The sequence below is a fragment of the Brachybacterium sp. AOP3-A1-3 genome (assembly GCF_052378285.1).
In the GTDB taxonomy this organism is placed as follows: Bacteria; Actinomycetota; Actinomycetes; order Actinomycetales; family Dermabacteraceae; genus Brachybacterium.
This window is the reverse complement of record NZ_JBQSXM010000012.1, coordinates 1-56283: the sequence shown is the minus strand read 5'-3', so window position 1 is coordinate 56283 and position 56283 is coordinate 1. Positions and strand designations below refer to the sequence as shown.

Genomic DNA, 56283 nt, shown 5'->3' with positions numbered 1-56283 from the left:
TCTGGGTCTGCGCGCGAGCGTCTGAGCAACGCGGCGGATCCCGCTCGCGGTCACGCGTCGGCGGTCACGCCCATCGGCAGCCGATCGAGCGCCTCGACCAGGGGTGAGAGCTCCGGGATCCCGCGAGCCTCCTGGAGCGTCTCCTCGAGGATGCGGTCGTAGGTGGGGCGCGCCTGCTCGAGCAGCTCGACGCCTGCGGGAGTGAGCTCGGTGTAGATGCCACGGCGGTCGTCCGCGCACAGCACCCGGGTGAGCAGGCCGCGCTCCTCCAGGCGGTTGACCAGGCGCGTCGCCGCACTGGCCGAGAGCGCGGCGGCCCTCGCGAGCTGGCTCATCCGCATGTGCCAGCCGTGCTGGCGGCTGAGGGCATCCAGCACGGTGAACTCGACGACCGACAGGGTGTGCCCCTCGCCGAGCGCCTTCTCCAGGCGGGTCTCGATCAGGCCGTGCAGCGAGGCGAGCGTGCGCCAGCCCCGGGCGCGGATCTCGAGGGAGTCATCGGCGATGCCCATGGGGCCTCCTGGTGGGTGAGTTCTGCGGCGCGTGAGCGATGGAACGACCTCCTCAGGATAGACGCTCTTGCAATAGCCCGCGCATGCAACTACTGTCCTCTCGTCACCACATAGTTGCACACGCGGCATGACGGCGTGCGCGACGACATGTCCTCTCACGTCCCCCCACTTCTCCTCCGGATGTTCGGCGCCCCGCGACCCTGCCGTCCGACCGCCACGAAAGGAACGCGATGCCCCTCGCACTGCTCGCCCTCGCCCTCGGAGGCTTCGGGATCGGCCTCACCGAATTCGTCATCGCCGGCCTGCTGCCCGAGGTCGCCCAGGACCTCCAGGTCAGCGAAGCCGCCGCCGGCATGCTCATCTCCGGCTACGCGCTCTCCGTGGCGGTCGGCGCGCTGGGCCTCACGGCACTCGTGAACCGCCTGAACCGCAAGCACGTCCTGTCCGGTCTCATGATCCTGTTCATCGCCGGCAACCTGGTCTCCGCCCTCGCGCCCAGCTACGAACTGCTCCTGCTGGGCCGGATCCTCTCCGCACTCACCCACGGCGCCTTCTTCGGGATCGGGGCGGTCGTCGCCGCGTCCCTCGTCGAGAGGTCCAAGCAGGCCGGGGCGATCGCCCTCATGTTCGGAGGGCTCACCACCGCCAACGTGCTCGGCGTGCCGCTGGGCACCCTGCTCGGCCAGCAGCTCGGCTGGCGCTCCACCTTCTGGGCCATCACCGCGATCGGTGTCCTCGCGCTGATCGGCATGCTCGTGCTGCTGCCGGACCGCCCCGTCGACCAGGACGCCCCCGGGCTCCGCCACGAGGTCACGGCCTTCCGCAACCGGCAGGTCTGGTTCTCGCTCGCCGTCACCGTGCTCGGCTTCGGCGGCATGTTCGGCGCCTTCACGTACATCGCCTTCACCCTGACCGGGGTCTCCGGCTTCGCCTCGAGCTGGGTGCCGGGCCTGCTGATCCTCTTCGGGCTGGGGATGTTCGCCGGCAACCTCCTCGGCGGGCGGGCGGCGGACCGCTCCGTGCCCCGCACCCTCGTCGTGGTGCTGTCGGCGCTGCTGGTGGTCATGATCGCGTTCGCCCTGCTCGCGGGCTCGCAGATCGCCACCGTGCTGCTGCTGATGGCGATGGGGGCCTTCGGGTTCGCCACCGTCCCGGCGCTGCAGATGCGGATCATGGGGGACGCGGGTGAGGCCCCCACCCTGGCCTCCGGTGCCAACATCGCCGCGTTCAACGTGGGCAACGCCCTCGGCGCCTGGCTCGGCGGTCTCGCGATCACCGCCGGCGGCGGCTACACCTCCCCGCTGTGGGTCGGGGCCGCCCTGACGGCGGGAGCGCTGATCGTGCTGGTCGTGGCGGAGCAGGCCCGACGACGGGCACGACAGGGGGTGCGACGGGATGCCCGGCGTGCGGCGGGAGATGCGTCGGCCGCCGACGGACTGGACGCCCCGCAGTCGCCCCGCCTCCCTGAGCACCTGGCGTCCTGACCACTCGCCGTCCTGACCATTCGCCGTCCTGACCACTCGCGTTCATCACCACCTGGGACGATAATCGGAGGAAGGCCGTCGGCCCGCGCTGTCGGCATCGTCGAGCGGAAGGCACATCATGCTTCTCGAACGATTCTTCGAGACCGACCTCGCCCAGGCGAGCTATCTGATCGCCTCGACCGACGCCGGCCGCGCGATCGTCGTCGACCCCCGCCGCGACGTGCAGGGATATCTGGACCTCGCGGCCAAGCACGGTCTGAGCATCACCGACGTCACCGAGACCCACATCCACGCGGACTACCTCTCGGGCACCCGGGAGCTCGCCGCGGCCACGGGCGCCACGATCCATGTCTCCGGGCACGGCGGCGCGGACTGGTCCTACGACTACCACGCCCAGCTGCTCCACGACGGCGACGAGATCGCCGTCGGCGAGGTGCGGCTGCGGGCGCTGCACACCCCCGGACACACCCCGGAGCACCTGAGCTTCCTGGTCACCGACGGGAACGTCGCCGACGAACCCGGGTATCTCCTCTCGGGCGACTTCATCTTCGCCGGGGACCTGGGCCGGCCCGACCTGCTCGACGAGGTCGCCGGGGGCGAGGACACCCGCGAGGATTCCGCCCGGGCCATGTTCGCCTCGCTGCGGGACCGCTTCGTCACGCTGCCGGACCACCTCCAGGTGTTCCCCGGCCACGGCGCCGGCTCCGCCTGCGGGAAGTCGCTCGGTGCGGTGCCGTCCACGAGCGTCGGCTACGAGAAGCGCTTCGCCTGGTGGGCGCCGTTCGTCACGGCGGGCGACGAGGACGGGTTCGTCGGCCGGCTGCTGGACGGCCAGCCCGAGGCGCACGCCTACTTCGCACGGATGAAGCGGCAGAATCGTGACGGGCCCGCCGTGCGCGGGGCCGTCGAGCCGCTGGCCGAGCTCGATCCGGCCGACGCCGCCTCCGCTCTCGCCGCCGGGACGGCGGTGCTGCTGGACACCCGCAGCCTCGAGGAGGTCCGCAGCGGCGCCGTGGTCGGCGCCCTCACGGCGCCCGCGACGGCCAGCCGCTCCACCTACGCGGCCTGGACCTTCGACCCCGAGCGGGAGGACACCTCGGTGATCCTGCTGGCCCGGGACCACGGCCAGGCGCAGGAGCTGCGCGACAACCTGCTGCGCGTCGGGATCGACGCCGTGGACGGGTACATCACCGCGCTCGGCGACCTGCCCGGCTTCGTCCCCGAGACCGTCTCGCCGGCGGACCTCGACGGTCACCGGCACGATCTGCTCCTCGACGTGCGCGGCCGCGACGAGCACGCCGGCGGGGCCGTTCCCGGCTCACAGCAGCTCCACGGCGGCCGGGCCCTGTGGAAGCTCGATGAGCTCCCCGCGGACGGCCGGATCGTCGTGTACTGCCAGTCCGGCCTGCGTGCCGGGGTGGTCTCCTCCGCGCTGCGCCGTGCAGGCTACGACATCGTCGAGCTCGAGGGCAGCTACGCCGGCTGGTCGCAGTGGGCGGAGACATCAGGGTCGAGGACAGCTGTGCCGAGGACAGCTGTGCCCGGGACAGCAGAGGAAGAGGATGCCGGGACGGAAGCAGAGGGGACGGAAGCAGAGGGGGCGGATCCAGACGGGACGGATCCAGAGGGGACGGACACCGCAGCGGCGAAGAAGCCCGTGAACGCCCGCTAATCTGATCCCATGACCCGCGGCGACCAGCCCCTCGACGGCCAGCCCCTCGATGGCCAGCCCCTTGATGGCCAGTCCCTTGATGGCCAGTCCCTTGATGGCCGGGCGGTCCGGGGCGGCAGCTCGCCGGCCATCCCCGAGATCCGTGACCTGCTGGTCGCCCACACCTCTGCGGGGACCCTGCGGATCGTGCTCCAGCAGCTGACCCTCCGCGAGGACGGGCGCGAGGTCGGGGTGCACGAGGTGATCGATGCGGTCACCGACGTGGGCGGCAACCTCGTGACCTTCTCGCTGCGGGCCTCCGTGCACGGCGACCTCGAGGACGCGGCCCGGCTGGAGACGGCGATCCGTCGGCTGCGCGAGGACATCGCCGCCGATCCAGCACGGCCGATCGACAGCCTCGTCGTGCTCATCGACGGGGACGGGCACCATCGGGTGAACGTCGACAGCGGGCTGGAGGTCTCCCCGCAGGATGTGGCCACTCACCCCGCGCTCCGCGACGGAGCCCACCACATCACGCACGAATCGCCCGCCCTGGACGACCTGCGGGATCGGCTCGCGAGCCCTCCGCCCGGCGTGCTGCGGCGGGGCCGTGACCTGGTGCGCGGCTGGCTGCGTCGGTCCGTCTGAGCGATCACCCCGGCCCGACGCTCAGGCGCAGGCCACGTTCGTCGCTCAGGCGCAGGCCACGTTCGTCGCGCCGTCCCCGGTCGGCGGCGCCGAGGACGGATCCAGCAGATCCTCCTCGAGGAGCCGTGGGGCGGCGATCACGGTGTCCATCGTGGCCCGCTGCGCGGCGCGCTGCTCCACGGTGTCCGCGAGTGCGGGGACGACCAGCCCGCCGGCGTCGCCGACGGCGCACGCGTCCAGGCCATGGATGGTGGCGCGGAGAGCGGCGGTGGCGACCGAGCCGACAGCTGCGTCTGTGCCTGTGCCTGTGCCTGTGCCTGTGTCTGCGTCTGCGTCTGCGTCTGCGTCTGAGTCTGTGGTGGTGCCGGTGTGGAGGGTCGCGACGATGCCCACCCGGTAGGCGACTACGCCCACGGCGTGGGTGGCGGTGTCCAGCACCGACCAGGCGATGGTGCCGCCCAGCAGGAGCGCCGGCGCGCCCTGCTGATCAGCACGGAACCAGTCCATGGACAGCGCCGGTCGGCCGACGCTGCGGAAGCCGTCTGCGAGGGCGAAGCAGTAGACATGGCGCTCGCCGCCGTCCCAGGCGGTCTGCAGGAGCTCCTGCCAGTACTCGGGGCTCGCGGAGCGGACATGCTCGAGGGCGGCCGCGTCGTCGAGGCCGCGGAGCAAGCCGGGGGAGAGATAAGCCGCCTCGAGGAAGGCGACGAGCGACTGCCGAGCCGGATCCAGGAGGGTGTCGTCGTCCCCGATGTCGCCCCAGGTCTCCAGCTCGGCCGATGCACCGGAGACCGGCAGGGCCAGGATCTCGTCGGCCGTGTGCCCGTCCCAGCGCACCCCGTCGAGATCGGCGAGAGGGTCCCGCGGGATCTCGCCCGAGGTGGGCACGAGGGCTGGATCGCGGCGGCAGCCGGCGCCGAGCAGCACGGCTCCGGAGGCGGCGACCAGTCCGGCGAGATCACGCCGGCGCAGCGCGGAGCGGGGCGGGGTCATCGCCGATCGGGGGGCCATCGGCAGCCGGCGGCTCATCGGCGGCCGGGGGCGGAGGGGTCCGCGCGCCCGGCCTCGGCCTCGAGCCCGCGGCGCACGTCGTCGGCCCGCCCGCGGTCGCGCCGGACGGCCCGGTCCACCAGCTCCCGGGTGTCGTGCTCGGGCTGCTCGGGCAGCAGCACAGCCCAGGTCAGGAAGCCGATGGTGAGCACGGCGGTGAGGGCGACGAGGAGGCCCAGCAGCGGCCAGGAGAAGGCGACGGGATCCCAGAACGAGTCGCTCCGGAAGGGTGCGGCCAGGACCACGAGAACCCCCATCCGATCGTGGTGCGCGAGCCCCGGGAACGGACCTGGACCCACAGAGATGAAGGTCAGCATAGCGGCCGGGAGTTTCGTGGTTATGCTGGGGAAGTTATGGCTGATGTGATCGTCGGGCGCTTCGCCCTCATCGACCTGATCGCCAAGGGCGGTTCCGGGTCTGTCTGGCGTGCCTGGGATTCGAAGACCGAGGAGCTGTGTGCGGCGAAGGTGCTGCGCCAGCGCGACTCCGCCGATCTGATGCGCTTCGTGCGCGAGAAGGGCGTGAGCTTCGATCACCCCCACCTCCTGACCCCCTACGGCTGGGGCGCGGAGGACGAGCACGTGGTGATCGCGATGCCGCTGGCCTCCGGCGGCACCCTCGAATCCGTGGTCAAGACGCGCGGCAAACTCGCCGAGCCCGCCGTGGTCGTGCTCCTGGACCAGCTGCTCGACGGACTCTCCCATATCCACGCCGAGGGCTGGATCCATCGGGACGTGAAGCCGGCGAACATCATGTTCGAGCCGCGCGGCCGCGCCGTGCCCGTCTCCCGGCTCGCGGACTTCGGCATCGCCGTGCACGAGACCGATGTGCGCTTCACGCACGTGGGCATGGTCAACGGCACCCCCGGGTACATGGCACCGGAGCTGTTCGCGATGGCGGAGCCCGTGCCCTCCCATGACCTCTACGCCGCGGGTGTGGTCGCGATGGTGGCCCTGAACGGCCCGATCAAGCTCCACGACGGCTCGTTCCGGCCCGACGAGCTCACCCAGCACCTGCGCGGTGTGACCCCGAAGCTGTCCGCGGTGATCCGCAAGCTGGTCGCCGCCCAGCCCGAGGACCGCTACCAGGACGCCGACACGGTGCGCCGCGATCTGCCGCGCGTGCCGCAGGGCTACCCCCTGACCCACGCCGACGGATCTCCGCTCGACCTCCGCGACACCCTGGACCCGCTGCCGGCGGACGCTCCCGGGGCGGTGCGACCCCAGCGGCCCGTTTCCCAGGTCAACCCCTCCTCGCTCGAGGCGATCCGAGCCGGCCAGGTCCAGCAGGGCTTCTCCTCCGGCTCGCCGTCCCCGCAGACGGGACCGCAGTGGGCGGGGCAGCAGGCATCGACGCAGCACGCACCCGGCCACTACGCGCCCGGCCAGAACGCGCCCACCCAGCACCCGTCCACCCAGCAGGGAACCTCCCCGTACGGGGCGCCGCAGCACGGACCGGGACCGCAGGGTCGGATGCAGCAGCAGTACACGCCGCAGCAGTACGCCACGCACTCCGGTGCCCGGTCGGGCACCCAGTCCCCGACAGGCGCTACCGCCGCCCAGGGCGGGGGCAAGGACCGCAGCACCCTGATCGCCGTGGGCCTCGGGATCGCCGCGGCGATCGTCCTCGGCGTGATCGTGGCCATCACCTTGCTGATCATCTTCCCCGAGCAGTCCGCGCTCGGCGCCGGCAGTGCCGACGGCGCCGGGGCTGGTAGTGCCGCTGGTGTCGGCACCAGCAGCATCGACGCGGCCTTCGCCGAGGTCGACCCCGGCCAGGAATGCGCTGAGCAGGACCAAGGGGTCATCGCCCTCACGCCCGAGGGTGACTACCTCTCCTGCACCCTCACCGACGACGGCGACGGCGACGGGTACGCCTTCGCCTGAGCAGCCACGTGACCAGTCGCGTGAGCGGCCGCGTGACCGGCCGCGTGACCGGCCGCGTGACCGGCCGCCCCGTGTCAGCGCGTGGATCTCCCTGAGCACATGGTCCGACGCGTCGGATAGGCACAGGCATTCCGACACGTCAGACCGCATGCCGACAGGTGCGCCGCGCGCTCAGCGCGGTGCGACCGCCGTGATGTCCAGGGATTGCACGAGCGCTTCGCGCCGGGGGTCCATGAGCAGGTCGATGCGCAGGGAGGGGGCGCCGTCCCCGACGCCGGGCAGCACCCAGCGCAGCTGCGCACGGCTGATCGCCGTCGCATCCTCCACCCGCAGGGACGCCAGGGCGTCCGAGCTCGGTGCCGTCGTGCCTGAACCCGTCGTGCCTGAACCCGTCGTGCCTGAACCCGTCGTGCCCGAGCCCGTCGTGTCCGAACCCGTCGCGGCGAGACCGGTCGCGGCGAGGGCGGCGTCCAGGCGCCGGCGACGCTCGGCGCGGGAGGTGTCGAGGTCCATGTTGTCCGCGAACCAGGCGTCGGCCACGGAGTCCTCACCGGTGCGCAGCCAGTCCAGGGCAGCCGCGGCCGCCTCGAGGGTGCGGGGTGCGGCCTGCACCGCGGCGGGGGCGAGCAGGGCCGGTGCCTCGCGCTGCAGGATCCGCAGGGCCTGCATCGAGAGGGGGACCGCGGGGGCGTACTTGGAGTTGGCGAGTGCCACGACGCCCACGCCGGTGGCGCGGTGCCACACCATGAACGAGCCGTACCCGGGGTATCCGCCGGAGTGGGAGATGACCTCGCCGAGGTCGGGGAACTGCTCGATGACCAGGCCGAAGCCGTAGCCCCGGATCCGGTCGAAGCCGGGCGAACGGCCGTCCTCGCCGGCAGGGAGGGCGGGCATCCGGTGGTGCCGCTTGAGCTGCTGCATCTCGCGGCGCGAGGCCGTCGTGAGGAGCGCCTGATCCCGCGCCGCGGAGTCGGGAGCGTCGGCGGCGGCGAGGAACCGCACCCAGGTCGCGACGTCGTCGACCGTGGAGAACAGGCCGGCCATTGCGCCGTACACGCCGGGGGAGTCCAGCGGCACCGGCTCGAAGCGGGTGGCGTCGGTGCGGTCGGCCAGGCGGTGACCGGTGGCCACCCGGGCGGAGTCCAGGCCGGAGGTTTCGAAGGCGGTATCCGCCATGCCCAGCGGCTCCAGGAAGCGCTCGCGGATCTGCGCGGTGTAGTCCGAGCCGGTGACCTCGTCGATCACGCGGCCCAGCAGCGCGTACCCGGTGTTGGAGTACTCGAAACCGGTGTCGGGCCGGTGCACATGGCCGAGCCCGCCGGCGAGCAGGGTCGCGAACTCCTCACGGGTCATGGCCTCCTGCCGATCGCCCCACGGGTTGTCGGTGACCAGGCCGCCGCCCATGGTGAGCAGATGGCGCAGAGTGGGCTCGGGCTCGTCGGCGGCGAGCTCGAACGCCCCGGCGGCCTCGGGCACGTAGGTGCTGACCGGATCGTCCAGGCGGAGCGTCCCCTCGTCGCGCAGGGCGAGGATCGTCGCGGCGGTGAAGGACTTCGTCATCGACGCGATGCGGGAGATCGTGGCCCCGTCCATGGGGGCGGAGCCCGCGGCGAGCTCCCCGTTGTCCAGTTCGCGGGACCCGGCGGCGCCGTGCGCGAGGACGGCCTTCCCATGGTCGTGCCCGCCGACGATCGCCCAGGTCACCCCTGAGGTCCTGTGCTGCTCGACGGCTTCCTCGAACAGGGCGGAGACCGCGGCGAGAGCGGCCGGGGGCACGATGACGCTGGGGGTGCCGGGCGTGCTGGGGCTGGGGGCGATGGAGCTGGAAGGCATGGATCTCACTCTAGGACGTCGGGCGTGGTGGGATTGTCGGGCCGGGCGAGATCGTCGGGCAGGTCCGCGGGTTCCGGCGGCTCGGAAGTCTCCGGCGGCTCGGGTGCCACCGGAGCGCGGGAGCCGTAGAACTCCGCGATGATTCGGGCCGGCTCCGCTCCGATCGCCGCGGTCAGCAGGGAGGGGTCGGTGCGGGCCGGATCGTAGGGAGCCGGCGTCGGAGCCGGGCCGGGGGAGGATCCGTCGTCGTCGTCGTCGTCGTCGTCGTCGTCCGTCCCGTCGGCGTCTGCGGCATCGGCAGGCCCGGAGAGATTGCGGGCCCCTGTGCTCTCCCGGGGCGCGATCAGGTCCTCGAGGGTGAGGCCCCGCAGGGTCACGAGGTGCACGGGGTGCTCGTCGACGGCCTCGACCAGCACGTACACCAGGGCCGCGACGTGGCGGCAGGGTCCCGGCCAGTCCAGGCAGGAGCAGTCGTGGCTCAGCTCGGAGGCGTCGCGCGGCAGCAGGGAGATCTCGTGCGGGGCCAGCGCGCCCTCGATCTCCTGCGGGTAGTCGCCGGCGGCGAGTCGGGCGGGCAGCTCGGGGCGGGCCCGGACCACCTGCAGGAACACCTCGCGGTCCGACGGGGAGTAGACGGGCAGGTCGATGCGCGCCTGGTACAGCTCGCCGTCGGCGTCGAGCACGTCGCCGCGGGCGATCCCCGCCTCGACGTCGAGCCATTGCACGCGTCCCGCGCGGGCGTCGGCCCTCCCGCTGCCGGAGCGGCCCACTCCCAGGAGGCGCTCGGCGGCGTCGCGCAGGGCGGCGGCGTGCCAGCCCTTCCCGATCGCGCCGCGGCGCGAGACCAGCTTGATGCTCATCGACCGTCCCTCACGTCTCGTCCTCGTCCAGGGTCAGCAGGTTCAGCAGACGGTCGTCGTCGAGGTCGGAGAGCCAGTCCTCCCCGGGGCTGATGGTGAGATCGGCGAGGGACTGCTTGTCCGCGAGGACCGTGTCGATCTTCTCCTCGACGGTGCCGGCGCTGACCAGCTTGTGCACGGTGACGTCGCGGCGCTGGCCGATGCGGAAGGCGCGGTCGGTGGCCTGGTTCTCGACCGCGGGGTTCCACCAGCGGTCCAGGTGCACCACGTGGTTGGCGGCGGTGAGGGTGAGGCCCGTGCCACCGGCGCGCAGGCTCAGCAGCATGAGCCCGGGGCGGTCCCGATGCTCCTGGAACTCGGCGACCATCTGATCGCGGTCGTGCTTGGAGACGCCTCCGTGGAGGAACGGCACACTGATCCCGTACTCCGCGAAGCGCTCCTCCCAGTACGGGACCAGGAGGTGCCCGAAGGTCGTGAACTGGGTGAACAGGATCGCCTTCTCCCCGTCGGCGAAGGCTGCCTCGAGCACGTCATCGATGAGCTCGAGCTTCCCGGACCGGTGCTGGTCCTCGCGCAGGATCGACGAGCCGTCGCCCAGGTAGTGGGCGGGATGGTTGCACACCTGCTTCAACCGGGTGATGGTCGAGACCACGAGCGTGCGGCGGGTCTTCTCGTCGGCCCCGTCGATCTTCACCATCAGCTCGTCGACCAGCGCCTGGTAGAGGCCTGCCTGCTCAGGGGTCAGGTTCACGACCCTCGTGAGTTCGTTCTTCTCCGGCAGGTCCTTGATGATCGAGCGGTCGGTCTTCACCCGGCGCAGGATGAACGGGGAGGTCACGAGCTTGAGACGGCTCAGTGCCGCGCCGTCCCCGTCCTCCTCGATCGGGGTGGCGATGCGGTCCCGGAAGCTGGTCGCGCTGCCCAGCAGCCCGGGGTTCGCGACCTCCATGAGGGAGTGCAGATCGGCGAGCTTGTTCTCCACCGGGGTGCCTGTCAGTGCCAGGCGATGGGGGGCGTGCAGGGTGCGGGCGGCGCGCGTGACCTGGGTGCCCGGGGTCTTCACGTGCTGCGCCTCGTCGAGCACGATGCGGTGCCAGGGAACGGCGGAGAGCACCGGGAGATCGCGGGCGAGCAGGGAATAGGTGGTGATCACGAGGTCCAGATCGCTGGCGCCCGCGACGAAGGACTCGTCCCGCAGGCGGCTGCCGCCGTGGTGCACGTGCACGGCCAGGTGCGGGGCGAAGGTCGCGGCCTCGCGCTGCCAGGCCCCCACCACGGACATCGGGCACACCAGCAGGGTGGGGCCGACGCTCCCGGGCGTCGCCGGGGGGACGACGTCGGGGACCTCGATGGAGTACCGCTCGTGCCCGAAGGCGTCGGTGCCTTCCCGTTCGCGGCACAGCAGGGCGAGGACCTGCATCGTCTTGCCGAGTCCCATGTCGTCGGCGAGGATCCCGCCCAGCCCCATCCGGTCCAGCGCCCACAGCCAGTTCAGGCCGTCGACCTGGTACGGCCGCAGGGTGGCCTGCAGGGAACGGGGCTGCGGGTGGGGGAAGGCGCCCTCGGCGCCGGGCATCAGCCGGGCCAGCCCGTGGCGGCCCCCGGAGACCAGCGCGGACATCCCGAAGTCCACGTCGGCGGCGTCGGGGGAGAGGATCAGCGAGAACATCTCCAGCCAGGGCGCCTGCCCGGAGACCTCGACCGGCGGGGGCGGGAGATCCGGCATCGCCGGGGCCGACGCGCCCGACGGGGACGACGGGGCAGATCTGGTCGACGGGGCTGATCGGGTCGACGGGGCCGACAGGTGGGGGCCGGGGCCGGCAGATGGGTCGAGGGAGGGCGCGTCCTGCACGATCCCGTCGTCCCCGGTGCGCAGGCGACGGTCGCGGGTGCGGGAGGTGAAGGCATCGAGGAACCGCTCGGCGGCGCGCAGGGTGGTGGCATCCAGGCGCACCCACTGGCCGCGCAGCTGCACGAGCTCGGACTGCGCCTCCCGGATCTGCTCCATCTCCTCCTCGGTGAGCTCGGTGTCGCCCACGGCGACCCGCCAGCGGAAGGAGGCCATCGCCCCCAGACCCACGCCGGAGGACTTCTTCTCCTGGGTGCCTTCTTCCTCGGCCTCCTGCGGGCGCAGGGTGGTGCGCTGCTTCGTCCAGTCGCGCGGCAGCAGCACCGTGACCCCGGCGTCCTCGAGCGCCGGGGTGTCCCGGGAGAGGAACTCCCCGGCCTCGGCGGTGGTCAGCAGCCAGTCCACACCGGTCTCGTCGACGGATGCGCCGCGCACCGTGGGGGCCAGGCGCATCACCGCGGCGGACGCCTCGGCGGCCCCGGCGGCGGTGAGGTCCCCGACGGCGCGCAGATCCGCGACGGGATGGACGGTCCCGTCGTGCTCCCGCAGGCAGGTCTGCAGCGGCCAGGCGGTGCCCACCGGCGGTTGGAACAGGCGCACCACCAGCTCACTGTCGGTGGAGGTGAGCTGCACGCCGGGGCGGCCGGAGTCCACGAAGGCATCGAACGCGGCGGTGATCCGGCGCTGCGCGGGCAGATCGGCGCGCAGGTCCCCGTCGTCGGCGAGCGCCCACAGCACGCCGAGGCGGTCCTCCTCCGGGGCCTGTGCCGTCCTCAGGTGCTCCGCGAAGGCGGAGCGGGCGTGCCCGTCCACCAGGGCGTGCAGCAGCGGCGGGGCGTCCCGCTCCGGGGCGCGCCACTCGAGCACGGGACGGCCGAAGCGCTCGCGGGCGCGCACCCGCATCGCGCGGTCGGCCACGACGTCCCGGGCACGCAGATCCAGCACGGTGGCCGCGATGAGGTCCGGCATCGCGACCAGCTCACCGCCGAGCCGGGCCGCGGCGCCGTCGGTGAGGAGCGCGGAGACCTGCTCGGCGAAGGCGTCGCCGAAGCGTGCTTCGAGCAGTTCGGTGACCGCTCCGACGACGGCGGTCAGGGCGGTGCCGCTCAGCGGCAGGGCGGGGACCCGGCGATCACTGGCCCGGCCCGCGATCCGTACCCGGTGGCGCAGCCGGTCCGGTGCTGCGGTGAGGGCCTCGGAGAGAGCGGCCGGGGCCTCCCGCCGTAGGTCGGAGAGATCCTCGAGGGCCTTCGAGCGGCCCGGACCGGTCTCCTCCCGCACCCACAGGGCGGGGCCCAGGTCCTCGTCGACGACGAGGCTGAGGCGGCGGGTGGGCATGATCCCAGCCTAGGCCCCGCGCCCGACATCCGGGACGGCGGGGCCTGGGTTGTGGACAGAGGGCTCAGAGCCCGTCGATGATCAGCGCCGTGGCGTCGAGCCAGGCCTCCTTGGTCTTCGCCGAGACGCGCGTCCAGTCCAGGTGGGAGCCGTCCACGAACTGCTGCTCGTAGGGCACCTCGGCCACCGCGCGGGTGTGGGCGCCGAAGTGCGCGAGCAGGCGGTCGCGCAGCACGGGATCGACCTTGCCCTTGGAGGAGTGGGACAGGATCGTCACCGCGTGGTCGACCTGCTCGGCCAGACCCGTCGCCCGCAGCTCGTCGATCATCCAGGCGGCCGCGTTGAAGGTGTCCTCGCGCACGGTGGAGACGATCACGAGCTGATCGGCGTTGCGCACGGCGGCCAGCCAGTTCGAGGCGCGCACGTTGTTGCCGGTGTCGATGACCTTGATCCGGTAGAAGCGCGAGAGGGCGTCGTTGAGGTCCGCGAAGGCCTCGCCGTCGATCGAGGCGGCCGAACCCGGGTCCTCGTCGGAGGCGAGGATGTCGAAGCGCATCTCGCCCTGGGGGCGCACATAGGGATCGAGGTCCGCGTTGCTCGCGTCCGGGGAGCGCAGCTTGTCGATGTCCTGCAGCAGGTCGACCGCGGTGCGGTGATGGTCGGTGGGGATGCCGCGCCAGCCGAGGGTGCCGCGGGTCTCGTTGTTGTCCCAGGCCAGCACGTTGCCGCCGCGGGTCACGCCGAGGGACGCCGCGATCATCAGCGAGGCGGTGGTCTTGTGGGCACCGCCCTTGAGGTTCACGACGGCGATGTTGCGCGGACCGTCCAGAGGCTGACGCACGCGCTCCAGGCGCTCGGTGTCCCGGCGCTCGACCTTGCCGGGCCGCGGGGAGATCACGCCGCCGGTGACCCGGGTGATGAAGCCCGGGAGGCCACGGGTGGCCCGGACCTTCTCCGGCTTCGAGGTCGAGCTCTGCAGATCCTGCAGGGTGGGGCGGGAGCCGGCCTCGGGGGCGCGCCCCGGCAGCGGGCGCCGCGCCGAGGGCGAGGATGACGGAGCGCGGCCGGTCGCGCCCGGGGCCGGGGAGGGCACGGGGTCGGAGGGCGCAGAGGGCGCCGGGGCCGCCGGGGTGGAGGCCGCCGCGTGGGCCGACGGGGCCGACGGGGCAGACGGAGCAGACGGCGCCGAATGCCCGGAGGGTGCGGAAGGGGCCGACGGCGCAGACGAGGCCGACGGCGCAGAGGAGGCCGACGGCGCAGAGGAGGCCGACGGTGCGGAGAGCGCGGATTCTGCCGAGGCGACCGACGGAGCGGGCGACGCGGAGCTGGAGGACGCGGTGTTCTGAACATCGGCCGGAGACATCGCCGCGGCGCGACGGCGGCGGGCGCGGGAGCGCACGGCCGGGAGCTCCCCGGTCTCGTCGGCGCCGATGGCGGCATGCTCGCCCGTGACCGGGCTCGATGCGGTCGCTGCGGAGGCCGGGATCGAACCGCCGGCCGACAGCAGCGCCGGATCGATCGAGCTGAGGTCCACAGTGTCGTCGGTGGGCAGCTCCTCCTCGACGACCGGCGGAGCGATCAGCGGGGAATCGATCGGGGGGCCGTACAGCGGCTGGTCGTCCGCCGCGCGTCCGGCGATGCGTCCGGTGGGCTCGACCCGCAGGTGGTGACGGACGTCGGGCTCGACGATCACCACGTCCACGGCCTTCTCCCCGGTGCGTGCCGTGGTGATGAAGACCTGCTTCACCCGATTGCGGATCTCCGGCAGATCCGCCCCGGTGACCTCGACGGTCTCGTCGGCGAGGTGCACGGTGGCGGTGGTGTCGGAGGTGATCCGCGCCTGCGCGATCATCGATGAGTTCCTTCCGGATCCTGAATGCCCGTCCGGCCGGATGCGGCCGGGTGGCAGGGGTCGGCCCTACTCTACGGGCGCGGGACCCCCGGATGCCCCTCGACGACCACCCCGGGCCCTGCCTACAGTGGCGACGTGCACACCTTTCTGCTGTCCGAGCCGGCTGGCTCCGGCGAGAACGAGGATGCGGCCGGTGCGCTGGGCGAGGTGGCCGTGCTGCTGGACGGGGCCGGGATCCCCCAGCGCTTCCGTGCCGGCTGCCACCACAGCGTCGCCTGGTTCTCCCATGCCGTCGCCGGACACCTGCTGACCCGTGCCCAGGATCCGTTCCTCGACCTGCGCAGTGCGCTGGCGGGGGCCATCGCCGATGTGCGCGGGCTGCACGAGCACGAGTGCGATCTCGACGCGGGCGGGCCGTCGGCCACCGTGGTCCTCGTACGACGGGTCGGCGAGCACCTCGAGCACCTCGTGCTGTCCGACTCCTCGCTGCTGCTGCACGGCACGGATGGTCAGGTCACGCGGATCACCGATCAGCGGGTCGACGAGATGGTCGCCCAGGAGCGGGAGGCCACGGCCGTCGAGGCGCGGCGCAATGCTCCGGGCGGGTTCTGGGTGGTGCGGCACGAGGCGGAGGCGGCGCAGCAGGCGCTGGTCGGACGCACACCCTGGGCGACGCTGAGATCGGTGCATCTCGTCTCCGACGGCATCACCCGGGCCGTGGACCTGCTCGACCAGGAAGGGGACACCTCGCTGACGCTCGCCCTGGAGGTCGACCCTCGTGAGGTGATCGACGGGATCAGGGCGGGGGAGCGGTCGCTCGAGGCGTCCCGCCGACCCCGCAAGCTCCATGACGATGCGACGGTCCTCACACTTCGTCCGTGACGAGGGCGGCCGACGGGCCGGATCCTGGACCTTCGCTGATCGCTGCCGGAGAGCGGCGTCGACACGGCGGGGGCGGGGTCGCCGGGCCGAACCGGGGCCTCGCCTTCGTCTTTTGTCATCCCATGACGGAATCTTGGTCTGAGCGGCACGTGAGGAGATCGCTGAACCTGCATGCCACCTGCGAAAACAGGGGCACGTGGCGCGTTTACACGACGCCGGAGAAGGCCTAGACTCCAAGAGAACGCGTCGATGGAGGCGATCAGCGATCGGGTGACGCGATCCCCCGTATGAGCTGGTAGTGTTCCCGCTGGACGAATACGTTGAAAACTTAACAGATGTGCCGCTTCTCGAGACCCCCCTCACGGGGAGCGGCCGGACGGGCACCACGCCAGGTTCCCCCACTTTGGCAGCCCGTCCAGCCTGATCGCCCGCACCCACCCCTGACGGACGACAGGCATGACGAGCGGTCCGTGAGCCCCCGACATTGTCGGTTGAGTGCTCCGGGCCGCTCGTCGCATTCCGGGACCGGCGGGCCGCCTCGCGGCGGCCCGTCGACCGGTCGCCGGGCAACTTCTCGCCGCTCCGGCTCCTCGCCATTCCGGCCCCTCGCCCCTTCGGCTCCTCGCCGCGCCCGGTCGTCAGGCCTGCGTGCTCGTGGATCAGCCGAGGATGGCGACGTCGCTGCCCGGGTCGAGGCGGTAGCCGGCGCCGCGCACGGTCGAGATCAGACGGCGGTAGCGACCCAGCTTGGTGCGAAGACGCCGCACATGGACGTCGACCGTGCGCTCGCCGGTCTCTGCCGGGGACTCGGCCCACACCGTCTCCATGAGCTCCTCGCGCGAGATCGTGCGGCGCGAGTTCTGGGCCAGCTGCCCGAGCAGCTCGAACTCCTTGTAGGTCAGGTCGACGTCCTGGCCGTCGATCCGCACTCGGCGGCCGAACAGGTCGATGATGAGGCTGTCCTCGCCGACGGCGACCGACGGGCTCGACGGGCTCACGGCCGTGGCCTGCAGCGCGCGGCGGCGAGCATTCTCGGCATCCTTGCGGGCAGGGGAGTTCGGCGAGACGACGCCGGCCCGGCGCGGTCGCAGCGGGCTCACCGCGGCCGGGGACTGGCTGCGCGGCGGCAGGGCCCGGACGGCGGAGCGGGTGCCGGTGCCGGTCGCCGCGAAGGAGTGCGGGCTGTTGACCGCGACGGTGGTGCGACCCTGACGGGTCGCCGTGAGGCGCTGGGCGTGGGTGCGCAGGTCATCGGCGATGAGGGCTGCTTCGACGTCACCGGTGCCGGCGGGGAGGGTGACGGACAGGGTGACCGTGACCCCTTCCTCCGACGCCTGCGAGGGCAGGGCTCCGGTGCCGGCGCGGTGCAGTGCGCGGGTCGAGGTGGCGTAGCGGGACGGGATGGTGGGACGTTCCAGGGCGATGGTCATGATGAGCGTTCTCCGAGGTGCGGCGCAGCGAGCGCGGCGGCTGGTGGACCCGGGATCCCTGGGATCGACGCCTGTCGGCGGATCTTTCAGGGGTGTGCTCCCGGTAGCACCTGGGGCCCGCGCCTTCCGGCCGGCTCCTGTCAGCCGACCCCGGAGGTGTCTTGAGCGCTCAGAGGCTCGGCTGACGATGCATCATCGGCATCATCATCATGAACATCATTCGGCACATCGCGGAACGGACCACCCGGTGGGTGGCCTCGTAGCGCGCAGCGATCGACGTCATGCCCCAGACAATGCCCGCTCGGAGCGGATCGGGCAAGAGGGTGTTCACATGTCGATACGCGGCGGGCGGCGCAAGATACGCGGCAGGCGGCCCAGGGCAGGCGGTCCAGGGCAGGCGGCGCGAGGGCATCAGCAGACGCGACGGGGCAGGTCCCGCGACGGATGACGTCGCCGAACCTGCCCCGTGCCGGCCACCTCGGTGAGGGTGGCTCCTGGATCTCCCGCTCAATGCTCGTGCGGTGCGGAGGCCTCGTCGTGGCTGTGCACGTACCCGCCCTCTTCGCTCTCGTCGGCGTGGAAGTGCGGTGCCATCGGGCCGGGATCCTGGGGCGTGTGCCCGCCGTCGCGGAAGGTGGTGTGCATCTCCCGCACCCACTGGGCGAGGACCTCCACGGTCTCCGGCTGCTTGCGCGAGACGCCGAGCACCGCGCGACCCTCGCGGGCGGCGGAGGCGTCGGCGAGCATCTGGTCGACGTCCACGTCGACGTAGGGAGCCAGGTCGATCTTGTTGATGACCAGCAGATCGGCGCGGCCGATGCCGGGGCCGCCCTTGCGGGCCACGTCGCCGCCGCCCGCGACGTCCAGGACGAACAGCTGGGCGTCGACGAGGGAGGGGGAGAAGGTCGCGGTGAGGTTGTCGCCGCCGGACTCGACCAGCACGATGTCCAGGGGGTCGAAGTCCTGCTCGAGATCCTCGACCGCGAGCAGATTCATCGTGACGTCGTCACGGATCGCGGTGTGGGGGCAGGCGCCGGTCTCCACCGCGCGGATCCGCTCACCGGGCAGCACGCCCTCGGCGCGCAGGAAGCGGGCGTCCTCGTCGGTGTAGATGTCGTTGGTGATCACGCCGATGCGGAACTCCTCGGCCAGGGCGCGGCACAGGCTCGCGATGGTCGAGCTCTTGCCGGTGCCGACGGGCCCGGCGACACCCAGCCGCAGCGCGCGGCGGGGGTGGGTCGAGGCAGTGGTGCCGGTGGTGGTGTCGGTGGTGGTCATGCGTCCTCCTGGAGGGTCGATCTGTGGCGGGTGGTCTGGCTGGTCCGGGTCGTCTGGCAGGTCCGGAAGGTCTGAGTGGTCTGTGTGGTCCGAATGGTCTGGGGGCGCGGTCAGCGGGGGACCGCGGACCAGGGGCGGGGCCCCGGCGAGGCCCAGGGTTCGCCGAGCAGGCCCATCGCGGAGTCGAGGCGTGCGCGCAGCTCGGGCAGGTCCTGCCCGACGGCGGTGACCTGCACGCAGGCCGGGTCCTGGCGCATCACGGCGCTCCCGGCGTCCGGGGCCGCGGCGGCGGGCCCGGGGGCTCCGTCGGGATCGACCACGATCACGTTCCCGAGCGCCCGGTGCGCACCGAACACGCTGGTGGCGCTCGACCCGATCGCCGCGGGGCCGAGGTCGAGCTGCTGCACGACGGTCGGATCCCCGCTGCGGCGCACCGATAGCCGCGCGGACAGCGAGCCCGGCTCCTCGCGATGGCGGCCCAGCACGATCTCCTCGCGGTAGAGCAGACGCGCATCCGCGGCCAGCTCGGCCTCGATCACGTGGTGGTGGCGGCAGCCTGCGGCGGCGATCACCGGCTCGGGCACCCAGACGCAGGTGCCGCCCTCGTCGACGCGCAGCCGGGTGATCCACCGGGAGGCCTCGCCGTGCGGCCCGGGCAGCACGAGGGTGGCGCCGACATCGCGGATCACGAGCGTGGACCCTGCCCCGACGTGGATGTCCAGCACATAGGTGTCGCCGCCGACGGGGCCGGCGGCGCTCGCCGACATCCGGATGCGGGCGGCGTCGCCCCCGCGCACGAACGGCTCCTCGCCGCTGGCGATCGTGGGGCGAGGGGACAGGGGGGTGTCCGCCCGCAGCCGGGAGATCCTGGTGCGGCCGTCCGTGAGCTCTGTGGCGATCACGGCATGGCACAGGAAGGAGCCGCGGTGGGTGCGGCGGCGAGTCCCGGAGAGGTCCGGGCGGGCGAACTCGGGAAGGCCCGAGCGCACCTCAGGAGGCGAAGAGACGCTGGTCATGGTTCGTATGCAGTTCTGCGGCGATGTCGGAGAGGGGAGCGGCGAGGGCCGGGAGGTCCCGGGCGTCGGAGGCGGCGAAGTCAGTGGCCCGCTCGGCCAGCTCATCGAGCTCCGGGGCGAGCTCGGCGAGGCAGCGGTGGGTGGCGAAGGGGTCGATGCTCAGCAGCTTGACCGCGGCGACCGCGGGGGTGGCCGCGGCCTCGTAGAGCACGAGCCCGGCGGCGTCGCGGGCATCGAGCCCGAGGGCGGCCGCCACGGTGCCGTAGGCGATGGGCTGCTGCAGCACGGGCCCGGCGGCGTCGAGCACGGGCTGCTGGGACGGGGCGATGGAGCGCATCGCCCGCAGCAGCATCCGCCCGAGGTCCCGAGCGATCCGTCGCAGCGAGGGCGAGGGCGTGCGGGCCACGAGCTCGCGATCCAGCGCGGCGAGCGCGGGCCCCAGCGAACCGAGGTCCCCGCTCGCCATCGCCTGCGCGGTGCGATGCTGCGCGGCGGCCGCGAAGGAGGCGCTCACCAGACCGGTGGTGTGGACGCGGCCGCGCAGGAACGAGGCCAGGCTCTCCGCGTCGCGCACCCAGCCGCGGGCGATGGCCTGCTCGAGACCGGCCGAATGCGCGTACCCGCCGGCCGGGAGGCGGCCGTCACCCAGGAGCAGCAGGGCCGCGGACCGCGCGGCACCTGCCGACGACGTCGCCGTGCCGGCAGTGGAGGGAGCGGGCATCGTCAGAACAGGAAGTACCGCTGTGCCATCGGCACGAACTCGGCGGGTTCGTGCTCGATCAGCTCGCCGTCGATCCGCACCGCATAGGTGTCGGGGTCGACGTCGATCCGGGGACGTGCCGTGTTCAGCGGCAGATCGTCCTTGGTGACCTTGCGGGTCGACGTGATCGGGACGATCTGGTGCTCCACGCCCATCCGTTCGACGACGTCGTTCTCCATCGCCAGCTCGGAGACGAAGGCGAGGCTCGTGGCGCCGGCCGCCTTGGTATGGGCGTTGAAGCCGAGCCGCCCGGAGACGGGCTGCGGGGTCGGGATGGAGGCATTGGGGTCGCCGATCGCGGCCACCGCGGCCATCCCGCCCTTGAACACGGCCGAGGTGCGCACGCCGAACAGCGAGGGCTGCCACAGGACGAAGTCGGCGAGCTTGCCCACCTCGATCGAGCCGACGTGCTGGTCGATGCCATGGGCGACGGCCGGGGCGATCGTGTACTTGGCGATGTAGCGACGAGCCCGGTTGTTGTCGGCCGCGCCGTCGCCCTCGAGCGCACCGCGCACCTTCTTCATCTGGTGCGCCGTCTGCCAGGTGCGCATGATCGTCTCGCCGATGCGGCCCATCGCGAGCGAGTCCGAGCTCATGATCGACAGCGCGCCCATGTCCTGCAGCACGTCCTCCGCGGCGATGGTGCCGGCCCGCACGCGGGACTGCGCGAAGGCGAGGTCGTTGGGGATCTGCGGGTTCAGGTGGTGGGCGACCATCACCATGTCCAGGTGCTCGTCCACCGTGTTCACGGTGTACGGGCGGGTGGGGTTCGTCGAGGCCGGGAGCACGTTGAGCTCGCTGGCGACCTTGATGATGTCCGGGGCATGGCCGCCGCCGGCGCCCTCGGTGTGGAAGGCGTGGAAGGTGCGCCCCTTGACCGCGGCGAGCATGTCCTCGACGAAGCCGGCCTCGTTGAGGGTGTCGGAGTGGATCGCGACCTGCACGCCGGTGGCGTCGGCGATCGACAGGGTCCGGTCGATCACGGCCGGGGTCGCGCCCCAGTCCTCGTGGATCTTGAAGCCGCCCATACCGGCGCGCACCTGCTCGAGGAGGGCCTCGTCGTTCATGGCATTGCCGCGGCCCAGGAACATGAAGTTCACCGGCCACGGGTCCAGGCCCTGGAACATCTTCTCCAGCCACCAGGCGCCGGGGGTGGCCAGCGCGGCCTTGGAGCCCTCGGCGGGGCCGGTGCCGCCGCCGATCACCGTGGTGACGCCGGCGTTCAGGCCCACCTTGAGCTGATCCGGGGTGACGAAGTGGACGTGGGTGTCGATCGCGCCCGCCGTCATGATCATGCCGTTGCCGGCCATGACCTCGGTGGACGGGCCGATCACGAGGCTCTCGTCGACGCCGTCCATGACGTCGGGATTGCCGGCCTTTCCGATCCCGCAGAAGCGGCCGTCGCGGATCCCGACGTCGGCCTTGACGATGCCCCAGTGGTCGAGGATCACGACCCCGGTGATGACCAGGTCGGGGGTGCCCTCGGCGCGCGTGCGCGCCGACTGCAGCATCGACTCGCGGATGGATTTGCCGCCGCCGAAGACGGCCTCGTCCCCGCCGGCGTAGTAGTCCTTCTCGACCTCGATCACCAGGTCGGTGTCGGCCAGGCGGATGCGGTCCCCGACGGTGGGGCCGTAGCTGGCGACGTACTCGGAACGGCTGACCTCAGTCATCGAGTGGTCCTCCGCTTTCCCCGCGGAAGCCGCGCGCGATGCGCAGGCCGCGGATGTCGATCAGTTGGACGTCCTCGTCGGCCCCGGGCTCGAAGCGCACGGAACCTCCGGAGACGATGTTCAGCCGCTTGCCCCAGGCGGCCTTGCGGTCGAAGTCGAGGGCGGGGTTCGTCTCGGCGAAGTGGTAGTGCGAACCGACCTGGATCGGGCGGTCGGCGGTGTTCACGACGCGCAGGGTGATCGGGGTGGCGCCCTCGTTGATGATCACGGGGCCGTCGGCCAGGAGGATCTCCCCGGGGACGACGGGGACCCGGTGGTCCACCACGTCCATGCTGGCGCGGCGGGGCGCCTGTCGGCTGCTGGTGCCGATTCGGCGCGGCTCGCTCGGGGCGCCGACGCCGGAATGCCCCCGGGCGTCGTCGTCCTCGTACTCGCGGCCGGGGTGGTCGGTGGAGTGCTCGGCGGGCTCGGCCGTCGCGTCCGGCGTCAGCTCCGGATTGTCGAAGGGGTTCTCCTCCATCGTCGGCGCGTCGGCCGGATCCTGGGGAGGTCGCTCGTTGCTCATCTCGCCTCCTTCACTGCAGCGGGTCGGTGACGGTGACGAGCTTGGTCCCGTCCGGGAAAGTGGCCTCGACCTGGACCTGGGCCAGCATCTCGGGCACGCCCTCCATCACATCGTCACGGCCCAGCACATAGCGTCCGCCCTCCATGAGATCGGCGACGGACTGCCCGTCCCGCGCTCCTTCGAGGAGGTACGAGGTCAGCAGTGCGGTCGCCTCGGGGAGGTTCAGCTTGAGCCCGCGCTCCTTGCGCTCGAGGGCGAGCTTCCCGGCCACATGGACCATGAGCCGCTCCTGCTCGTGGACACTCAGGAACATCGGACCTCCAGCTGCTCGGCGACACCAGGATGCCCATCATGGCCCGCTCCGGGGAGGGGGTCAATTGCTCTGACCGGCGGGTTCGGAGAATGTCTGGGTTGTCTGGATGGCGCGGCGGGTCCCGGATGCACAGCGCGCCCCCACCGGGAGGCGGGGGCGCGCTGAGCGTGCAGGGTCGTGCGTGGCATCGCGGGGGCGACGAGGCCAGTCGACGAGGTCAGCCGACGAGGTCGGTCGACGAGATCAGCCGACGAGATCAGTCGACGAGATCAGTCGACGACGCCGAAGAGACGGTCGCCCGCATCGCCGAGGCCGGGCACGATGTAGCCCTTCTCGTCGAGCTTCTCGTCGATCGCGGCGGTGACGATGGTGAGGTCGATCGAAGGATCGATGTTCTCCTCCATCGCCTTGAGGCCCTCGGGGGCGCAGAGCAGGGTCACGCAGGTGATGTCACGGGCGCCGCGCTCGTGCATGTACTCGGTGGCCGCGATGAGGGTGTGCCCGGTGGCGAGCATCGGGTCCAGCAGGAAGCACTGGCGGCCCGAGAGGTCGTCGGGGAGCCGGTTCGCGTAGGTCGTGACCTCGAGGGTCTCGTCGTTGCGGACCATGCCCAGGAAGCCCACCTCGGCGGTGGGCAGCAGGCGGGTGAGGCCGTCGAGCATGCCGAGGCCGGCGCGCAGGATGGGCACCACCATCGGCTTGGGGTTCGAGAGCTTGGTGCCGGTCATCGTGGTCACCGGGGTCTCGATCTGGACCGGCGAGACCGAGACGTTGCGGGTCGCCTCATAGGCCAGCAGGGTCACCAGCTCATCGGCGAGCTGACGGAACACGGAGGAATGGGTGGCGCGATCGCGCAGCACGGACAGCTTGTGGGCAACGAGGGGGTGGTCTATCTCCAGGACGCGCATAGGGGTGAATCTACCGGAGGGCGTGCCACGATCGGCACAGATCGCGGCGGATGGGCCCGACCGAGGCTGTTCTCACGCAGGGTCGGGCGGTGACCCCGGTGACCCCGGTGGCCCCGGTGAGCCCGGTGAGCCGGGTGAGCGCGGGCTTCGGTGCCTGAGCCTGCGAGGATCGGAGCCTGCACGTATCTGCGCCTGCCGGTACCTGGGCCGGAGGTGATCCTCGCCCGCGATGACCGGACGACGCCCGACGCTCGGAGAGCTCATGACACAGCGACCCTCGTACCTCTACTACACGGCGACCACGCTCGACGGTTTTCTCGCCGACGAGCACGACAGCCTCGACTGGCTGCTGGCCCAGCCGCTGGGATCAGGGAGCCTGCTGGACTACGACTCCTTCTCCGCGGGTGTCGGCGCCCTGGTCATGGGAAGCACCACCTACCAGTGGATCCTCGACCACCCCCAGGAGCAGTTCGGCGATGCCGACGCCTGGCCGTACGACAAGCCCGCCTTCGTCTTCACGCATCGCGACCTGGCGCCCGCGGCGGAGACCGTCACGATCCTGGCCGGCGCTCCGGCCGAGCACAGGGAGCAGATCGAGGCCGCCGCGGGCGACGGTGCCGTCTGGGTCATGGGCGGCGGGGACCTCGCCGCCCAGTTCGCGCGCGACGGCATGCTCGACGAGGTCATGGTCTCGATCGCCCCGGTCACGCTCGGCGCCGGCAGGCCCCTGCTCGGAGGCCGGTTCGACCTGCAGCTGCAGGACTTCGGCCGCAACGAGGCATTCCTCGAGGCGCGCTACACGGTGGTGGGGGAGCGGCCCTGACATGGCTCTGGCGCGGCCCGGCCCGGCGCACGGGACAATGGCTCCATGACCGATGACGAGCTGATGGGCCTGGCGATCGACGAGGCGCGGGCAGCGGCGGACCGCGAGCCGTCGGACGTGCCGATCGGTGCGGTCGTCGTCGGCCCCGACGGGCAGGTGCTGGCCACCGCCGGGAACCGTCGCGAGGCCGACGAGGACCCCACCGCCCATGCGGAGCTCCTCGCCCTGCGCCGTGCCGCCGCGGCCACCGGACGCTGGAACCTCACCGGCTGCACCCTCGTCGTGACCCTCGAACCGTGCACGATGTGCGCGGGCGCGATCGTCCTGGCCCGCACGCAGCGCGTCGTCGTCGGTGCGATGGACCCCAAGGCGGGCGCCGCCGGGTCCCTCTACGACCTGGTGCGCGAGCCGCGCCTGAACCATCGCGTCGAGCTCACCACGGGGGTGCGAGAGCAGGAGTGCGGGGACCTGCTGCGGGAGTTCTTCCGCGCCCGTCGCAAGCGGGCGCCTCGAGAGTGAACTGACCAGAATGCTCGATCTGGTCGACCAGGTCGCTTCCGAGTTGGTCAGGTGCGGCGTACTCATGACGCCATGAGCACTGCCGATCGCCTGGGAGCATCGGGATCCGTTTGATCGGATGATCGCCGCTCAAGCGATTCGGCGAGGACTTTCCCTGGTCAGCGCGGACAAGGTCTTCGATGGATTGCCGGGGGTCGAGCGTCTCTGGTGAGCGGTTGAGCCGATCTGTCCGACCAGTGGGCTTCGAATCTCGCCATTCGAACACCAGCACTACACTGGCGCAGACATCGAGCTGGTCGAGGAGCAATCATGAATGCACGCGTGCCGTCGTCGGCCGTGGTCGCTGAAGGCGTCTCGAAGGTCTTCTTCTCCGGACAGGAACCGGTGTGGGCACTCGAGGACTTCTCGCTGACGATCGAGCCGGGATCCTTCACCTGCATCGTCGGCCCCTCCGGCTGCGGCAAGTCCACCTTCCTGCGGATCCTCGGTGGGCTCGAGGAGCGCACGGTCGGCGAGGTGACGATGAGCGGCGCCGACCACCCCGTGCCCGCGGCGTTCGTGTTCCAGGAGCACGGCGTCTTCCCCTGGATGACGGTGCTGGACAACGTCGCCTTCGGCCTGCGCATGACCGGCACGGGCGCCCGTGAGCGCCACGGGATCGCGATGGACTGGCTGCGTCGGGTGCGCCTGGAATCCTTCGCGTCGTCCTTCCCCCATCAGCTCTCCGGCGGCATGCGTCAGCGCGTCGCGATCGCCCGCGCCTTCGCCACCGGTTCCCCGCTGCTGCTCATGGACGAGCCGCTCGGCGCCTTGGACGCGCAGACCCGCATGCTCATGCAGGAGGAGCTCATCGCCCTGTGGGAGCAGGAGCGCAAGACGGTCCTCATGGTCACGCACGACATCGACGAGGCGATCATCCTCAGCGACCGCGTGATCGTCATGTCCGGCCGCCCCGGCACGGTGCGCGAGGACATCGCCGTCCCCTTCGAGCGGCCCCGCTCCTTCGACATCGAGCGCAGCCCCGAGTTCGGCGAGCTGCGCTCCCGCATCTGGAACCTGCTGCGCGACGACGTGCGCAGCGCGGAGGAGACGGCATGAGCTTCACCGAACGTCCGAGCACGGAGAGCCTCGGCACGGAGAGCCCCGGCGCGGAGAGCACCCGCGTGGACCGGGAGCAGCGCACCCTGGTGGCGGCCCGCGAGCAGCGCTCCCGCGACCGTCGGCTGCGCACCCGCGACCTCGTGCTCTCGATCGCCGCGCCGATCGTGCTGCTGGTGCTGTGGGAGGTGTGCGCCCGTCTGCTGATCATCGACCCGCGCTTCTTCCCGGCGCCCACCACGATCCTCGGCGCGCTGGGCGAGATGCTGCGCACCGGCGAGCTGTGGGAGCACGCCGGGCCCACCCTGCTGCGACTCCTCGTCGGCGGCGGCCTCGGCGCCGCGGCCGGCATCGTGGTGGGGCTGCTGATGGGCTCCTCGCGAGCCCTGAACGCCGCGTTCGGTCCCCTGTTCAGCGCGCTCTACCCGCTGCCGAAGATCGCGATCTTCCCGATCCTGCTGATGATCTTCGGGCCCACCGAGCTGCCCAAGATCATCGCCGTGTTCATCACGACCTTCTTCGTCATGCAGATCGCGACGGTCTCCGGCGTGTGGGCGATCGATCGCAAGCTGCTCGAGGCCGGCACCGCCTATGGCGCGACCGGCTTCGCCCGCTTCCGCTTCGTGGTCCTGCCCGGGGCGATGCCTTTCGTGTTCTCCGGGCTGAAGACCGCCACCGGCACCGCTGTCGTGGTCGTCACCGCCGTCGAGTTCACCGGCGCCTCCACCACGGGGCTCGGCTATCTGATCTGGAACTCCTGGCAGCTGTTCATCCCGGAGAAGCTGTACGTGGGACTGCTGGTGATCGGCATCATCGGTGCTGTCCTGACCACGCTGCTCAGCCGATCGGAGAAGCTGCTTCTGCCCTGGCGACGCGGCTGACCCTCACCACCCTCCACCACCCCTAAGGACACACCATGCGTCGTCGCACCCTGCTCTCCCTCGCCTCCGTCGGCGCCCTCGGCGGAGCGCTCGCCGCCTGCGGCCCCGCTGTCACCGGGAAGGACTCCGGCTCCGGCGGCGGTTCCTCCTCGGGCACCGTGCGCGTGGGCCACGTGCCCTCCTCCCTCTTCGCCCCGCTCTACATCGCGGACTCGATGGGCTACTTCGAGGACGCCGGCATCACCCTCGAGCTGACCCCGCTGAAGTCCGGCCAGGACGGCATCCCGATGCTCGCCAACGACCAGCTCGACGTGATGATCGCCGGCTTCAGCGCCGGCATGTTCAACGCCCTGGACCAGGGCCTGGCCTTCAAGATCGTGGGCTCCATGGGCATCTCCCCGGGGGACCCCGAGAACTCCCCGACAGCGCTCGAGGTCAGCCAGAAGCTCCTTGACGACGGCTCCGTCACCTCGGTCGCCGATCTCAAGGGTCGCAAGATCGGCGTCGCGGGCGGCCCCGGCGCCACCGGCGGCTACCTGCTCGCCGCGATGCTCGAGGAGGAGGGCCTGACGCTCAACGACGTCGAGGTCTCCAACCTCTCCACACCCGACCAGGAGCCCGCGCTGACCAACGGCTCCGTGGACGCGGCGACCCCGTCGGCCCCGTTCTCGACCGCCATGGAGGACGCCGGCGTGGCCTCACCGCTCGCCGTGCCGAAGAAGGGCACCACCGGCACCGGGGTCCTCTACTCCGAGACGTTCGTCGGTGCGGATCTCGCCCAGGACTTCTTCTCGGCTCTGGCCAAGGGATCCCAGGAGCTCTCGGCCGACGGCGCGCAGACCGGCGAGGTCTACCAGATCCTCGCCGACACCCTCGGCCAGGAGATCGAGGTGCTGAAGTCCGCGCCGATGTACACCTACCTGCCCGACCTCGCCCCGCAGCCCGACCAGCTCGAGGCCATGCAGACCGTGTGGATCGACGCTGAACAGATCACCTACACCGAGCCGATCGACGTGACCACCGTGGTCGACGCGAGCTTCGCCGAGGGTGCCTCCGCGTGACCCGGCCTGTCGTGGCCTGGCCTGGCTGACACGGCCGGGCGGGTCGGGGCAGGGCCGTGCTGGCCGGGGTCGGATCACGGGAGGGCCCTCCGCGCATCATGGGGCGAACTCCCCATGGACGGCGGGGTGTCCGCCGCCGACCATGTAGCCATGCAGACAGAGCCGAGGGATCCGATGGGCCCGAGCGATCCGACGGACGAGAACGGTCGGGCGGACGAGAACGGTCGGGCGGACGAGAACGATCCGACGGACGAGAACGAGCCGACGAGCCGGCCCTGTTCCGTGCGCCCGGCAGGTATGGCGAACCCGGCGATCTCGTCCAGCCCAGCGGAGCCGGCCAGGACGGTCGGCCGTGCCGCGGCATCCCGGCGACGTCGCGCGATCGGTGCTCTGCTCGGGGTCCTCGCGATCGTGGTGGTCCTCTACGGACTGGGCGTGCTCCTCGCGCCGACGGAACATGCGAACGGCGCCTGCACAGGGATCGGGTTCGGGTGCACCCCGTCGCCGCGGGACGGCCTGGTCCTGCTCGGGGTGATCATCGGCCTGCCCACGCTCGTCGCCATGCTCGTCCTCGGGGGAGCGGCCGTCGCCGCCCTGCTGCGCTGGACGCGCCTGCCGGGGGTGGCCGTCGGGATCGGTGCAGGGCTCGCTGCGACGGTGGCCTGCGTGCTGGTGCTCCTGGTGGTCCTGCTGCTGATGTGAGCTGCACGGGTGCACTGCCGAGGAGCGCACCTGGGGCGGGTGGATGGGTGGGCATGCGCCCCCAGGGGATGGATGGGCACGCGCACTCAGTGGATCGGTGGGCATGCGCACCCAGACGATGGGTGGGCAAGCGCATCCAGTGGCGTGTGGCGTACAGGGAGCGCGATATATAGCGCTGCCACCTCGCCTGGCGCCAGTGGATGCGGCGCAGCCTGGCGCTAGTGGATGCGGCGCGTCCGGTTCGGGCCGGGGTCAGATCCAGCCCTGGCGGCGGGCGATGGCGACGGCCTCGTGGCGGTTCGCGGCCTGCAGCTTCGCCTGGGCGCTGGAGAGGTAGTTGCGCACGGTGCCCTCGGCCAGATGTGCGCGGCGGGCGATCTGCTCGATGGCGGCGCCGTCGGCCGCGAACTCCAGCACATCGGCCTCCCGCGGGGTCAGCGGAGAATCCCCGGAGGAGATGGTCTCCGCGGCGAGCTCGGGATCGATCACCCGCCGCCCGGCGGCGACCGAGCGCACGGCGCTCGCCAGCTGGTCCGCGGAGGTGGTCTCCGGCAGGCCGCCGAGGACTGGCTGGGCAAGCGCCCGTTTGAGGTAACCGGGACGGGCGTGCGAGGTGAGGATCAGGCAGCGGGTGGCGGGGGAGACCTGCCCGATCCGGGTGGCCAGCTCGAGGCCGTCCCCGTCAGGCAGCTGGAGGTCGAGCACGGCGACGTCGGGCTGCTCGGCCCGGGCCAGGCGCGCACCGTCCGCCACGGTCGCCGCCTCCCCGCGCACGTCGAGATCGTCCTCGAGGGAGAGCATCGTGGCCAGCGCGGAGCGGATCAGGTTCTCGTCGTCGACGAGGATCACCCGCAGCGGGGCGGCGGCAGTCGCTGCGGCGGAGGGGTCGGCGTTCATCGGGTGCCTCCAGGGGCATCGAAGCGGACATCGAGGGTGAAGATGCCGCCCTCGCGGCGGATGGTCAGCATGGACCCGGCGCCGAGGCGCTCGCGCATCCCGATCAGCCCGCTGCCCTCGATCACCTCCGAGTCGCCGGGGGCACCGTCGTTGACCAGTGTGACCCCGCCCGAGGTGAGGGTGATGGTCACGGCCGAGGGATCCGCATGGCGAAGGACGTTGGTGCCTCCCTCGCGCAGCACCCAGGCAGCGGTGCCGCGATGGCGGGCGGGAACGTCCTCCGACGCGCCGTAGACGGTGACCTCCGCCTGTGCCGAGCGCAGCAGGGACGCGGTGCCGCGCAGCTCGGTGGCGAGGTCGACCTCGCGGTAGCCGCGCAGGAGAGCTCGGATCTCGGTGAGCGAGGCCCGCGCGATCTGGGCGACCTCGCGTCCGTGCTCCACGGCGCGCGGGTCCTCGCGCTCGGCCAGCTGCGCGACCAGCTCGGACTTCACCGCGATCACGGAGAGGTCCCGTCCGGTGACGTCGTGCAGGTCCCGGGCGAAGCGCAGCCGCTCCTCGGCGACGGCGAGCTGGGCCAGGGCCTCGCGGGCATCGTCGAGCTCGCGCACCATCGCGGCGAGCCACAGGGAGAGCCGGGCGGTGAGGACGGCTGCGATCACGAGGAGGCCGCTGGAGAGGGCTCCCGGCAGAGAGCCCAGGAGCAGCGCCGACACGGCGGCGAATGCCACGGCGAGCCCCACACCGATCTCCCAGCGCCACCGGACCGCGGCCGTGGTGATCACCAGAGACAAGGACATGATCAGCAGGCGCGGATCGGCGTCGCCGAGCAGCGACGTCCCGGCGATCACGGCCGACGGTGCTACGGCGGCCAGGAAGGAGAGGTCCGAGGGGAGGTTTCCCACCTGACGGATGCCCCAGCGGTCCCGCTCGGAGTGGGCATCGGCCGCGGCCCAGGCCTCCATGGCCCGCCAGGCGGACCAGGCCCCGAGCGCGATCTGCCCGCACAGCACGGCGACGGTCAGCGGTGCGGAAGCGGCTGCCACCGGGATCCGCAGGTCCAGGAACAGTGCGATGCCCAGCGGGAGCACTGCCACGACCCCGACGAGGGTCCATGCCGTGTAGGCGTAGAACACGCTCCACTGTCGACCGGCGCTGGTGTCCACATCAATCCTCTCGTGATCGCCGAACAGGCGGACGACCTGGTGGGGAGCCTATCGGGTCAGACGATCGCGGCGAGGAACAGGCTGCCGAAGATGCCGAAGGCGATGCCCCAGACGACGATCGAGATCCCCATCCACAGGTACACCTTGCGGCGAGCTGCTCCGAGGGCCACGAGTGCGGGGCCCGACAGCTGCGAAGCGACGACGAACGGGCCCAGCAGGGCGACGCCGGGCACGCCGTACTTGTCGAGGGCGGTGGCGACCTTCGCGCGGAACCGCGAGGGCTTCGCGTCGCGTCCGGTCGCCCCGCCCTTGCGCCGACGCCGGCCGTCGGTGACCGCGTCACGGGCCCGGCCGGACAGGGCGATGGCGAGGAAGGTCGCGATCAGGTTCCCGGCCACGGCCGCAGGGATCGCGAGCGCGGGGTGGATGCCGAGGGAGGAGCCGAGGAAGCTGCCGAGGTAGGACTCGATGAAGGGGATCGCGCCGGCGGGCACGAGGGCGAGCACCTGCTGCCACGGTTCGAGGCCGGAGACGAGGGTGTGGAGCTGGGCGAGGAGGTCCTGGAACATGAGAGGGCCTTTCGGGGATCGGGGTGGCCGGACCGATGTCGTGGTCTGGCTGATGCCTCTACTCTCCGTCGGCGGACCAGCTGCCAGTAGAGCGCCCTCTCACCTGCATCGATGGACTATTCATGAACCAGCCGTGAGGAATGTCAGGGGTGCGGGGGACACAGCTCTGCCCCGCGGTTCCTCGCGGGCTCTCGCGCCACCGCGTCGAGCCACCGGCCGGGACGGCGGGCCATGCGAGGGCAATCAATTCACCTGACGGCTCGCGGCCCATGAGATACACCTGGGGGCATGGCACACCTCGACATCGCCGGCATCGACTACACGCTGGCCGATGGCAGACCGCTGCTGAGCGACGTCTCCTTCCGGGTGGGCGAGGGCGCGCGGGTCGCGCTCATCGGGGCCAACGGCGCCGGCAAGACCACTCTGCTGCGCCTGATCACCGGTGATCTGAGCGCGGAATCAGGGGCCATCACCCAGGACGGCACGTTGGGGGTCATGCGCCAGTTCCTCGCCGGCGGCACGGTGCGCGAGCTGCTGGTGGCCGTCTCGCCCCCGGCCCTGCGTCGGGCCGCCGCCGCGGTGGACCGCGCCGAGCAGGCGATGGTCGAGACCGATTCGACCGCAGCGCAGATGGATTACGCGAGGGCGCTCACCGGATGGGGCGAGGCCGGTGGCTACGAGGCCGAGGTGCTGTGGGACGTCTGCACGATAGCGGCGCTCGGGTCGACGTACGAGGGCTGCGCGGAGCGGGACGTCCAGTCGCTCTCCGGCGGCGAGCAGAAGCGACTCGCCCTGGAGGCGCTGCTGCGCGGGCCCGACGAGATGCTGCTGCTGGACGAGCCGGACAACTTCCTCGACGTGCCCGGCAAACGCTGGCTCGAGGAACGCCTGGTGGCCTCCGAGAAATCCGTGCTGTTCGTCAGCCACGACCGGGAGCTGCTGGCCCGCACCGCGACCGCGATCGTCACCCTCGAGCTGGGGGCCGCCGGGAACACCTCCTGGACGCATCCCGGCGGGTTCGCCACCTACCAAGAGGCCCGCGAGAAGCGCTTCGAACGGCTCGACGAGCTGCGCAGGCGCTGGGACGAGGAGCAGGCCAAGCTGCGCGCCCTGGTGCAGATGTACAAGCAGAAGGCGGCCTACAACTCGGATATGGCCGCCCGCTACCGGGCGGCGCAGACCCGCCTGGCGCGGTTCGAGGGCGCCGGCCCGCCCGAGCAGCAGCCGCGCGAGCAGAAGCTCGGCATGCGACTGCGCGGCGGGCGCACCGGCAAGCGGGCAATCGTGTGCGAGAGCCTCGAGCTGACCGGCCTGATGCAGCCCTTCGACCTCGAGGTGCGCTTCGGGGACCGGATCGCGGTGCTCGGCTCCAACGGCTCGGGCAAGTCGCACTTCCTGCGTCTGCTCGCCGCCGGCGGCAGCGATCCCGCTCCCGAGCATCTGCCGGTCTCCGAGGTGCCGATCGATCCTGTCGAGCACACGGGCACGGCACGGCTCGGGGCACGGGTGCGCCCGGGCTGGTTCGCGCAGACCCACGGCCGCTCCGACCTCGCCGGACGCACGCTCCTGGAGATCCTGCATCGCGGGGACGAGCATCGAGCGGGGAAGCCGCAGGAGGAGGCGGCGCGGGTGCTGGCCCGCTACGAGCTCGCCCGCGCGGCCGAGCAGACCTTCGACTCGCTCTCCGGCGGTCAGCAGGCGCGCTTCCAGATCCTCCTGCTCGAGCTGGGCGGCGCCACGCTGCTGCTGCTCGACGAGCCCACCGACAACCTCGACCTCGAATCGGCCGACGCCCTCCAGCAGGCGCTCGCCGCCTTCGAGGGGACCGTCGTCGCAGTCACCCACGACCGCTGGTTCGTGCGCGACGTCGACCGCTTCGTGGTGTTCGGCGCCGATGGCGAGGTCTACGAGTCCGACGTGCCCGTCTGGGACGAGTCCCGCGTGGCCCGGCAGCGCGCGTAGAGGCCGGGCCACCGGACCTCCGAGCCACCGGGCCGACGTGACGCCGTGCACACGCGTCGCCGCTGGTCTGTGAGCTGTGTTTCGTCAGATGAACAAGTACTCCGGCCTCGGCGTGTCCGAATGATTCACTTCGGAGGTGATCACACTCGACAGCCTCACGAAGGTCTTTCCCGCACCCGGCGGGGGAGACCCCGTCGTCGCGCTCGGCGGGATCGACCTCCACCTCGAACCGGGGCGCGTGCACGGCATCGTCGGCCGTTCCGGTGCCGGTAAATCCACCCTCATCCGCTGCCTGACCGGGCTGGAGAAGCCCACGTCCGGGCGCGTCGAGGTGGACGGCACGGACGTGGCCGCCCTCGAGGGCAAGGCCCTGCGCGCCGCCCGACGCAACATCGGCATGGTGTTCCAGCACGCGAACCTGCTGGACTCCCGCACCGCCGCCCAGAACATCGCCCATCCGCTGGAGATCGCCGGGGTGCCCCGCGCCCAGCGCGAGCGTCGCGTCGCCGAGCTCGTGGAGCTCGTGGGCCTCTCGGGCCGGGAGCACAACTACCCCGCACAGCTCTCCGGCGGCCAGATCCAGCGCGTCGGCATCGCCCGCGGCCTCGCCGCGGAGCCCAAGGTGCTGCTGTGCGACGAGCCCACCAGTGCGCTCGACGGCACCACCACGCATCAGATCCTCGATCTCATCGCCGACCTGCGTGAACGCCTCGGCATCACGGTCGTGATCATCACCCACGAGATGGCCGTGGTGCGCGAGGTCTGCGACACCGTGACCCTGCTCGAGAACGGCGCGATCACCCAGACCGGCGACCTGGTCGACGTGGCGGCGGATCCGCACGGGCCGCTGTCAGCCGAGCTGATCCCTCTGCCCCCCGCGCCCACCGGTATCAACGCCCTCATCGTCAACTGCGACTACGGCGACTCGCCGACGATCCGCACCAGCGACGATCTGGTGCGCCTCGCCGAGACCTATGAGGCCGAGGCGACGATCGTCGCCGGCACCATCGAGACGCTCGGCGGCCGTCAGGTGGGCCGTGTCCAGCTGGCGCTCCGCAACCGCTCGGACCAGCCGATCTCCGCCGAGGGCCTGGCGGAGTTCCTGACCGAGCTCGAGGCGGCCGGCGTGGTCGCGAAGGAGGTGACGGCATGATGGACACCCTTCAGGAGTGGCTGCAGAACCCGCTGTTCCACCGCTGGGAGGACGGCCTCTGGCAGAACACCCTGATCACGCTCTATATGACGGCAGTGACCATGGCGCTGACCGTGGTGCTCGGCCTCCCGCTCGGCGTGGCACTGTTCGAGACCGACGGGTCGACGTCGCGCCCAGTGCGCACCGTCAACCAGGTCGTCGGCTTCATCGTCAACGTGCTGCGCTCTTTTCCGTTCTTCATCCTGATCATCGCGCTGATCCCGATCACCTCGGCGGTCACCGGGCGCTCGACGGGCCCCAACGCGGCGATGATCGCCCTGACGATCGCCGCTGTGCCCTTCGCCGCCCGGCTCTTCGAGCTGAACCTGCGGGAGATTCCCGCCGGGAAGATCGAGGCCGTGCAGATGATGGGTGCGAGTCGGTGGCAGATCATCCGCCAGGTGCTTATCCCCGAAGCCCTGCCCGGGATTATCGGATCGATCACCACCACCACGATCGCCGTGATCGGCTACACCGCCATGGCCGGCTCGGTGAACGCGGGCGGCCTCGGCCAGCTCGCCTACAACCGTGGATACACCGGCTACCAGACCGAGGTCATCATCGCGACGGTGGTCCTGCTGGTCATCATCGTGATCCTGGTGCAGCTCCTCGGGTCCCGCCTGGCCACAGCCGTCGACCACCGCGCTCGCACCGCGTGAACCACGCGTCGATATCCCTCCCCACTCCCCGACCCCGTCCCCAGGAGGACCCCTCATGAGCACGTTCAGCCGCCGTACCCTGTTCGCTTCCGGAGCGGGTCTCGCCGCTCTGACCCTCGCCGCCTGCGGCGGGGACGACACCGCACTGGAGGAGAAGGACGGTGTCACGACGATCCGCATCGCCGCGACCCCGGTGCCGCACATGGCGATCCTGACCTTCGTCAAGGACAACCTCGCCGCGGATGCGGGCCTCGAGCTCGACCTGCAGGAGCAGACGGAGTACCCGATCCCGAACCGTCTGCTGAACGACGGCGAGGTCGACGCGAACTTCTTCCAGCACAAGCCCTATCTCGATACCGAGATCGAGGAGAACGGCTACGAGCTGACCGCCCTCGAGCCCGTCCACCTCGAGCCGCTGGGCATCTACTCCGACTCCCTCTCCAGCCTCGACGATCTCGCCGACGGCGATGAGATCGGAGTCCCCACCGACCCGTCCAACCGTGGACGTGCACTCGCGCTTCTCGCGGAGCAGGGCCTGTTCACTCTGACCGAGGGCATCGAGCCCACCGACGCGACGAAGGACGACATCGTCGACAACCCGAAGTCGCTGAAGCTCTCCGAGATCGATCCGGCCCTGCTGCCTCGCACCAAGGGCGACTTCGCGGCAGCTGTGATCAACGGCAACTACGCGCTCGAGGCGGATCTCAAGCCCGCCGAAGACGCCCTGGTCCTCGAGTCTCCGGACGGCAACCCGTACGCGAACCTGCTCGCGATCCGCACTGCCGACGTGGAGAACTCGGCGCTGAAGAAGCTCGAGGAGCTGATGCACTCCGAGGACGTGCGCACGTTCATCGAAGACACCTACGCCGGTGGCGTCATCCCCGCCTTCTGAGCCACCCCGCGCGCTCGCACCGAGGGGCCGTAACCTGGATCGATGACATCGATCGAGCCAGGTTCCGGCCCCTCCTCCGTCGGCAGCCCGTCGTCTGCTGACACCGCTGCAGCCGCCGTTGCCTCCGCCCCTGCGCCTGCTCGCCCCCTCGCGGGGCGTCGCGCCCTGATCACCGGAGCGAGCCGGGGGATCGGTGCCGACATCGCCCGCGCCTACGCCGCAGCCGGCGCCGACCTCGTGCTCACCGCGCGTGACGCCGCGACGCTCGAGGCGGCGGCCGCACGGCTCACGGCCGAGCACGGGGTGCGCATCGCGGTCCTCGCGGCGGACCTCGCCGATCCGAACGTCCCCGACCGGCTCTGGGACGACGCCTCCGCCCTGCTCGCGCAGACCGCAGGGGCCGACGGACGGGTCGACGGAGGTGTCGGCGCCGCCGGCCTCGACGTGCTGGTGAACAACGCCGGCCTCTCCCATCCGGAAACCGTCGATCAGCTGGACACCGCCCACTTCGACGAGACGCTCCGCGTGAACCTCCGCGCCCCGGCACTGCTCGCCGCTCGCGCCGGAGCTGCGATGGCGGAGGCCGGCGGCGGGGCCGTCGTCACGATCGCCTCGGCCGCCGCACTGCGCCCGTTGGCCGAGCACTATGCCTACAGCACCGCGAAGGCGGGCCTGGTGATGGCCACCCGCACCCTCGCCCTCGAGCTCGGATCCCGCGGGGTGCGGGCGAACTCGATCTGCCCCACCGTGGTGCTCACCGATATGGGGCAGACGGTGTGGGGCGAGCAGCCGGCCAAGGCCGCCCCGATGCTCGCACGGATCCCGCAGGATCGCTTCGCGCAGCCCCGCGAGGTCTCCGACGTGGCGGTGTGGCTCGCCTCGGACGCCGCCTCGATGGTCAACGGCGCGGAGATCCCGGTCGACGGCGGCTACCTGGTCAGCTGACCGGATGGCCCGCTGATCAGGCAGCCGCCGCTGGGAGAGGGGTGCGGGGACGGTCAGCGCCTCAGCGCCGCAGTGCCGCAGTGCCGCAGTGCCGCAGTGCCTCAGCGGCGCAGCGCCGGGTGACCGGCCCGCCCGCTGCCCTCGGCCAGCGCCCCCTGCACGGCGTAGTAGGCGGGCTTGCGGGTGAAGTCCTCCCACATGACCGTCGCGGCGCCCTCGCCCGGGAAGGTGCCGGGGACCCACGAGTAGGAGTCCGCGAAGCCCCACAGGGTCAGCGAGTTGCAGCCGTCCACGGCCACGACCGCCTCGGTCACGCGACGGTAGTACTCCGCCTGCTTCTCGAGCTGCTCGGTGGTGGGCCGCCCGCTCTCGGGCAGATCCATCCGCACGTCGAGCTCGGTGATCGCCGTCTCCAGCCCGAGGTCGGCGAAGCGCTGGAGGTTCTCGGCGAGGTCCGCAGGGAAGCCGTAGCGGGTGGAGAGATGTCCCTGGGTGGCGAAGCCGTCCACCGGGACGCCTTCGGCGAGGAGCTCCTGGATGAGCGCGTAGTAGGCATCGGACTTGGGGTTGATGCCGTCGACGTTGTAGTCGTTGAAGAACAGCAGGGCGCCCGGATCCGCGGCGCGTGCCCAGCGGAAGGCGTCGGCGATGATGCCGGGGCCCAGCTCGCGGAGCCAGATGTTGTTCTCGCGCAGCTCCCCCTCCTCGGTGAAGATCTCGTTGCACACGTCCCACTGCTGGATCTGCCCGCGATAGTGGCCCACGACAGTGTCGATGTGGTCCTTGAGGATCACTCGGAGCTCCTCGGGGCTGAAGCCGCCCTCCTCGAGCCACGTGGGGTTCTGGCTGTGCCAGAACAGGGTGTGGCCGCGCACGACCTGTCCGTTCTGCTGGGCGGACGACGCGATCGCGTCGCCGTCCTCGAAGACGTAGGTGTCCCGCTCGGGGTGCAGGTACTCCCACTTCATCTGGTTCTCGGCGGAGACCGAGCTGAACTCCCGGTTCAGGACCTCCGCGTAGGCGGCGGCCTCGGTGGAGGACGGTGAGTCCGGGTCATCGGTGTGGTGCCCGCCGCCGGCGACGGCGGTGCCGATCTTCATCGACGACCCGGCGGCCCAGGCCAGGTTGTCCTTCTTGGCGAGCCCCGGAGGGGTCTTCTGCCCGTTCCCGGGCTTCTTCCCGGTCCTGGCCGGGGCTGCGGAGGCGGCACTTCCGGCAGAGAGGGTGGCGGCGGCGGTGACCGCTCCGGCGGTGAGGATCTGGCGGCGCTTCATGACGTCTCCTATGACTCAGAATGCGAAACATTTCGTACCGTTTCGGGTTCTGTGAGCGTATGGCAGGCGTCACAAGGTCGTCAAGAGCGGAAATACCCTCGGGACTGAACGGCTCGTGGCGAAAACTTTCGGGAGTGTACGGAGCGGGTCTGTCGTCTCGACAGACCCGCGCCATAGGTCAGCCCCGGGGACACGCTCCGAAGGCCGCTCCGGAGGCCGCCCTGAAGGCCGCTCCGGAGGCCGCCTCGGCGGTGCGCCCTCAGAGCAGCGCGGTCGCCCCGAGCTGGTCGAGCAGCCAGGCGAGCTCGTCGGCCCGCTGCTCCCACTTGCGGTAGCGGCCGGAGCGGCCTCCGTGCCCGGCGACCATCTCACAGCGGAACAGGATCGGCCGCTCGGCCTGGTCGCTGGTGACCGTCTCGCGCAGCCGCGCCACCCACTTCGCGGGCTCCACGAAGAACACGCGGGTGTCGTTGAGCGAGGTCGACGCGAAGATCGCGGGGTAGTCCGCCGCCTGCACGTTCTCGTAGGGCGTGTACTCCTTCATGTACGCGTACACCGCCGGATCATGCAGCGGGTCGCCCCACTCCTCCCATTCGCCCACGGTCAGCGGCAATGAGGGATCCAGGATGGTGGTCAGCGCATCGACGAAGGGCACGCCGGCGATCACCGCGCGGAAGCGCTCGGGGGCGAGGTTCGTGATGCCGCCCATGAGCAGCCCGCCCGCGCTGCGACCCTCGGCGGAGAGTCGGCCCTCGGCGACCAGCCCGGAGTCCGTGAGGTGCTTCGCGGCCGCCACGAAGTCGCTGAAGGAGTTCTTCTTCTCCAGCATCTTGCCGTGGTCGTACCAGTCGCGGCCCATCTCGCCGCCGCCGCGCACGTGCGCGATCGCGATGACCACGCCGCGGTCCAGCAGCGGGAGCCGGGTGGGGACGAACGACGGATCGATGGAGACCTCGTAGGAGCCGTAGCCGTACAGATAGCCCGGCGCCGTGCCGTCGGCCGCGACCTCCTTGCGGGCCACCACGCTCAGCGGGACCGCGGTGCCGTCCTCCGCGGTGGCCCATTCGCGCCGTTCCACATACAGCTCGGGGTCGTACTTCGGCACCGGGGTCACCCGCAGCACCGTGGTCTCCCCGGTGGAGACGTCCCGCTCGGCGACGGTCGTCGGGGTGAGCATGCTCGTGAGCTGGTAGCGCACGGTGGTCGTGTCCCAGCCGGGGTTCGTGTCGAGCTCGACGGTGTCCAGCTCGCCGCCATGGGTGAGGTCGGTGGCCTGCTCGACCAGCAGCGATCCATCCTCCGCGCGCGGGATCAGCCGCACGCCCGCGAGGCCGGCGCTGCGCAGCTCGAGGGCGACGAAGGAGGCGAAGGCCTCGACCGCGAGCAGCCGCTCGCCCTCGCCCGCGACCAGCAGGTCCTCCCAGGTCGAGGGGGCCTGGAGGGAGGCCTGGGCGAGCGCGAAGCCCTGGGCGCCTTCGTTGTGGATCACGAGCAGGCGATCCCCGGCGTGCTCGACGCCGTAGTCCACGCCCTCGCGGCGGCCGCCCGCGGGAACGGGAGCCGACGTCGGCCGGGTGAGGTCCAGCAGCCACGCCTCGGTGGTGGAGGTCGAGCCGGCCTGGATGACCAGGGTGGAGCCGTCCCGCGAGCGGTCGAAGCCGATCATGAACCGCTCGTCGGGCTCCTCGAGCACGAGCTCGTCGTCGGTCGTGGGGGAGCCGATGCGGTGGCGCCAGATCTGGTGCTGGCGCCAGGCGTCATCCACCCGCGCATAGAACAGCCACTGCTGGTCGGCGGAGAACGCGAGGCCGTACCCGGTGTCCGTGACCGCTTCGTCGAGGATCTCCCCGGAGGCGATGTCCTTGACCCGGATCGTGAAGCGCTCGTCGCCTGCGGAATCCACCGCGTAGGCGAGCAGGGTGTGGTCGGGGGAGGGGGCCAGCCCACCCAGCGAATAGAACTCGGCGCCGGCGGCCTCTGCCTGCGCGTCCAGCAGCAGCTGCTCGCCCTCGAGCATCACCCCCGGCTCGACCTGCGGCAGCGACCCGGTGTCGGGCACGCGGGTGAAGGCGGGATAGTCGTCGCCCGCGGTGGTGCGGGTGATGTACCACCAGTCGTCCCGGCGCACGGGCACGCTGAGATCTGTCTCCTGGGTGTGGCCCACGAACTCGTCGACCAGGGTGCTGCGCAGGTCCGCGAGGTGCGCGGTGCGGGCGTCGGCGTAGGCGTTCTCCGCCTCGAGGTGGGTGATCACCTCGGGGTCTGTCTTGTCGCGCATCCACTCATAGGGGTCCACGACGGTGTCGCCATGGTGGGTGCGCTCGGTGGGACGGTGGGGCGGCGTCGGGGCCGACGGGATGTCACGGGTCATGGTTCGAGCGTAGCGGCGCCGGAGAGCACCGAGCACAGCGCCGAGCCGTCACGACGGCACAGCGCAGGCGCAGGCCCGGACACAGCCCCGAACGCAGCGACGGGAGTGCCGCACGGGAGGCGAGGACGTCGTCGGCGCCGCCTCCCGGCGGTGGATCGGAGGATGGTCAGCGGGCGGCCTCGGGAACCTCGAGCTGATCGAGGAGCCACGCCATCGACTCGGCCTGCAGGGCGGAGGCGTCGGCGGCCGTGGGGACGCAGCGCAGCAGCACGGGCCGCTCCTGCGGATCCGAGGTGACCCGGGCACGCAGCGCGGCGACCCAGATGGCGGCCTCGGCGGCCAGCACCTCCTGGTCCTCGAGCGACGTCCAGGCGAACACGGCCGGATACTCGGTCGCACGGATGTTCTCCGCCGGGCTGTAGCTGCGCAGGCGGCGATAGATCTGCTCGTCGCCGGCAGGGTCGCCCCATTCGGCCCACTCCTCGAGGGTGAGCATCACCTCCGGATCCAGGAGGGTCTCCAGAGGATCCACCAGGGGAGCCCCGGCGACGATCGCCCGGAACCTGCCGGGAGCACGGTTCGCGCTCGCGGCCACGAGCAGGCCGCCCGAGCCCTGGCCGAGCGCCCCGAGGCGGTCCGGTGCGACCCAGCCCTGGGAGACGAGGTGATCTGCACAGGCCACGAAGTCGTCGAAGGAGTTGGCCTTGTGCAGCAGCCTGCCGCGACGATGCCAGTCGCGTCCCATCTCGCCCCCGCCGCGGACGTGAGCGACGGCGACGACGAGTCCGAGATCGGCCAGGGCCAGCGCGCCGGGCAGCAGCCGCGGGTCGTTCGAGATGCCGAAGGCCCCGTCGCCGTAGAGGATGCCCGGCGCGGTGCCATCGGTCGTCGCGTCGTGCCGGGCGAGGAGGGAGATGGGGACCTGGGTGCCGTCCGCCGATGTCGCCCAGAGGCGCCGCTCGAGGTACTGGCCCGGATCGATCCCGGGCGCCGCGGCTCGGCGCAGCACCTCGATCTCGCCCGTGCCCACGTCGAGCTGGGCGATGGTGGCCGGCGTGCGGAGGCTGTCGAGGCGATAGCGGAGCGTGTGCTGGGTCCAGGACGGGTTCGCGTCCAGGTGCAGGGCGTCGAGCTCGCCGCCGTGGTCGACGGTGCGCAGGGCCGCGACGTCGAAGGACCCGTCGGACCGGCGCGGCAGGATCCACACCCCGGGAAGGCCTCCGGAGCGCACCTGGAGCGCGGCGAACCCGGCGAAGGCCTCGACCGCGTCGAACTGCTCGCCCTCCGCGGCGGTCAGGAGGATGGTGGAATCGGCCAGGCCGTCGGAGTCGGCGAGCGGGGCGACCGAGAGCACGCTGCCCCCGACCTCGCCCTGCCGGATGGCCAGGAGGCGGTCGCCGGCGTGCTCGATGACCTGGTGGACCCCGTGGTGGCGGCCGGTCACGGACACGGCGGCTCCGGTGGGGTCGTCCAGGTCCAGCATCCAGGTCTCGGAGGTGGTGGTCGAGACCGAGCTGATCAGCAGCGTCGACAGATCGCGGGAGCGGGCCATGCTCAGCTCTGCCCAGTGATCGGGCTCGGTCAGGACGGTCTCGTCCGCGGCCGCCGGCGTGCCGAGCCGGTGACGGCGCACCTGATGGCGGCGGCCGATGTCATCGAGCTGCGTGTAGAAGATCCAGCGGGAGTCCTGGGAGAACGCGAGATCCGGTCCGGCCTGCTGCACGGCGTGGTCCACGACCTCGCCGGTGGAGAGGTCGACGACGGTGATGTCGCAGCCACCGGCGGAGACCTCCGCGCGAGCGAGCAGGTCGTGATCGGAGGACAGCGCGATGCCCACGACCAGCTGGCGATCCTGGATCAGCACCTCCTCTCCCTCGAGCGGCACCCCGTCGAGGATGTCGGGCACGGTGCCCGGTCCCGGAGCGGCGGCGCGCACTCGTGACAGGGAGGCGTCGGCGCTGGAGCCCGCTCCGGTGCTCGGGCGGTCGATGTACCACCAGCCCCCGGAGCGGACGGGGGCGGAGAGGTCGAGGTCCCGGTCGGTATCGGTCAGCTCCTGCAGGAGCGTCGAGCGTCGGCCCTCGAGGTGGGCGGTGCGTTGATCCGTGTAGGCGTTCTCCGCGGCGAGGTGGGTGACGGTCTCAGGAGCGCGCTGGTCACGCAGCCATCCGTACGAGGTGACGGCGGTGTCACCATGCACGGTCCGGGATTCGGATCGGCGAATCGGGAGGGGCGTCGCGACGGTCCTGTCGAGCGCGGGGGCCGCAGCTGCGGCGGTGGCGATCATGTCCTGAGTCATCTGTTCCGGCTTTCCAGTGGATGTCCTGCACGACGACGGACGCGCGCGGTCCGGGAGGGAGCGGCGAGGCCGTCGTGGATGTTCTGAGGAGAGGGGAGGGTCGTGCTGGGGAAGTCCGATACCGCCCGAGATGTCCGACCTTCGGCGTACAGTCCGGATAACGGCTGCTGCAGGACGGGGCGTGCTGTCCTCGCGGTGAGAGGGATCGTCTCCATGGAGTCGGTCCACTCCTTTCGATATGTCGAGCCGTTGACCGGGATGGCCCTCCGGAAAGTCGCCGGATCGCAACCGGATCGGGAGGGTGATGCAGTGCACAGGACGTTACGCTCGGTGTTTTACAGGTATGTCTGAATTATTGAAAGGTGAGGAGCCCGGACGTGTGATCCACCTCCGAGGCACCCGCTGACCAGCGGTGACATCTCCGCTGGTTCGTGAGGAGGGGTCAGTGGAGGACGATGAACGGTACGCCCGAGCCTTGCGCAGCGCGATCGAGCGGAGCGGACTCTCCCTGACCGGCATCTCCCAGCGCCTCCGGGCGAGCAATCGTCCGGTCAGCGTCGCCACGCTCAGCAACTGGCGCTCGGGGCGGAGTCTTCCCGGCGGCGAGCAGTCCCTGGGGGTGATCGCGGCCCTGGAGGAGCTCCTCGGGATGGCGCCGGACTCCCTGGCGGATCTCGTCGGCGGCCCTCGGCTCGTCGGCCGGGCCGTGCAGCGCACCAAGTTCGTCGGGCAGGGGGACCGTGGGAAGGGCGCCTTCCGGGAGGCGCTGCTGGAGCTGGGCTTCGAATCGCCGCAGCAGTATGCGCATGAGCGGGTCTTCCATCAGCTCGCGATCATCGATTCCTCGTCGCGGCGTCAGGAGATCGTCTCCCGGGTCACGGTGCGCGCGCTGGAATCGGGGGTCTGCCGGCTCCCTGCGGTGCACATCCTGGACCCTTCCGAGGCCAACGTCGCGCCGGAGTACGAACCGCTCGACGGATGCACCATCGGCCGCCGGGTGGTCTGGCCGGGTCGTCGCACCTACGGCGTCGAGCTCGTGGTCGACGGGCGTCTCGACGCGGGCCAGGTCGCGTCGTTCGGGTATCGCGTGGTGACCCATTCCGAGGCGACCGCCATGGAGGGCACCTTCTACAGCCTCGCCCGGCGGGCGCACGATGTCCTGTTCGAGGCCGAGTTCCGCGGACCCCTCAAGCCGCTCCACTGCGAGCGCTACCGGCGCACCGACACTGCGGAGTCCGTCACCCCGGTGCGGCTGGACCATCGCAACCGCATCCAGCTGGCGGAGTCCCGTTTCGGCCCGGGCTCCGTCGGCCTGCGCTGGACCTGGGGCGCCGACGACCGCTCGGACGACGATCTCGACATGGATCTCGACGAGGATGCCGACGGCGCCGCGGCCGTCGCGATCGACCGGGCCTGACCCGGGTCAGCGCTCGCCGGAGGTCAGGAACGCCTGCAGGGCGAGCACCGCGGCCCCGACGGCGCCGGGGTGGGGCTGCACCTGGGAGACGACCACGCGCGTCGTGGCGTCATCCCCGACGTGCTGCCGGGCGGCGTCGAGGTAGATCCCGGGGGCGGCCTGGACGGGTGCGCCGGCCAGGACCATGGTGTCCAGGCCGAGGGCGATCGCCAGATTCGCGGCGACGCGGGTGAGCGGCAGCGCGGCGGCCATCACGGCGTCCTGAGCGGCCTCGTCGCCCTGGGACGCGGCGAGCGCGGTGCGCGTCAGGTCCGCGATCCCGGAAGGGGCGGCCTCGAGATGGAGGCAGCCACGGCGACCGCAGGAGCAGAGCCGCCCCCCGGGGGAGATGTGCAGATGGTCCAGGGGCTGGCCGCTGTCCGGGCGGAACGGGACACCGTCCAGCAGCAGCGCCAGCGACATCGTCGACCCCAGGTGGAGGGTGCCGGAGAAGCCCGACCCGCTCTGCTCCCCGCTCCAGAAGCTGCCCAGCGCGGCGCAGGTCGATTCCCTGCCGCGCACGGAGCGGACGTCGAGATCGACGGTGAGCTCCTCGAGCGCCCAGGCGACGCCGTCTGCCAGGCGGTCCGGCATCGCGAACCCGATGCCGGTCACCGCCCCCAGCTCGTCGCCGGGGGCGAGGGTCGCGAGGCCTTCTCGCAGGCGGTCCGTGACCTCGGCCGGATCGTCCGCATCCTGCAGCGGGAGCACCACGCGGGCCTGGAGCGCGCCGGTCGTGTCGACGGCGACCAAGGAGAGACGGTCCTCGTCGATCGTGCAGCCCAGGGCGCGGCGTGCGGAGTCGTCGACCCTCAGCAGGGTGGCCCGCTTCCCGCCCGTCGACCGGGCGTGGCCGCTCTCCCAGAGCAGTCCGGCGGCCAGCAGGCGCTTCACGGAGTTGGTGACCGTGGCGGCGGTGACGCCCAGCTCGCGAGCGATCTCGACCCGGGTGGTCTCGGTGCGTCGGCGGACGAATTCGAGGACTGCGGTGTCCATCGTGGGACGTCGTCCGCCGCCGGTGCCGCTCATCTCCCACCTTCTGTTCGCTGGATTCCTCGGAGTTTCCCGGAGTTTCCCGGATTTTCCCGGACATCCCTGGATCGTGACCTATCTGGGACCTTGCTGGACCGCCCGGCCCTCTTGACGGAGAGTCGTCTGATTTGCACACTGAGGCTACTTCATTAACTGAATGAAGAAAGAGGGGGCCGGTCGACCGACCAGGGCTCCCAGCACACGCGACGCCGCGTGGACAAGGAGAGCAATGATGCACCTGAAGCGCCGTGACCTGTACAAACTCACCGCGATCGGAACCGTCCCGATCGCCCTGGCGGCCTGCGGCCAGACCTCGAACCTCGAGACGGGTACCGGCTCCGATGGTGAGAAGAAGACCATCCTCACGACGAACGCGACCGAGGCGACGCTGACGCGGAACCTCAACCCGCACTCGCCCTCGGTGATCCCCATGGTCCAGGGCCTCATCTACGAGACGCTGTTCTACTTCAACCCCCTCAAGCCGATCGACCAGGAGCCGGTGCCGCAGCTGGGGGAGAGCTACGAGTGGAACGAGGACGGCACGGCCCTCACGGTGACGGTGCGCAAGGGTGTGACCTGGACCGACGGCGAGGCCTTCACCGCCGACGACGTGGCCTTCACCTTCAACAGGATCAGCGAGACCGACGCGCTGAACGACGGCGGCACCGCCCCCACGGCCGAGGCCACCGATGACACGACCGTGGTCATCACCTACGCCGAGTCCTCCTACCTCGAGGGCCCCAATGCCCTGGCGCGCACCTGGATCATCCCCGAGCACCTCTTCACCGACGTCGAGGACCTCGCCACCTACGCCAACGAGGACCCGATCGGCACCGGAGCCTTCCAGCTCGACGACTTCACCCCGGAGTCCTACCTGCTGCTCGCGAACCCGAACTACTGGGAGGAGGGGCGGCCCGGGATCGACGGCGTCCGCGCGATCACCACGTCGGGCAACCAGTCCGCGACCGACCAGTGGCTGGCCGGGGACATCGACTACATGTCCTCCGCGATCCCCAACCTCGAAGGGCACGTCGAGAAGAACCCCGACCTCGCCTACACCAACACCGGCATCTCGCAGGCGGCGCTGTTCGCCGCCTCGAACACGGAGCTGGGATGCGAGGGCCCGCAGACGGATGTGGCGGTGCGCAAGGCGCTCTACTACGGCATGGACCGCGAGCAGCTGTCCAAGCTCGCCTTCTTCGACCTCGGCACCGACATCTCCCCGTCCTTCGCCCTGCCCGAGCGCGATGCCGACTTCATCGACCCGTCGATCGACCTGGCCCCGTGGAACGCCCAGCCCGAGGAGGCGAAGAAGGTGCTCGAGGACGCCGGCTACGCGCCGGGGTCCGACGGCATCTACGCCAAGGGCGACGTGCGGGTCTCCATGACCGTCTCCTGCCCCACCGGCTGGTCCGACTTCGTCACCGCCCTGGACACCCTCGCCCAGCAGTACAAGGAGATCGGCATCGAGCTGATCCCGCAGCAGGTCAGCGTCAACGAATGGAACGACGCGAAGGCCAAGGGCACCTTCCAGCTGGTCATCGACTCCGTCGGCCAGGGTCCTGCACCGGACCCGTACTACCCGTACCGCAACCAGTTCTCGACCGAGAGCACCGTGCCCGTGGGCGAGAACGGGAACCCGTACCAGAACATCACCCGGTTCTCCGATCCGGAGGTGGACGCCGCGCTCGATGCCGCTGCGGCGACCGATGACCCGGAGGTGAAGAAGGAGCACTACTTCCTCATCCAGAAGCGTCTGGTCGAGGTGATGCCGGCGATCCCCCTGCTCATCGGCTCGAGCCTCACCGAGTACAACACCTCCCGGGCCACCGGCTGGCCCACGGAGGACGACCTGTACGCCTACCCGATGTCCTGGTCCGCACCGGACAACTCCGTCGTCCTGAAGACCGTCACCCCCGTCGAGTGATCCCGCGGGGCCGCGCCGCTGCTCCGGCGGCGCGGCCCCGCCCTGTCCCTCCCGGAGACGACGAAAGGACCGACGACGGTGCACATCCTGCGCAAGCTCGGGTTCTACCTGGTGGCCCTCTGGGCCGCGGTGACCCTCAACTTCTTCATCCCTCGGATGCTCCCGGGGAGCCCGGTCGACGCCGTGCTGGCCAAGCTCGCCCTGCGCGGCCCGGTGGATCCGGGGACCCGGCGCTCCATCGAGATCATGCTCGGGGCCGACGACGACAGATCGCTGATCCAGGAGTACTTCTCGTATCTGGGCAGCCTGTTCTCCGGCGACCTCGGCATCTCGGTCACGTACTTCCCGATGCCCGTCACCCAGATCATCGGGCAGTCGCTGCCGTGGACCCTGGTGCTGGTGGGCCTGGCCACGACGATCACCTTCGCGATCGGCATGGTGCTGGGCACCATCGCCGGCTGGAAGCGCGGGAGCTGGCTGGACTCGCTGATCCCGGCCACCACGATCCTGCAGGCCGTGCCCTACTTCTGGCTCGCGCTGCTGTTCATCTACGTGCTCTCGGTGAACATGGACCTGTTCCCGATCTCCGGCGGCTACGACCCGTCGATGGTCCGGCCGGCGTTCGACTACCCGTTCCTGTCCAACGCCGTCTACTACGGCTTCCTGCCGGCGCTGACGATCGTGCTGTCCTCCCTGGGCGGCTGGCTGCTGGGGATGCGCAACATGATGGTCTCCACCCTCAGCGAGGACTACATCCTCACCGCCGAGGCGAAGGGGCTCAACCCCCGCCGGATCATGGTCATGTACGCCGCCCGCAACGCGATGCTGCCCAGCGTCTCCGGCTTCGCGATCTCGCTGGGCTTCGTGGTCTCCGGCTCCATCGTCGTCGAGACCGTGTTCTCGTACCCCGGCATCGGCTACACGATGCTCCAGGCGGTCAACAACAACGACTACTCGCTCATGCAGGGCCTGTTCCTGGTCATCACCGTCTCGGTGCTGGCGGCGAACCTCGTGGTGGACCTGCTGTACGGCATCATCGACCCCCGCACCCGGGCACGGGGCTGAGGAGCAGACATGGCACAGACATCCTCCGGCCGCCTGGCCGGCCTCCGACGCGTCCTGACCCCCTCCTTCGTGATCGGTGCGGGCCTGGTCGTCGTGATCACCCTGTTCGGGTTGATCGCCCCCTTCTTCGTCGCGGATCCGCTCGCGGTCGACAACGCCGGCATGCACGGGCCGACGGCGCAGAACATCCTGGGCACCACCCAGACCGGCCAGGACGTGCTCGCGCAGCTCGCCTGGGCGACTCGCGGTTCGCTCATGGTGGGCGTGATCGTCGCGGTCCTGGCGCTGTTCCTCTCCGCGTTCTTCGGGATTCTCGGCGGCTACCTGGGCGGCTGGCTCGACGAGGTGTTCTCGCTGTTCACCAACGTGGTGCTGATCCTGCCGGGGCTCCCGCTGATGATCGTCATCGGGTCCTATGTGCAGCAGCGCGGGCTGCTGCTGATCTCGATCATCCTCGCGATCACCTCGTGGGCGGCCGCCGCGCGTGTGCTGCGCTCGCAGACCCTGTCCATCCGCACCCGCGACTACGTGCAGGCCGCACGGATCGCCGGCGAGAAGGCGCATCGCATCATCGCCGTGGAGATCCTGCCGAACCTGCTGCCGGTGATGTCCAGCGGCTTCGTGTTCGCGCTGATCACGGCGATCCTCGGGGAGGCCGGCCTGAGCTTCATCGGCATCGGCGTGGTGGGCACCCAGACCTGGGGCTCGATGCTCTTCTACGCGCAGAACGGGCAGGCCCTCACCCTCGGCGCCTGGTGGTGGTTCGTGCCGCCGGGCCTGATGATCGCGCTGCTGGGCTGCGGCCTGTCGCTGATCAACTTCTCGATCGACGGCATCATCAACCCCCGCCTGCGCACCGCCCCCAAGCAGGTCAAGCAGGTCAAGAAGGCTGAGCAGGCCGACAAGGCAGAGCAGGAAGAGGCCATGGCATGAGCGACCCCGTACTGAGCACCACGCTCGAGGAGGACCGCAAGGGCGGCGGTGACCCGGATCTCGGCGAGCCCGTCCTCACCGTCGAGGGCCTCAACGTGGTCTATGAGGTGGAGATCCTCGTCCACGCCGTCCAGGACGCCACCTTCTCCCTGCGGCGCGGGGAGATCCTCGGCCTGGCCGGGGAGTCCGGCTGCGGGAAGACCACCCTCGCCTACGGCCTGAACCAGCTGCACCGGCCACCGGCCCGGATCACGTCTGGATCGGTCACCTTCCATGACCGGGACGGCGGCGATGTCGACGTGCTCGCCCTGGAGGGGGAGTCGCTGCGCGCCTTCCGCTGGTCGAAGGTCGCCATGGTGTTCCAGGGGGCGATGAACTCCCTGAACCCGGTGCTGAACATCCGCACCCAGCTGGGCGACGTGTTCACCACGCACCGGCCCCACATGGATGCCGCCGAGCGACTGAGCAGGTCCAAGGAACTCCTGGACCTGGTGGGCGTGGATCCCTCCCGCATCAACGCCTACGCCCATGAGCTCTCCGGCGGCATGCGCCAGCGGGTCATGATCGCGATGGCGCTCGCCCTGGACCCGCAGCTGATGATCATGGACGAGCCGACGACGGCGCTGGACGTGGTGGTCCAGCGGGAGATCCTGCAGGAGATCCTGCGCCTGCGGCAGGAGCTCGGCTTCGCGGTCATCTTCATCACCCATGACCTGCCGATGCTGCTGGAGATCTCCGACCGCATCGCCGTGATGCGGGCAGGGAAGATCGTCGAGATCGACACCGCGGAGAACCTGTACTTCGAGCCCCGCGACCCCTATACCCGCAAGCTGCTGGGCTCCTTCCCCTCCCTCACGGGGGAGGCCGGAGACTTCGTGCGGGCCGGATTCGATGCGGAGGAGGGCCGATGAGCACCCTGGTCGTCAAGGACCTGACCAAGACGTACCTGCTGCGGGACGGGCTGCGCTTCAGCCGGCTCGAGGCGGTCAAGAGCGTGGACTTCGAGCTGACCCCGGGGCGCACGGTCGCCCTGGTGGGCCAGTCGGGCTCCGGGAAGTCGACGATCGCGAAGCTGATCGCCCAGCTCGAGACGCCGACGTCCGGCACGATCACGCTGAACGGGAAGCCGGTGGGACGACGGGGCAGGGCGCTCGCGGCGTACCGCGACGAGGTCCAGATGGTCTTCCAGGACCCCTTCGCCTCGCTGAACCCCTTCCACAGCATCGGCCACCACCTCGAGCGGCCTCTGCTGCTGCACGGCAAGGCCACCAAGGCGGATGTGCGCGAGAAGGCGCTGGCGCTGCTGGAACGGGTGAACCTCTCCCCGGCGGAGTCGTTCGTCGACCGCAAGCCGCATGAGCTCTCCGGCGGCCAGCGGCAGCGGGTCGCGATCGCCCGTGCCCTCGCGCCGGAGCCCAGCGTGCTGGTGGCCGACGAGCCCGTGTCGATGCTGGACGTGTCGGTGCGCCTGGGAGTGCTCAACCTGCTGGCGACCCTGCAGCGCGAGGAGAACCTGGCGCTGCTGTACATCACCCATGATCTGGCGACCGCGCGCCACTTCTCCGATGAGATCCTGGTGATGTACCGCGGGGACGTGGTGGAGCGGGGGCCCTCCGACGACGTGATCCTGACCCCGCAGGCGGAGTTCACCAAGCAGCTGCTGGTGGCCGCCCCCGAACCCGGCACGAACCCGCGCTTCCTCGCCGAGGCGACGCGTCGCGGAGTGCCCATGCCCGATCATCTCGCCGCTCTGGAGGAGACCACGTGACCGCCTCGCCCCACCCGATCACCCGTCGTGACCTGCATGAAGGGTGGTCGCTGTCCGTGACCGACGGGCCGGCTCCCTTCGCGGTCGCCGACGTACCGGCGACCGTTCCCGGCACCTTCCTCACGGATCTGCTCGAGGCCGGACTGATCCCGGATCCCTACCTGGATCAGAACGAGCACGAGCTGGCCTGGTCCGGCGAGGTCGACCTCTCCTATCGGACGTCGTTCCTGTGGTCCCCGAGCGGCGCCGACCGGGTGGACCTCGTGGCCGCCGAGCTCGACACCGCCGCGACCGTGGTGCTGAACGACGAGGTCGTCGCCACGGTGCAGAACCAGCACCGCTCCTGGCGCTTCGACGTCACCGCCGCCCTGCGGGACGGCCAGAACTCGCTCGAGATCCGCTTCGCCTCACCGCTGCGCACGGCGCGGGAGAACATCGAGGTGCTCGGCGAGCTCCCCGTGGTGGGCAACGACCTGCCCTACAACGCGATCCGCAAGATGGCCTGCAACTTCGGCTGGGACTGGGGGCCGGTGCTGGTCACCAGCGGCATCTCGGGCCCGATCGGGCTGGAGGAATGGTCCGGAGCCAGGCTGGGGGAGACCCGGCCGCAGGTCACCGTCGAGGGGACGACCGGACGGGTGTCCGTGCAGGCCCTGCTGGAGGCGGCCGGAAGCGCTGGGGCGGGCGAGATCGCAACGGGCTCGTCGGCCCATCCGACAGATGTCCCCGAGGGATGCACCGTGCGCCTGCAGGTGACCGCGCCGGACGGCAGCACCGCTGCGGAGATCTCCGCGCCGGTCGAGGACGGCGCCACCCTCGTGGAGGTCGCGGTGCCGCAGGCGCAGCTGTGGTGGCCGCGCGGCTACGGCGAGCAGCCCCTCTATGACGTGCTCCTGGAGCTGCACGACGCGAGCGGCACCCTGCGGGACTCCCGCGTGCATCGGATCGGCTTCCGCACGGCCGGTGTGGTGGAGCAGGCCGACGAGATCGGCACGTCGTTCACCTTCACCGTCAACGGCGCTCCGATCCTCGCCAAGGGCGCCAACTGGATCCCCGACGACTGCTTCCCGTCGCGTCTGACCGCCGAGGACTACCGGGCGGCCGTGGCGGACGCGGTCGACGCCGGCATGAACATCCTGCGGATCTGGGGCGGCGGCCTGTACGCCTCCGAGGAGCTGTACGCGCTGTGCGACGAGCTCGGGATCATGGTGTGGCAGGACTTCGCGATGGCCTGCGCCGCCTACTCCGAGCTGGAGCCGCTGCGCTCCGAGGTGATCGCCGAGGCCCGCGAGCACATCGTGCGCCTGGCCTGGCATCCCGCGCTCGTGCACTGGAACGGCAGCAACGAGAACGTCGAGGGCTACTACCACTGGGGCTGGAAGGAGACGCTGCCGGAGGGCCAGGGCTGGGGCAACGCCTACTACACGGAGATCTTCCCGGCGCTGCTCGCGGAGCTGGATCCCTCGCGCAGCTTCACGCCGTCGAGCCCGTACTCCCGGCCCCTGCCGGATCAGCCGCGCCATCCCGACCACGGCAGCATCCACAACTGGGTGGCCTGGGCGTCGGAGGAGGACAACGACTTCGTGCGCTACCTCGACACGATCCCGCGCTTCTCCGCAGAGTTCGGGTACCAGGGCCCCGCGAACTGGGCGACCATGGCCCGGGCCGTCACCGAACGCCCGCTCCAGGCGGACTCCGAGACGATGCTGTCCCACCAGAAGGCGGTGGGCGGGCAGGACAAGCTGCGCCGCGGCATGGCCCCGCATCTGCCTCCGGTGGAGGGGTACGACGACTTCCATTTCGCGACCCAGCTGAACCAGGCTCGCGCCCTGATCTGCGGGATCGGGCACTACCTGTCGTACTGGCCGCGATGCGGCGGAACGATCGTGTGGCAGCTCAACGACTGCTGGCCGGTCACCTCCTGGGCCGCGGTCGACGGGGACCGGCGTCGCAAGCTGCTCTGGTACGCGCTGCGGGACCTCTACGCGCCCCTGCTGATCACGGTGCAGCCCCGCGAGGACGGCCCGGTGGTCAGCGTCGTCAACGACGGCCCGAGGCCGCTGATCGGGGAGCTCCGGGTGCGCCGGCAGGATCTGGCCGGGACTGTTCTGGCCGACGAGGTCCTCCCGCTGCAGGTGGATGCACGGTCCGCCGCGACCGTCCCGCTGCCGGACTCCCTGCTCGCGCCCGATGGGTGCCGAGACCAGGTGCTCGTCGTGGAGGCGGTGGACGACGCGCAGGGCGGACTGGGCCGGCACGTGCACTTCGTCGCCGAGGATCTGGAATCGGATCTGGCCGGCGACGCCTGCACGGCCACGGCCACGCGCATCGAGGGCGGGGTCGAGATAACCGTTCGAGCGCTCAGCACCGTGCGTGATCTCTGCGTGCTCGCCGACAAGGTCGATCCCGACGCGGTCGCGGAGTCACAGCTGCTGACGCTGCTGCCCGGGGAGACCGCGAGGATTCAGGTGCGCACCACGAGGCCAGGGGCCCCGGAGGACTATCTCGCGGACACCGTGCTCATGAGCGCGAACGATCTGGTGGCGCGAGCGCGGGAGCTTGAACCGGCACCAGAGCAGGCTCCGGCACCGGCACCGGCACCGGCACCGGCACCGGCTCCGGCTCCGGCACGTGACCTGGCTCAGTCGTCGGATCGACCAGCTGAGCCGGTGACCTGATGCCGATGGGCCGGATCGGGATGCCCGCGCCGAGGTCGATGTGGTCCGCCGGCTTCGAGCAGTTCCACACGCTCGTGCTGCGCGGCGTCGAGGAGGCCGCCGTGCTCGCGGGCTGCTCCGTGCTCAGCCGGACGGTGGACACCCTCGATGCCGAGCTCGAGGTGATCCGCACCTGGGCACGGCAGCGGGTGGTGGACGTGGTGATCCTCAAGGATCTCCGCCAGGACGACCCGCGGCCGCCCTTGCTCCGGGCTGTCGGCCTGCCCTTTGTGCTGGCCGGGGATCTCCGGCAGTCCTGCGCCACGGCCGCCGTGCTCACGGACAACGCGGGGGCGATGCAGAGCGTGCTGACGGACCTGCGGGCGCGCGGTCATGAGCGGATCGGTCATATCGGTGGGCCGGCGCGACTGCTGCACTCGCAGTGGCGCCGGGAGGCGTACGAAGCCTTCGTGACGCAGCACGGTCTGTCCTCGCTGTGGTGCGAAGGGGACTACAGCGCCGCCAGCGGCGCTCAGGCGACGCGTTCTCTGCTCTCCCGGGAGCAGCCACCTTCCGTCCTCGTGTTCGACAACGATGCGATGGCCATCGGGGGAGCGGACCTCGTGACGGAGCTCGGGCTGGAGATCCCCCGGGACGTGTCCCTGGTGTCCTGGGACGATTCCCTCGCATGCCAGACCTACGACCCGCCACTCGCGGTGCTCGGCCACCGCGCCCATCAGCTGGGGATCAGTCTGGGCGAGGTGGCGATCGCCCTGCTCGCCGGCGAGCACGACGGGCTGCGGCGCGTCGAGGACACCCCCTCCGTGACCGCTCGCGGGTCGCTCGCCGGCCTGCCGCTCTGAAGGGGCCCACCTCCTCACAGGGGGCCGGCTCTCTCACTGGGGGACCCACCTCCTCACCGGGGGATCGGCCTTCTCACTGGAGGACCCACTTCCTCACCGGGAAGCCGTCCTCCTCGCCGGGGGTGGAGGGGCGGCGTAGTCTGGAGACGCAGAGCAGGTCGCGCCGAGCAGAATGCACGGGGAGGTGTGTTCCATGGACTTCACGAGGAACATCGTCGTGGGATATGACGACACCACGGCCTCCGCCGCGGCCCTCCGGTGGGCCGCGCAGCTCGCCCGCAGCTCGGGAACAGGCCTGCGGATCGTGCACGCCTGGAGCTGGCCCCTGCTGGGAAGCGGCATGACCGGCCTGCCGGTGACGGACTCCGCGGGACCACGCAACCAGGCGACCCGCCTGCTGGAGGATGCGGCCGCGACGGTCTCCCTCCTGGTCCCCGAGATCACCGTGCGGGCCGACCTCATCCCCGGCACGGCGCGGGACGTCCTGGACGATGTCTCCCAGTCTGCGGAGCTCGTCGTCGTCGGGACCCGGGGCCTCGGAGCGGTGATGGGCGCTCTGCTCGGCTCGGTCAGCCGCGGGATCCTCCATGATGCGGGCTGTCCTGTTGCGGTGATCCGGTCGGAGCACCACGTCGGCGGTCCTGTCCTGGTGGCGTACGACGGCTCCGAGGCTGCCGGCGAGGCCGTCGACGTGGCCGCTGATCTGGCAGACACCTGGGGCTCGAGGCTGCGCATCGTGCATGTTCGCGCCGACGGGCATGCGCCCTACCACCAGGTCGCCGAGGCCTGGAACGGGGGCGCCCCCTCCAGGGGGCTGCTCGACCAGGCCGCCGAGCGCGCACGGACCGCGCACGACGGGCTCACCGTCGAGACGCGGATGCTCGAGGGCCGGTCCGCAGCGGACGGTCTGCTCACCGCGGCAGCTGGGGCCCGGATCCTGGTCATGGGGCATCGCGGCCTCAGCCGAGGCCAGTTCGGATCCACCGCGCATGCGACGGTCCTGCACGCCACAGGGAACGTCGTCGTGGCCCGACGACCCTCTGCCGAGTGACCTGACTCGCCTCTGCCCCGCTCAGGTTTGAACCATGGGCCGACAGCCCGCTAAGCTGTTCGGCGGTAGCGTGTCCGAGCGGCCGAAGGTGCATCACTCGAAATGATGTGTGGTTAATAGCCACCGCGGGTTCAAATCCCGCCGCTACCGCCCTTGACCTGGAGATCGCCCAGGTTGACGAAGGCCCCCACCGGTTCCGGTGGGGGCCTTCGTCATCTCGCGGGGCGAGCGGACGGCGACTCATACCGGCCGGGCTGGTCCCTGCACCGAGTCAGCTGGGCAGTGTTTCCGCACCGACGCGCGGCATCCGCACAAGCAGAGCCTGTTCGAGCTCACTCCCGCCACGGGCGCACTGCACCTCAGAGGTAGGCACTCTCCTGTGCTCCTGTGCTCCTGTGCTCCTGTGCTCCTGTGCTCCTGTGCTCCTGTGCTC

Annotated in this window: 49 protein-coding genes and 1 tRNA gene (1 of these 50 only partly in view); 28 read left to right on the top strand and 22 right to left on the bottom strand. The window is 71.0% G+C overall.

Features of this window, described 5'->3' with window-relative positions; all coding sequences use genetic code 11:
• Positions 1-25, top strand: partial view of an alpha/beta hydrolase gene (locus ACT3T5_RS14675; RefSeq protein WP_444594731.1) — the 3' end only. Its footprint begins 788 nt before the window's first position; only the last 25 of its 813 coding nucleotides appear in the window; the start codon falls outside the window, past its left edge; the stop codon is at positions 23-25.
• 25 nt (positions 26-50) lie between these two features.
• Here ACT3T5_RS14675 and ACT3T5_RS14670 read toward each other — a convergent pair whose 3' ends face one another.
• The gene (locus ACT3T5_RS14670; RefSeq protein ID WP_444579679.1) at positions 51-512 is read right to left on the bottom strand and encodes a MarR family winged helix-turn-helix transcriptional regulator; all 462 of its coding nucleotides are present in this window, start codon (positions 510-512) and stop codon (positions 51-53) included.
• A gap of 230 nt (positions 513-742) precedes the next feature.
• Between ACT3T5_RS14670 and ACT3T5_RS14665 the strand changes: the two genes are divergently transcribed.
• From ACT3T5_RS14665 to ACT3T5_RS14655, 3 genes are all read left to right on the top strand, one after another.
• Positions 743-1996 carry an MFS transporter gene (locus ACT3T5_RS14665; protein ID WP_444579678.1) on the top strand — a complete coding sequence of 418 codons (1254 nt, stop codon included), beginning with the start codon at positions 743-745 and terminating at the stop codon, positions 1994-1996.
• Between the two features lie 118 nt (positions 1997-2114).
• A complete protein-coding gene (locus tag ACT3T5_RS14660; protein ID WP_444594730.1) occupies positions 2115-3668 on the top strand; it encodes an MBL fold metallo-hydrolase in 1554 nt (517 codons plus the stop codon).
• 9 nt (positions 3669-3677) lie between these two features.
• Positions 3678-4295, top strand: a complete 618-nt coding sequence (locus ACT3T5_RS14655; protein WP_444594729.1) for a hypothetical protein — start codon at positions 3678-3680, stop codon at positions 4293-4295.
• Between the two features lie 45 nt (positions 4296-4340).
• Here the strand turns inward: ACT3T5_RS14655 and ACT3T5_RS14650 are convergent, their stop codons facing one another.
• Both ACT3T5_RS14650 and ACT3T5_RS14645 read right to left on the bottom strand, forming a co-directional pair.
• Positions 4341-5306, bottom strand: coding sequence for a hypothetical protein (locus ACT3T5_RS14650; protein WP_444594728.1), 966 nt, complete (start codon positions 5304-5306; stop codon positions 4341-4343).
• Positions 5307-5320: 14 nt separating this feature from the next.
• A complete protein-coding gene (locus tag ACT3T5_RS14645) occupies positions 5321-5602 on the bottom strand; it encodes a hypothetical protein (RefSeq protein WP_444579580.1) in 282 nt (93 codons plus the stop codon).
• Between the two features lie 96 nt (positions 5603-5698).
• On the opposite strand from ACT3T5_RS14645, the gene ACT3T5_RS14640 reads away from it, so the two are divergent.
• Positions 5699-7231 (top strand): serine/threonine protein kinase, encoded by a 1533-nt coding sequence (locus ACT3T5_RS14640; RefSeq protein ID WP_444594727.1) that lies wholly within the window; start codon positions 5699-5701, stop codon positions 7229-7231.
• Positions 7232-7402: 171 nt separating this feature from the next.
• Here the strand turns inward: ACT3T5_RS14640 and ACT3T5_RS14635 are convergent, their stop codons facing one another.
• From ACT3T5_RS14635 to ACT3T5_RS14620, 4 genes are all read right to left on the bottom strand, one after another.
• Positions 7403-9064: a serine hydrolase domain-containing protein gene (locus ACT3T5_RS14635; protein WP_444594726.1), complete on the bottom strand. Its 1662-nt coding sequence runs from the start codon at positions 9062-9064 to the stop codon at positions 7403-7405.
• A 5-nt stretch (positions 9065-9069) separates the two neighbouring features.
• A complete protein-coding gene (locus ACT3T5_RS14630) occupies positions 9070-9924 on the bottom strand; it encodes an SWIM zinc finger family protein (protein ID WP_444594725.1) in 855 nt (284 codons plus the stop codon).
• Positions 9925-9934: 10 nt separating this feature from the next.
• On the bottom strand, positions 9935-13111 hold the full coding sequence (locus ACT3T5_RS14625; RefSeq protein ID WP_444579584.1) for an SNF2-related protein: 3177 nt from the start codon (positions 13109-13111) through the stop codon (positions 9935-9937).
• A 64-nt stretch (positions 13112-13175) separates the two neighbouring features.
• On the bottom strand, positions 13176-14963 hold the full coding sequence (locus tag ACT3T5_RS14620; protein ID WP_444579585.1) for a MinD/ParA family ATP-binding protein: 1788 nt from the start codon (positions 14961-14963) through the stop codon (positions 13176-13178).
• Between the two features lie 135 nt (positions 14964-15098).
• On the opposite strand from ACT3T5_RS14620, the gene ACT3T5_RS14615 reads away from it, so the two are divergent.
• Positions 15099-15845: a protein phosphatase 2C domain-containing protein gene (locus ACT3T5_RS14615; RefSeq protein ID WP_444579586.1), complete on the top strand. Its 747-nt coding sequence runs from the start codon at positions 15099-15101 to the stop codon at positions 15843-15845.
• A 659-nt stretch (positions 15846-16504) separates the two neighbouring features.
• Here ACT3T5_RS14615 and ACT3T5_RS14610 read toward each other — a convergent pair.
• From ACT3T5_RS14610 to upp, 8 genes are all read right to left on the bottom strand, one after another.
• Positions 16505-17275 (bottom strand): winged helix-turn-helix domain-containing protein, encoded by a 771-nt coding sequence (locus tag ACT3T5_RS14610; protein WP_444594724.1) that lies wholly within the window; start codon positions 17273-17275, stop codon positions 16505-16507.
• A gap of 507 nt (positions 17276-17782) precedes the next feature.
• Positions 17783-18553, bottom strand: coding sequence for an urease accessory protein UreG (gene ureG / locus ACT3T5_RS14605; protein WP_444594723.1), 771 nt, complete (start codon positions 18551-18553; stop codon positions 17783-17785).
• Between the two features lie 110 nt (positions 18554-18663).
• Positions 18664-19569 carry an urease accessory protein UreD gene (locus tag ACT3T5_RS14600; protein ID WP_444594722.1) on the bottom strand — a complete coding sequence of 302 codons (906 nt, stop codon included), beginning with the start codon at positions 19567-19569 and terminating at the stop codon, positions 18664-18666.
• Positions 19544-20290, bottom strand: a complete 747-nt coding sequence (locus tag ACT3T5_RS14595; RefSeq protein WP_444594721.1) for an urease accessory protein UreF — start codon at positions 20288-20290, stop codon at positions 19544-19546. The genes ACT3T5_RS14600 and ACT3T5_RS14595 overlap by 26 nt, the downstream gene beginning before the upstream one ends.
• 2 nt (positions 20291-20292) lie before the next feature.
• Positions 20293-22002 carry an urease subunit alpha gene (locus ACT3T5_RS14590; RefSeq protein ID WP_444594720.1) on the bottom strand — a complete coding sequence of 570 codons (1710 nt, stop codon included), beginning with the start codon at positions 22000-22002 and terminating at the stop codon, positions 20293-20295.
• Entirely contained in the window at positions 21995-22567 is a 573-nt protein-coding gene (locus ACT3T5_RS14585) for an urease subunit beta (RefSeq protein ID WP_444594719.1), read from the bottom strand. The genes ACT3T5_RS14590 and ACT3T5_RS14585 overlap by 8 nt, the downstream gene beginning before the upstream one ends.
• A gap of 10 nt (positions 22568-22577) precedes the next feature.
• A complete protein-coding gene (locus ACT3T5_RS14580; RefSeq protein WP_444579592.1) occupies positions 22578-22880 on the bottom strand; it encodes an urease subunit gamma in 303 nt (100 codons plus the stop codon).
• A gap of 269 nt (positions 22881-23149) precedes the next feature.
• Entirely contained in the window at positions 23150-23788 is a 639-nt protein-coding gene (upp, locus tag ACT3T5_RS14575) for a uracil phosphoribosyltransferase (RefSeq protein ID WP_193115716.1), read from the bottom strand.
• A 262-nt stretch (positions 23789-24050) separates the two neighbouring features.
• On the opposite strand from upp, the gene ACT3T5_RS14570 reads away from it, so the two are divergent.
• From ACT3T5_RS14570 to ACT3T5_RS14540, 7 genes are all read left to right on the top strand, one after another.
• A complete protein-coding gene (locus tag ACT3T5_RS14570; RefSeq protein WP_443336909.1) occupies positions 24051-24611 on the top strand; it encodes a dihydrofolate reductase family protein in 561 nt (186 codons plus the stop codon).
• 45 nt (positions 24612-24656) lie between these two features.
• Positions 24657-25130, top strand: coding sequence for a tRNA adenosine(34) deaminase TadA (gene tadA, locus ACT3T5_RS14565; protein WP_441449093.1), 474 nt, complete (start codon positions 24657-24659; stop codon positions 25128-25130).
• A 79-nt stretch (positions 25131-25209) separates the two neighbouring features.
• Entirely contained in the window at positions 25210-25341 is a 132-nt protein-coding gene (locus ACT3T5_RS14560) for a PIN domain-containing protein (RefSeq protein ID WP_443336915.1), read from the top strand.
• A gap of 98 nt (positions 25342-25439) precedes the next feature.
• Positions 25440-26228 carry an ABC transporter ATP-binding protein gene (locus tag ACT3T5_RS14555; RefSeq protein WP_441449094.1) on the top strand — a complete coding sequence of 263 codons (789 nt, stop codon included), beginning with the start codon at positions 25440-25442 and terminating at the stop codon, positions 26226-26228.
• Positions 26225-27109 (top strand): ABC transporter permease, encoded by an 885-nt coding sequence (locus ACT3T5_RS14550; RefSeq protein WP_443336906.1) that lies wholly within the window; start codon positions 26225-26227, stop codon positions 27107-27109. The genes ACT3T5_RS14555 and ACT3T5_RS14550 overlap by 4 nt, the downstream gene beginning before the upstream one ends.
• Before the next feature lie 35 nt (positions 27110-27144).
• Positions 27145-28170 (top strand): ABC transporter substrate-binding protein, encoded by a 1026-nt coding sequence (locus ACT3T5_RS14545; RefSeq protein ID WP_441449096.1) that lies wholly within the window; start codon positions 27145-27147, stop codon positions 28168-28170.
• Between the two features lie 150 nt (positions 28171-28320).
• On the top strand, positions 28321-28872 hold the full coding sequence (locus ACT3T5_RS14540; protein WP_343924084.1) for a hypothetical protein: 552 nt from the start codon (positions 28321-28323) through the stop codon (positions 28870-28872).
• 252 nt (positions 28873-29124) lie between these two features.
• Here ACT3T5_RS14540 and ACT3T5_RS14535 read toward each other — a convergent pair whose 3' ends face one another.
• The 3 genes from ACT3T5_RS14535 to ACT3T5_RS14525 are packed head-to-tail and all read right to left on the bottom strand — an operon-like array spanning position 29125 to position 31504.
• Complete coding sequence (locus tag ACT3T5_RS14535) at positions 29125-29769, bottom strand: response regulator (RefSeq protein WP_444594718.1); 645 nt, start codon at positions 29767-29769, stop codon at positions 29125-29127.
• Positions 29766-30935 (bottom strand): sensor histidine kinase, encoded by a 1170-nt coding sequence (locus tag ACT3T5_RS14530; protein WP_444594717.1) that lies wholly within the window; start codon positions 30933-30935, stop codon positions 29766-29768. The genes ACT3T5_RS14535 and ACT3T5_RS14530 overlap by 4 nt, the downstream gene beginning before the upstream one ends.
• 56 nt (positions 30936-30991) lie before the next feature.
• The gene (locus ACT3T5_RS14525) at positions 30992-31504 is read right to left on the bottom strand and encodes a hypothetical protein (RefSeq protein WP_444594716.1); all 513 of its coding nucleotides are present in this window, start codon (positions 31502-31504) and stop codon (positions 30992-30994) included.
• 288 nt (positions 31505-31792) lie between these two features.
• Between ACT3T5_RS14525 and ACT3T5_RS14520 the strand changes: the two genes are divergently transcribed.
• From ACT3T5_RS14520 to ACT3T5_RS14500, 5 genes are all read left to right on the top strand, one after another.
• The gene (locus ACT3T5_RS14520) at positions 31793-33466 is read left to right on the top strand and encodes an ABC-F family ATP-binding cassette domain-containing protein (RefSeq protein WP_444579600.1); all 1674 of its coding nucleotides are present in this window, start codon (positions 31793-31795) and stop codon (positions 33464-33466) included.
• A gap of 136 nt (positions 33467-33602) precedes the next feature.
• Positions 33603-34619 (top strand): methionine ABC transporter ATP-binding protein, encoded by a 1017-nt coding sequence (locus ACT3T5_RS14515; RefSeq protein ID WP_193115703.1) that lies wholly within the window; start codon positions 33603-33605, stop codon positions 34617-34619.
• Positions 34616-35317, top strand: coding sequence for a methionine ABC transporter permease (locus ACT3T5_RS14510; RefSeq protein ID WP_193115702.1), 702 nt, complete (start codon positions 34616-34618; stop codon positions 35315-35317). Before ACT3T5_RS14515 ends, ACT3T5_RS14510 begins: the two co-directional genes overlap by 4 nt.
• A gap of 55 nt (positions 35318-35372) precedes the next feature.
• The gene (locus ACT3T5_RS14505; protein ID WP_444594715.1) at positions 35373-36209 is read left to right on the top strand and encodes a MetQ/NlpA family ABC transporter substrate-binding protein; all 837 of its coding nucleotides are present in this window, start codon (positions 35373-35375) and stop codon (positions 36207-36209) included.
• A 42-nt stretch (positions 36210-36251) separates the two neighbouring features.
• Positions 36252-37154 (top strand): SDR family NAD(P)-dependent oxidoreductase, encoded by a 903-nt coding sequence (locus ACT3T5_RS14500; protein ID WP_443351605.1) that lies wholly within the window; start codon positions 36252-36254, stop codon positions 37152-37154.
• Positions 37155-37255: 101 nt separating this feature from the next.
• Here the strand turns inward: ACT3T5_RS14500 and ACT3T5_RS14495 are convergent, their stop codons facing one another.
• The 3 genes from ACT3T5_RS14495 to ACT3T5_RS14485 form a co-directional block, all read right to left on the bottom strand.
• Positions 37256-38428 (bottom strand): endo-1,4-beta-xylanase, encoded by a 1173-nt coding sequence (locus ACT3T5_RS14495; protein ID WP_444594714.1) that lies wholly within the window; start codon positions 38426-38428, stop codon positions 37256-37258.
• Positions 38429-38687: 259 nt separating this feature from the next.
• A complete protein-coding gene (locus ACT3T5_RS14490) occupies positions 38688-40799 on the bottom strand; it encodes a S9 family peptidase (RefSeq protein WP_444579602.1) in 2112 nt (703 codons plus the stop codon).
• Between the two features lie 166 nt (positions 40800-40965).
• Positions 40966-43086, bottom strand: coding sequence for a prolyl oligopeptidase family serine peptidase (locus tag ACT3T5_RS14485; RefSeq protein ID WP_444579603.1), 2121 nt, complete (start codon positions 43084-43086; stop codon positions 40966-40968).
• 457 nt (positions 43087-43543) lie between these two features.
• Here ACT3T5_RS14485 and ACT3T5_RS14480 point away from each other — a divergent pair, with 457 nt between their 5' ends.
• Positions 43544-44515: a helix-turn-helix domain-containing protein gene (locus ACT3T5_RS14480; protein ID WP_444579604.1), complete on the top strand. Its 972-nt coding sequence runs from the start codon at positions 43544-43546 to the stop codon at positions 44513-44515.
• Positions 44516-44521: 6 nt separating this feature from the next.
• Here the strand turns inward: ACT3T5_RS14480 and ACT3T5_RS14475 are convergent, their stop codons facing one another.
• Positions 44522-45583, bottom strand: a complete 1062-nt coding sequence (locus tag ACT3T5_RS14475; protein WP_444579605.1) for an ROK family protein — start codon at positions 45581-45583, stop codon at positions 44522-44524.
• A 232-nt stretch (positions 45584-45815) separates the two neighbouring features.
• On the opposite strand from ACT3T5_RS14475, the gene ACT3T5_RS14470 reads away from it, so the two are divergent.
• The 9 genes from ACT3T5_RS14470 (at position 45816) to ACT3T5_RS14430 (ending at position 56000) form a co-directional block, all read left to right on the top strand.
• The gene (locus ACT3T5_RS14470) at positions 45816-47513 is read left to right on the top strand and encodes an ABC transporter substrate-binding protein (protein ID WP_444594713.1); all 1698 of its coding nucleotides are present in this window, start codon (positions 45816-45818) and stop codon (positions 47511-47513) included.
• Between the two features lie 78 nt (positions 47514-47591).
• Positions 47592-48578, top strand: a complete 987-nt coding sequence (locus ACT3T5_RS14465; RefSeq protein ID WP_444579607.1) for an ABC transporter permease — start codon at positions 47592-47594, stop codon at positions 48576-48578.
• 9 nt (positions 48579-48587) lie between these two features.
• The gene (locus tag ACT3T5_RS14460; RefSeq protein WP_444579608.1) at positions 48588-49511 is read left to right on the top strand and encodes an ABC transporter permease; all 924 of its coding nucleotides are present in this window, start codon (positions 48588-48590) and stop codon (positions 49509-49511) included.
• Complete coding sequence (locus ACT3T5_RS14455) at positions 49508-50422, top strand: ABC transporter ATP-binding protein (RefSeq protein WP_444594712.1); 915 nt, start codon at positions 49508-49510, stop codon at positions 50420-50422. Before ACT3T5_RS14460 ends, ACT3T5_RS14455 begins: the two co-directional genes overlap by 4 nt.
• Entirely contained in the window at positions 50419-51279 is an 861-nt protein-coding gene (locus ACT3T5_RS14450; protein WP_444594711.1) for an ABC transporter ATP-binding protein, read from the top strand. Before ACT3T5_RS14455 ends, ACT3T5_RS14450 begins: the two co-directional genes overlap by 4 nt.
• Positions 51276-53957: a glycosyl hydrolase 2 galactose-binding domain-containing protein gene (locus ACT3T5_RS14445; protein ID WP_444594710.1), complete on the top strand. Its 2682-nt coding sequence runs from the start codon at positions 51276-51278 to the stop codon at positions 53955-53957. Before ACT3T5_RS14450 ends, ACT3T5_RS14445 begins: the two co-directional genes overlap by 4 nt.
• A 20-nt stretch (positions 53958-53977) precedes the next feature.
• Complete coding sequence (locus ACT3T5_RS14440) at positions 53978-54799, top strand: LacI family DNA-binding transcriptional regulator (protein ID WP_444579612.1); 822 nt, start codon at positions 53978-53980, stop codon at positions 54797-54799.
• Between the two features lie 193 nt (positions 54800-54992).
• Entirely contained in the window at positions 54993-55850 is an 858-nt protein-coding gene (locus tag ACT3T5_RS14435) for a universal stress protein (protein ID WP_444579613.1), read from the top strand.
• A gap of 64 nt (positions 55851-55914) precedes the next feature.
• A tRNA-Ser gene (locus ACT3T5_RS14430) sits at positions 55915-56000 on the top strand.
• The last annotated feature ends 283 nt before the right edge of the window (positions 56001-56283 follow it).

What these genes read in the sequence shown, in the direction of transcription:
- ACT3T5_RS14670 (WP_444579679.1), bottom strand. Translation starts at nt 512, where the DNA reads ATGGGCATCGCCGATGACTCCCTCGAGATCCGCGCCCGGGGCTGGCGC.
- ACT3T5_RS14665 (WP_444579678.1), top strand. Translation starts at nt 743, where the DNA reads ATGCCCCTCGCACTGCTCGCCCTCGCCCTCGGAGGCTTCGGGATCGGC.
- ACT3T5_RS14660 (WP_444594730.1), top strand. Translation starts at nt 2,115, where the DNA reads ATGCTTCTCGAACGATTCTTCGAGACCGACCTCGCCCAGGCGAGCTAT.
- ACT3T5_RS14655 (WP_444594729.1), top strand. Translation starts at nt 3,678, where the DNA reads ATGACCCGCGGCGACCAGCCCCTCGACGGCCAGCCCCTCGATGGCCAG.
- ACT3T5_RS14650 (WP_444594728.1), bottom strand. Translation starts at nt 5,306, where the DNA reads ATGGCCCCCCGATCGGCGATGACCCCGCCCCGCTCCGCGCTGCGCCGG.
- ACT3T5_RS14645 (WP_444579580.1), bottom strand. Translation starts at nt 5,602, where the DNA reads ATGGGGGTTCTCGTGGTCCTGGCCGCACCCTTCCGGAGCGACTCGTTC.
- ACT3T5_RS14640 (WP_444594727.1), top strand. Translation starts at nt 5,699, where the DNA reads ATGGCTGATGTGATCGTCGGGCGCTTCGCCCTCATCGACCTGATCGCC.
- ACT3T5_RS14635 (WP_444594726.1), bottom strand. Translation starts at nt 9,064, where the DNA reads ATGCCTTCCAGCTCCATCGCCCCCAGCCCCAGCACGCCCGGCACCCCC.
- ACT3T5_RS14630 (WP_444594725.1), bottom strand. Translation starts at nt 9,924, where the DNA reads ATGAGCATCAAGCTGGTCTCGCGCCGCGGCGCGATCGGGAAGGGCTGG.
- ACT3T5_RS14625 (WP_444579584.1), bottom strand. Translation starts at nt 13,111, where the DNA reads ATGCCCACCCGCCGCCTCAGCCTCGTCGTCGACGAGGACCTGGGCCCC.
- ACT3T5_RS14620 (WP_444579585.1), bottom strand. Translation starts at nt 14,963, where the DNA reads ATGATCGCGCAGGCGCGGATCACCTCCGACACCACCGCCACCGTGCAC.
- ACT3T5_RS14610 (WP_444594724.1), bottom strand. Translation starts at nt 17,275, where the DNA reads ATGACCATCGCCCTGGAACGTCCCACCATCCCGTCCCGCTACGCCACC.
- ureG (WP_444594723.1), bottom strand. Translation starts at nt 18,553, where the DNA reads ATGACCACCACCGACACCACCACCGGCACCACTGCCTCGACCCACCCC.
- ACT3T5_RS14600 (WP_444594722.1), bottom strand. Translation starts at nt 19,569, where the DNA reads ATGACCAGCGTCTCTTCGCCTCCTGAGGTGCGCTCGGGCCTTCCCGAG.
- ACT3T5_RS14595 (WP_444594721.1), bottom strand. Translation starts at nt 20,290, where the DNA reads ATGCCCGCTCCCTCCACTGCCGGCACGGCGACGTCGTCGGCAGGTGCC.
- ACT3T5_RS14590 (WP_444594720.1), bottom strand. Translation starts at nt 22,002, where the DNA reads ATGACTGAGGTCAGCCGTTCCGAGTACGTCGCCAGCTACGGCCCCACC.
- ACT3T5_RS14585 (WP_444594719.1), bottom strand. Translation starts at nt 22,567, where the DNA reads ATGAGCAACGAGCGACCTCCCCAGGATCCGGCCGACGCGCCGACGATG.
- ACT3T5_RS14580 (WP_444579592.1), bottom strand. Translation starts at nt 22,880, where the DNA reads ATGTTCCTGAGTGTCCACGAGCAGGAGCGGCTCATGGTCCATGTGGCC.
- upp (WP_193115716.1), bottom strand. Translation starts at nt 23,788, where the DNA reads ATGCGCGTCCTGGAGATAGACCACCCCCTCGTTGCCCACAAGCTGTCC.
- ACT3T5_RS14570 (WP_443336909.1), top strand. Translation starts at nt 24,051, where the DNA reads ATGACACAGCGACCCTCGTACCTCTACTACACGGCGACCACGCTCGAC.
- tadA (WP_441449093.1), top strand. Translation starts at nt 24,657, where the DNA reads ATGACCGATGACGAGCTGATGGGCCTGGCGATCGACGAGGCGCGGGCA.
- ACT3T5_RS14555 (WP_441449094.1), top strand. Translation starts at nt 25,440, where the DNA reads ATGAATGCACGCGTGCCGTCGTCGGCCGTGGTCGCTGAAGGCGTCTCG.
- ACT3T5_RS14550 (WP_443336906.1), top strand. Translation starts at nt 26,225, where the DNA reads ATGAGCTTCACCGAACGTCCGAGCACGGAGAGCCTCGGCACGGAGAGC.
- ACT3T5_RS14545 (WP_441449096.1), top strand. Translation starts at nt 27,145, where the DNA reads ATGCGTCGTCGCACCCTGCTCTCCCTCGCCTCCGTCGGCGCCCTCGGC.
- ACT3T5_RS14540 (WP_343924084.1), top strand. Translation starts at nt 28,321, where the DNA reads ATGCAGACAGAGCCGAGGGATCCGATGGGCCCGAGCGATCCGACGGAC.
- ACT3T5_RS14535 (WP_444594718.1), bottom strand. Translation starts at nt 29,769, where the DNA reads ATGAACGCCGACCCCTCCGCCGCAGCGACTGCCGCCGCCCCGCTGCGG.
- ACT3T5_RS14525 (WP_444594716.1), bottom strand. Translation starts at nt 31,504, where the DNA reads ATGTTCCAGGACCTCCTCGCCCAGCTCCACACCCTCGTCTCCGGCCTC.
- ACT3T5_RS14520 (WP_444579600.1), top strand. Translation starts at nt 31,793, where the DNA reads ATGGCACACCTCGACATCGCCGGCATCGACTACACGCTGGCCGATGGC.
- ACT3T5_RS14510 (WP_193115702.1), top strand. Translation starts at nt 34,616, where the DNA reads ATGATGGACACCCTTCAGGAGTGGCTGCAGAACCCGCTGTTCCACCGC.
- ACT3T5_RS14505 (WP_444594715.1), top strand. Translation starts at nt 35,373, where the DNA reads ATGAGCACGTTCAGCCGCCGTACCCTGTTCGCTTCCGGAGCGGGTCTC.
- ACT3T5_RS14500 (WP_443351605.1), top strand. Translation starts at nt 36,252, where the DNA reads ATGACATCGATCGAGCCAGGTTCCGGCCCCTCCTCCGTCGGCAGCCCG.
- ACT3T5_RS14495 (WP_444594714.1), bottom strand. Translation starts at nt 38,428, where the DNA reads ATGAAGCGCCGCCAGATCCTCACCGCCGGAGCGGTCACCGCCGCCGCC.
- ACT3T5_RS14490 (WP_444579602.1), bottom strand. Translation starts at nt 40,799, where the DNA reads ATGACCCGTGACATCCCGTCGGCCCCGACGCCGCCCCACCGTCCCACC.
- ACT3T5_RS14485 (WP_444579603.1), bottom strand. Translation starts at nt 43,086, where the DNA reads ATGATCGCCACCGCCGCAGCTGCGGCCCCCGCGCTCGACAGGACCGTC.
- ACT3T5_RS14475 (WP_444579605.1), bottom strand. Translation starts at nt 45,583, where the DNA reads ATGAGCGGCACCGGCGGCGGACGACGTCCCACGATGGACACCGCAGTC.
- ACT3T5_RS14470 (WP_444594713.1), top strand. Translation starts at nt 45,816, where the DNA reads ATGATGCACCTGAAGCGCCGTGACCTGTACAAACTCACCGCGATCGGA.
- ACT3T5_RS14460 (WP_444579608.1), top strand. Translation starts at nt 48,588, where the DNA reads ATGGCACAGACATCCTCCGGCCGCCTGGCCGGCCTCCGACGCGTCCTG.
- ACT3T5_RS14455 (WP_444594712.1), top strand. Translation starts at nt 49,508, where the DNA reads ATGAGCGACCCCGTACTGAGCACCACGCTCGAGGAGGACCGCAAGGGC.
- ACT3T5_RS14450 (WP_444594711.1), top strand. Translation starts at nt 50,419, where the DNA reads ATGAGCACCCTGGTCGTCAAGGACCTGACCAAGACGTACCTGCTGCGG.
- ACT3T5_RS14440 (WP_444579612.1), top strand. Translation starts at nt 53,978, where the DNA reads ATGCCCGCGCCGAGGTCGATGTGGTCCGCCGGCTTCGAGCAGTTCCAC.
- ACT3T5_RS14435 (WP_444579613.1), top strand. Translation starts at nt 54,993, where the DNA reads ATGGACTTCACGAGGAACATCGTCGTGGGATATGACGACACCACGGCC.